General features: G+C 71.5%; 55 protein-coding genes and 3 pseudogenes. 44 read left to right on the top strand and 14 right to left on the bottom strand.

The features are described from left to right. Positions 1-35: 35 nt before the first annotated feature. Positions 36-341, top strand: a complete 306-nt coding sequence (locus tag ACZ4TR_RS46905) for a hypothetical protein (protein ID WP_465295373.1) — start codon at positions 36-38, stop codon at positions 339-341. A gap of 72 nt (positions 342-413) precedes the next feature. On the opposite strand, the gene ACZ4TR_RS46900 is transcribed toward ACZ4TR_RS46905, so the two are convergent. Continuing rightward, the gene (locus tag ACZ4TR_RS46900) at positions 414-881 is read right to left on the bottom strand and encodes a VOC family protein (protein WP_465295371.1); all 468 of its coding nucleotides are present in this window, start codon (positions 879-881) and stop codon (positions 414-416) included. Between the two features lie 114 nt (positions 882-995). Between ACZ4TR_RS46900 and ACZ4TR_RS46895 the strand changes: the two genes are divergently transcribed. From ACZ4TR_RS46895 to ACZ4TR_RS46860, 8 genes and pseudogenes are all read left to right on the top strand, one after another. Further along, a complete protein-coding gene (locus tag ACZ4TR_RS46895; protein WP_465295369.1) occupies positions 996-1,976 on the top strand; it encodes a helix-turn-helix transcriptional regulator in 981 nt (326 codons plus the stop codon). Positions 1,977-2,116: 140 nt separating this feature from the next. Beyond that, a complete protein-coding gene (locus ACZ4TR_RS46890) occupies positions 2,117-2,953 on the top strand; it encodes an alpha/beta fold hydrolase (RefSeq protein WP_364516062.1) in 837 nt (278 codons plus the stop codon). 43 nt (positions 2,954-2,996) lie between these two features. Then, positions 2,997-3,584, top strand: a complete 588-nt coding sequence (locus ACZ4TR_RS46885; RefSeq protein WP_465295367.1) for a TetR/AcrR family transcriptional regulator — start codon at positions 2,997-2,999, stop codon at positions 3,582-3,584. A gap of 87 nt (positions 3,585-3,671) precedes the next feature. Continuing rightward, positions 3,672-4,370: a type 1 glutamine amidotransferase domain-containing protein gene (locus ACZ4TR_RS46880; RefSeq protein WP_465295365.1), complete on the top strand. Its 699-nt coding sequence runs from the start codon at positions 3,672-3,674 to the stop codon at positions 4,368-4,370. Positions 4,371-4,569: 199 nt separating this feature from the next. Then, positions 4,570-4,977: pseudogene (locus ACZ4TR_RS46875) on the top strand (MFS transporter); the annotation flags it as partial. A 253-nt stretch (positions 4,978-5,230) separates the two neighbouring features. Next, entirely contained in the window at positions 5,231-5,707 is a 477-nt protein-coding gene (locus tag ACZ4TR_RS46870) for a hypothetical protein (RefSeq protein WP_465295654.1), read from the top strand. Further along, a pseudogene (locus ACZ4TR_RS46865) lies at positions 5,607-5,825 on the top strand (hypothetical protein); the annotation flags it as partial. The gene ACZ4TR_RS46870 and the pseudogene ACZ4TR_RS46865, both read left to right, overlap by 101 nt. A gap of 41 nt (positions 5,826-5,866) precedes the next feature. Continuing rightward, positions 5,867-6,151, top strand: coding sequence for a TetR-like C-terminal domain-containing protein (locus ACZ4TR_RS46860; protein WP_465295363.1), 285 nt, complete (start codon positions 5,867-5,869; stop codon positions 6,149-6,151). Between the two features lie 16 nt (positions 6,152-6,167). Here ACZ4TR_RS46860 and ACZ4TR_RS46855 read toward each other — a convergent pair whose 3' ends face one another. Continuing rightward, a complete protein-coding gene (locus tag ACZ4TR_RS46855) occupies positions 6,168-6,908 on the bottom strand; it encodes an SDR family oxidoreductase (protein WP_465295361.1) in 741 nt (246 codons plus the stop codon). A gap of 113 nt (positions 6,909-7,021) precedes the next feature. After that, on the bottom strand, positions 7,022-8,131 hold the full coding sequence (locus ACZ4TR_RS46850; protein WP_465295359.1) for an oxidoreductase: 1,110 nt from the start codon (positions 8,129-8,131) through the stop codon (positions 7,022-7,024). Between the two features lie 93 nt (positions 8,132-8,224). On the opposite strand from ACZ4TR_RS46850, the gene ACZ4TR_RS46845 reads away from it, so the two are divergent. Beyond that, positions 8,225-8,593, top strand: coding sequence for a MerR family transcriptional regulator (locus tag ACZ4TR_RS46845; RefSeq protein WP_465295357.1), 369 nt, complete (start codon positions 8,225-8,227; stop codon positions 8,591-8,593). 30 nt (positions 8,594-8,623) lie between these two features. On the opposite strand, the gene ACZ4TR_RS46840 is transcribed toward ACZ4TR_RS46845, so the two are convergent. Next, the gene (locus ACZ4TR_RS46840; protein ID WP_465295355.1) at positions 8,624-9,841 is read right to left on the bottom strand and encodes an MFS transporter; all 1,218 of its coding nucleotides are present in this window, start codon (positions 9,839-9,841) and stop codon (positions 8,624-8,626) included. Positions 9,842-9,958: 117 nt separating this feature from the next. Between ACZ4TR_RS46840 and ACZ4TR_RS46835 the strand changes: the two genes are divergently transcribed. The 14 genes from ACZ4TR_RS46835 (at position 9,959) to ACZ4TR_RS46770 (ending at position 25,699) form a co-directional block, all read left to right on the top strand. Further along, positions 9,959-10,630, top strand: a complete 672-nt coding sequence (locus ACZ4TR_RS46835) for a FadR/GntR family transcriptional regulator (protein ID WP_465295354.1) — start codon at positions 9,959-9,961, stop codon at positions 10,628-10,630. Then, a complete protein-coding gene (locus ACZ4TR_RS46830) occupies positions 10,627-11,442 on the top strand; it encodes an ABC transporter ATP-binding protein (RefSeq protein WP_465295352.1) in 816 nt (271 codons plus the stop codon). Before ACZ4TR_RS46835 ends, ACZ4TR_RS46830 begins: the two co-directional genes overlap by 4 nt. A 57-nt stretch (positions 11,443-11,499) precedes the next feature. Then, positions 11,500-12,684: an oxygenase MpaB family protein gene (locus ACZ4TR_RS46825; protein ID WP_465295350.1), complete on the top strand. Its 1,185-nt coding sequence runs from the start codon at positions 11,500-11,502 to the stop codon at positions 12,682-12,684. Positions 12,685-12,855: 171 nt separating this feature from the next. Further along, entirely contained in the window at positions 12,856-15,183 is a 2,328-nt protein-coding gene (locus ACZ4TR_RS46820) for a beta-L-arabinofuranosidase domain-containing protein (RefSeq protein WP_465295348.1), read from the top strand. Between the two features lie 300 nt (positions 15,184-15,483). Further along, entirely contained in the window at positions 15,484-15,957 is a 474-nt protein-coding gene (locus ACZ4TR_RS46815) for a MarR family winged helix-turn-helix transcriptional regulator (protein ID WP_465295346.1), read from the top strand. 71 nt (positions 15,958-16,028) lie between these two features. Then, positions 16,029-17,417, top strand: a complete 1,389-nt coding sequence (locus ACZ4TR_RS46810) for an MFS transporter (protein ID WP_465295344.1) — start codon at positions 16,029-16,031, stop codon at positions 17,415-17,417. Positions 17,418-17,439: 22 nt separating this feature from the next. Continuing rightward, entirely contained in the window at positions 17,440-18,612 is a 1,173-nt protein-coding gene (locus ACZ4TR_RS46805; protein ID WP_465295342.1) for a M24 family metallopeptidase, read from the top strand. Further along, positions 18,609-19,652 carry an aminopeptidase P family N-terminal domain-containing protein gene (locus tag ACZ4TR_RS46800; RefSeq protein WP_465295340.1) on the top strand — a complete coding sequence of 348 codons (1,044 nt, stop codon included), beginning with the start codon at positions 18,609-18,611 and terminating at the stop codon, positions 19,650-19,652. Before ACZ4TR_RS46805 ends, ACZ4TR_RS46800 begins: the two co-directional genes overlap by 4 nt. Beyond that, entirely contained in the window at positions 19,649-20,728 is a 1,080-nt protein-coding gene (locus ACZ4TR_RS46795; protein ID WP_465295339.1) for an ornithine cyclodeaminase family protein, read from the top strand. Before ACZ4TR_RS46800 ends, ACZ4TR_RS46795 begins: the two co-directional genes overlap by 4 nt. Before the next feature lie 42 nt (positions 20,729-20,770). Further along, entirely contained in the window at positions 20,771-21,283 is a 513-nt protein-coding gene (locus ACZ4TR_RS46790; RefSeq protein WP_465295337.1) for a LeuD/DmdB family oxidoreductase small subunit, read from the top strand. Next, positions 21,280-22,560, top strand: a complete 1,281-nt coding sequence (locus ACZ4TR_RS46785; RefSeq protein WP_465295335.1) for an aconitase/3-isopropylmalate dehydratase large subunit family protein — start codon at positions 21,280-21,282, stop codon at positions 22,558-22,560. Before ACZ4TR_RS46790 ends, ACZ4TR_RS46785 begins: the two co-directional genes overlap by 4 nt. Next, a complete protein-coding gene (locus ACZ4TR_RS46780; RefSeq protein WP_465295333.1) occupies positions 22,557-23,804 on the top strand; it encodes a 3-isopropylmalate dehydratase large subunit in 1,248 nt (415 codons plus the stop codon). Before ACZ4TR_RS46785 ends, ACZ4TR_RS46780 begins: the two co-directional genes overlap by 4 nt. Then, positions 23,801-24,298, top strand: a complete 498-nt coding sequence (locus ACZ4TR_RS46775; RefSeq protein WP_465295331.1) for a LeuD/DmdB family oxidoreductase small subunit — start codon at positions 23,801-23,803, stop codon at positions 24,296-24,298. Before ACZ4TR_RS46780 ends, ACZ4TR_RS46775 begins: the two co-directional genes overlap by 4 nt. Positions 24,299-24,397: 99 nt before the next feature. Further along, positions 24,398-25,699: a glycosyl hydrolase family 8 gene (locus tag ACZ4TR_RS46770; RefSeq protein ID WP_465295329.1), complete on the top strand. Its 1,302-nt coding sequence runs from the start codon at positions 24,398-24,400 to the stop codon at positions 25,697-25,699. A gap of 83 nt (positions 25,700-25,782) precedes the next feature. On the opposite strand, the gene ACZ4TR_RS46765 is transcribed toward ACZ4TR_RS46770, so the two are convergent. Beyond that, entirely contained in the window at positions 25,783-26,691 is a 909-nt protein-coding gene (locus tag ACZ4TR_RS46765) for an RNA polymerase sigma factor (RefSeq protein WP_465295327.1), read from the bottom strand. Between the two features lie 127 nt (positions 26,692-26,818). On the opposite strand from ACZ4TR_RS46765, the gene ACZ4TR_RS46760 reads away from it, so the two are divergent. After that, positions 26,819-27,685: an alpha/beta fold hydrolase gene (locus tag ACZ4TR_RS46760; RefSeq protein WP_465295325.1), complete on the top strand. Its 867-nt coding sequence runs from the start codon at positions 26,819-26,821 to the stop codon at positions 27,683-27,685. A 26-nt stretch (positions 27,686-27,711) separates the two neighbouring features. Here the strand turns inward: ACZ4TR_RS46760 and ACZ4TR_RS46755 are convergent, their stop codons facing one another. After that, entirely contained in the window at positions 27,712-28,893 is a 1,182-nt protein-coding gene (locus ACZ4TR_RS46755; protein ID WP_465295323.1) for an SGNH/GDSL hydrolase family protein, read from the bottom strand. Positions 28,894-29,023: 130 nt separating this feature from the next. On the opposite strand from ACZ4TR_RS46755, the gene ACZ4TR_RS46750 reads away from it, so the two are divergent. Further along, positions 29,024-32,272, top strand: a complete 3,249-nt coding sequence (locus ACZ4TR_RS46750) for an AfsR/SARP family transcriptional regulator (RefSeq protein ID WP_465295321.1) — start codon at positions 29,024-29,026, stop codon at positions 32,270-32,272. 87 nt (positions 32,273-32,359) lie between these two features. After that, positions 32,360-33,853 carry an FAD-dependent monooxygenase gene (locus ACZ4TR_RS46745; protein ID WP_465295319.1) on the top strand — a complete coding sequence of 498 codons (1,494 nt, stop codon included), beginning with the start codon at positions 32,360-32,362 and terminating at the stop codon, positions 33,851-33,853. A 32-nt stretch (positions 33,854-33,885) separates the two neighbouring features. On the opposite strand, the gene yczR is transcribed toward ACZ4TR_RS46745, so the two are convergent. After that, the gene (yczR, locus tag ACZ4TR_RS46740) at positions 33,886-35,271 is read right to left on the bottom strand and encodes a MocR-like transcription factor YczR (RefSeq protein ID WP_465295317.1); all 1,386 of its coding nucleotides are present in this window, start codon (positions 35,269-35,271) and stop codon (positions 33,886-33,888) included. A gap of 100 nt (positions 35,272-35,371) precedes the next feature. Here yczR and ACZ4TR_RS46735 point away from each other — a divergent pair, with 100 nt between their 5' ends. The 6 genes from ACZ4TR_RS46735 to ACZ4TR_RS46710 all read left to right on the top strand — a co-directional run bounded on the left by ACZ4TR_RS46735 (position 35,372) and on the right by ACZ4TR_RS46710 (position 40,725). Beyond that, positions 35,372-36,547, top strand: coding sequence for a M20 family metallopeptidase (locus tag ACZ4TR_RS46735; RefSeq protein WP_465295315.1), 1,176 nt, complete (start codon positions 35,372-35,374; stop codon positions 36,545-36,547). Continuing rightward, entirely contained in the window at positions 36,544-37,437 is an 894-nt protein-coding gene (locus ACZ4TR_RS46730; RefSeq protein ID WP_465295313.1) for an alpha/beta fold hydrolase, read from the top strand. Before ACZ4TR_RS46735 ends, ACZ4TR_RS46730 begins: the two co-directional genes overlap by 4 nt. Beyond that, on the top strand, positions 37,416-37,553 hold the full coding sequence (locus tag ACZ4TR_RS46725) for a hypothetical protein (RefSeq protein WP_465295311.1): 138 nt from the start codon (positions 37,416-37,418) through the stop codon (positions 37,551-37,553). Before ACZ4TR_RS46730 ends, ACZ4TR_RS46725 begins: the two co-directional genes overlap by 22 nt. Further along, positions 37,553-38,575 carry a DUF3592 domain-containing protein gene (locus ACZ4TR_RS46720; RefSeq protein WP_465295309.1) on the top strand — a complete coding sequence of 341 codons (1,023 nt, stop codon included), beginning with the start codon at positions 37,553-37,555 and terminating at the stop codon, positions 38,573-38,575. Before ACZ4TR_RS46725 ends, ACZ4TR_RS46720 begins: the two co-directional genes overlap by 1 nt. Positions 38,576-38,702: 127 nt before the next feature. Further along, complete coding sequence (locus ACZ4TR_RS46715; RefSeq protein WP_465295308.1) at positions 38,703-39,695, top strand: zinc-binding dehydrogenase; 993 nt, start codon at positions 38,703-38,705, stop codon at positions 39,693-39,695. Positions 39,696-39,729: 34 nt separating this feature from the next. Further along, positions 39,730-40,725: an RNA polymerase subunit sigma-70 gene (locus ACZ4TR_RS46710; RefSeq protein ID WP_465295306.1), complete on the top strand. Its 996-nt coding sequence runs from the start codon at positions 39,730-39,732 to the stop codon at positions 40,723-40,725. 6 nt (positions 40,726-40,731) lie between these two features. On the opposite strand, the gene ACZ4TR_RS46705 is transcribed toward ACZ4TR_RS46710, so the two are convergent. Further along, on the bottom strand, positions 40,732-41,328 hold the full coding sequence (locus ACZ4TR_RS46705) for a TetR/AcrR family transcriptional regulator (RefSeq protein WP_465295304.1): 597 nt from the start codon (positions 41,326-41,328) through the stop codon (positions 40,732-40,734). 36 nt (positions 41,329-41,364) lie between these two features. Here ACZ4TR_RS46705 and ACZ4TR_RS46700 point away from each other — a divergent pair, with 36 nt between their 5' ends. After that, positions 41,365-41,709: a cupin domain-containing protein gene (locus ACZ4TR_RS46700; RefSeq protein WP_465295302.1), complete on the top strand. Its 345-nt coding sequence runs from the start codon at positions 41,365-41,367 to the stop codon at positions 41,707-41,709. A gap of 62 nt (positions 41,710-41,771) precedes the next feature. On the opposite strand, the gene ACZ4TR_RS46695 is transcribed toward ACZ4TR_RS46700, so the two are convergent. Further along, entirely contained in the window at positions 41,772-42,512 is a 741-nt protein-coding gene (locus tag ACZ4TR_RS46695; RefSeq protein WP_465295300.1) for an SDR family oxidoreductase, read from the bottom strand. A 145-nt stretch (positions 42,513-42,657) separates the two neighbouring features. Here ACZ4TR_RS46695 and ACZ4TR_RS46690 point away from each other — a divergent pair, with 145 nt between their 5' ends. Both ACZ4TR_RS46690 and ACZ4TR_RS46685 read left to right on the top strand, forming a co-directional pair. After that, positions 42,658-43,521 carry a helix-turn-helix domain-containing protein gene (locus ACZ4TR_RS46690; protein ID WP_465295298.1) on the top strand — a complete coding sequence of 288 codons (864 nt, stop codon included), beginning with the start codon at positions 42,658-42,660 and terminating at the stop codon, positions 43,519-43,521. A gap of 22 nt (positions 43,522-43,543) precedes the next feature. Then, a pseudogene (locus ACZ4TR_RS46685) lies at positions 43,544-43,829 on the top strand (helix-turn-helix domain-containing protein); the annotation flags it as partial. Between the two features lies 1 nt (position 43,830). Here ACZ4TR_RS46685 and ACZ4TR_RS46680 read toward each other — a convergent pair. Then, positions 43,831-44,865, bottom strand: a complete 1,035-nt coding sequence (locus ACZ4TR_RS46680) for an NAD(P)-dependent alcohol dehydrogenase (protein ID WP_465295296.1) — start codon at positions 44,863-44,865, stop codon at positions 43,831-43,833. A 95-nt stretch (positions 44,866-44,960) separates the two neighbouring features. Here ACZ4TR_RS46680 and ACZ4TR_RS46675 point away from each other — a divergent pair, with 95 nt between their 5' ends. Then, a complete protein-coding gene (locus ACZ4TR_RS46675; RefSeq protein WP_465295294.1) occupies positions 44,961-45,548 on the top strand; it encodes a TetR/AcrR family transcriptional regulator in 588 nt (195 codons plus the stop codon). A 17-nt stretch (positions 45,549-45,565) separates the two neighbouring features. Here the strand turns inward: ACZ4TR_RS46675 and ACZ4TR_RS46670 are convergent, their stop codons facing one another. Next, positions 45,566-46,408 carry a helix-turn-helix transcriptional regulator gene (locus ACZ4TR_RS46670; protein ID WP_465295293.1) on the bottom strand — a complete coding sequence of 281 codons (843 nt, stop codon included), beginning with the start codon at positions 46,406-46,408 and terminating at the stop codon, positions 45,566-45,568. An 85-nt stretch (positions 46,409-46,493) separates the two neighbouring features. On the opposite strand from ACZ4TR_RS46670, the gene ACZ4TR_RS46665 reads away from it, so the two are divergent. Further along, positions 46,494-47,276 (top strand): SDR family NAD(P)-dependent oxidoreductase, encoded by a 783-nt coding sequence (locus ACZ4TR_RS46665; RefSeq protein ID WP_465295291.1) that lies wholly within the window; start codon positions 46,494-46,496, stop codon positions 47,274-47,276. Positions 47,277-47,330: 54 nt separating this feature from the next. Here the strand turns inward: ACZ4TR_RS46665 and ACZ4TR_RS46660 are convergent, their stop codons facing one another. Beyond that, positions 47,331-48,134: an IclR family transcriptional regulator gene (locus ACZ4TR_RS46660; protein WP_465295289.1), complete on the bottom strand. Its 804-nt coding sequence runs from the start codon at positions 48,132-48,134 to the stop codon at positions 47,331-47,333. A 104-nt stretch (positions 48,135-48,238) separates the two neighbouring features. Here ACZ4TR_RS46660 and ACZ4TR_RS46655 point away from each other — a divergent pair, with 104 nt between their 5' ends. The 6 genes from ACZ4TR_RS46655 (at position 48,239) to ACZ4TR_RS46630 (ending at position 54,875) form a co-directional block, all read left to right on the top strand. After that, positions 48,239-49,201 (top strand): 5-dehydro-4-deoxyglucarate dehydratase, encoded by a 963-nt coding sequence (locus ACZ4TR_RS46655; protein ID WP_465295287.1) that lies wholly within the window; start codon positions 48,239-48,241, stop codon positions 49,199-49,201. Positions 49,202-49,246: 45 nt separating this feature from the next. Then, entirely contained in the window at positions 49,247-50,584 is a 1,338-nt protein-coding gene (locus ACZ4TR_RS46650) for a gluconate:H+ symporter (protein WP_465295285.1), read from the top strand. A 23-nt stretch (positions 50,585-50,607) separates the two neighbouring features. Continuing rightward, positions 50,608-51,942 carry an enolase C-terminal domain-like protein gene (locus tag ACZ4TR_RS46645; RefSeq protein ID WP_465295283.1) on the top strand — a complete coding sequence of 445 codons (1,335 nt, stop codon included), beginning with the start codon at positions 50,608-50,610 and terminating at the stop codon, positions 51,940-51,942. A 108-nt stretch (positions 51,943-52,050) separates the two neighbouring features. Further along, positions 52,051-52,512, top strand: coding sequence for a VOC family protein (locus ACZ4TR_RS46640; RefSeq protein ID WP_465295281.1), 462 nt, complete (start codon positions 52,051-52,053; stop codon positions 52,510-52,512). Positions 52,513-52,843: 331 nt separating this feature from the next. Next, complete coding sequence (locus tag ACZ4TR_RS46635) at positions 52,844-53,986, top strand: AI-2E family transporter (RefSeq protein ID WP_465295279.1); 1,143 nt, start codon at positions 52,844-52,846, stop codon at positions 53,984-53,986. A 313-nt stretch (positions 53,987-54,299) separates the two neighbouring features. Beyond that, a complete protein-coding gene (locus ACZ4TR_RS46630; RefSeq protein WP_465295277.1) occupies positions 54,300-54,875 on the top strand; it encodes a hypothetical protein in 576 nt (191 codons plus the stop codon). Between the two features lie 444 nt (positions 54,876-55,319). Here ACZ4TR_RS46630 and ACZ4TR_RS46625 read toward each other — a convergent pair whose 3' ends face one another. Together ACZ4TR_RS46625 and ACZ4TR_RS46620 are read right to left on the bottom strand one after the other, a co-directional pair. Continuing rightward, positions 55,320-55,514 (bottom strand): phosphoketolase family protein, encoded by a 195-nt coding sequence (locus tag ACZ4TR_RS46625; RefSeq protein ID WP_465295275.1) that lies wholly within the window; start codon positions 55,512-55,514, stop codon positions 55,320-55,322. 32 nt (positions 55,515-55,546) lie between these two features. Further along, positions 55,547-55,879, bottom strand: coding sequence for a helix-turn-helix domain-containing protein (locus ACZ4TR_RS46620; RefSeq protein ID WP_364515945.1), 333 nt, complete (start codon positions 55,877-55,879; stop codon positions 55,547-55,549). Positions 55,880-56,122 lie beyond the last annotated feature (243 nt).

Below are 56,122 nucleotides of genomic sequence, written 5' to 3'. Positions count from 1 at the left end.
GTCGGCGGGCGCACGAGCAGGCCGAGTCCCGGCGGGTGGAGCAGCTGGAGTTGCTGCGTGAGTTCATCCGGGTCGCCCAACGGGCCGAGCGCGCGGCCGAGGACCGTGACGGCACGCCCGCGTGGAAGACCTCCGCGTTGGACACAGTCGACGAGCTGTCGGTGTGCGAGCGGATGATCCACATCCTGTTCGCCTCGAACCTGCACGACCTGGCCCGCGGCTATGTGCGTGCCCTCGATCATGTCCTCTGGCAGCAACCCGACGATGTCTCGCTGTGGGACTACCTCCAGAGCCCGAAGGCGGCGTTCCTCGCGGCGGCCCGCGAGCAGTTGAGTACTTGACGATCAGCTGCGTCCGGCCGCCGGCGGAGAAGGAGTGCGGCCGCGACCGGCCGCACTCCTCGCGGGGGACGGTCAGGCCTGGACGTACCCGGCCGCGACGTCGACGATCCAGGTGACGCCGAAGCGGTCGGCGAGAATCCCGAACGCGGGCGCCCACGGGGCGGGGCCGAACGCCTCGATCACGTTCGCGCCCTTGGCCAGGCCCTCCCACACGGGAGTGACCTCGTCGATGCTCTCGCCGCGGACGGAAAGGAAGAACGGCTCCTCGGTGATCGTCGTGCCGTTCTCGCGACGCGTGGAGGGCGCGCCCGGGACGGCCGGCGCGTGCTCACCCGGCACGTCGTAGGCCATGACCCGGAAGCCGTTGTCGGCCACGACCTGGCCGAACACGACGTGGGCGGCGCCGGGCAGCTCGGTGGGCATGCCGAAGTCGGCGTAGGTGGCGACGGTGAGCTGCCCGCCGAACACCGACTGGTAGAACTCCAGGGCTTCGCGGGCCTGGCCGTGGAAGTTCAGGTGGGCGACAGCGTTGAGCGACATGGTGTTCCGGTCCTTCGCGAGTGGTTCCTGACGCCGGAGGACTCCGGCGACGGAACCGACGATGTCAGCGGTACCGGTCAGAGAACGTCCGCTACTTGTGGCAAGGTCGAAGCCATGCCGGTTGCCTCCTCGACGACGACCTCCAGCCGGTTGTTGTCGCTGTTGTCCATGCTGCAGGCCCGGCGGGACTGGCCGGGCGGCCTGCTCGCCGAGCGGCTCGGCGTCAGCGAGCGGACCGTGCGCCGCGACGTCGACCGGCTGCGCGAGCTGGGTTATCCCGTCCAGGCGGTCAAAGGGCCCGACGGCGGCTACCGGCTCGAAGCGGGCAGCCGAATGCCGCCGCTGCTGTTCGACGAGGAGCAGGCGGTCGCGCTGGCCGTGGCGCTGCGGATCGCGGCCGGGACGGGCGCGGGCATCGAGGAGGCGGCCTTCCGGGCGCTGGCCACGGTGCGGCAGGTGCTGCCGTCGCGGTTGCGGCAGCGGGTCGACGCCCTCGAGATCGGGGTGGCCGGGCGCGGCAGCGACCCGCAGATCGACACCGGGATCCTGCTCACGCTCAGTGCCGCGGTGCGCGCGAACGAGGAGGTGCGGTTCGACTACCGTTCGCCGGGCGCACCCGAGGACCCCGAGCCGCGCCGAGTACAGCCCCAGCACCTGGTGGTGCGGGCCGGCCGCTGGTACGTCGTCGGCTGGGACCCCGACCGCGGCGGCTGGCGGACCTTCCGCGCCGACCGGATGACACCTCGGATCCCCAACGGCCCCCGGTTCGCACCCCGGGACGTGCCGGGCGGCGACGTGGCCACGTTCCTGTCGGCCCGGTTCAAGGGCTCCGAAAGCACCGACGCCTGGCCCTGCCGCGGCGAAGTGGTCCTCGGCCTGCCCTTGGCGGAGGTGGCCCCGTTCGCCGGCGACGGCGTCGCCGAGCACCTCGGCGCCGCCCGGACCAGGCTGACGACGGGGTCCTGGTCCTGGGCCGCCCTCGCCGCGACGGTGGCCCGCTTCGACACCGAGATCGAGGTGATCGGCCCGCCGGAGCTGCGCACGGCGTTCGCGGAGCTGTCCCGTCGAGCCGGACGCGCCGCGGAAGCCGGCTAGGCGATCGTCCGGCACGACCTCCCCTGCCACCGGCGCACGGGGGCGGCAGTTGACGCTGGAGTAGACCGGTCGTATAGTCCTTCTCATCGGGACGCGGCACACGCCGGAGTCCTCCACCGCTCCTCGAAGGGTCAAGCGTCATGGGAAGCATCAAGGTCGGCACGGAGAACAGCACCGACATCGAACTGCACTACGAGGACAAGGGCGAGGGCCGGCCGGTCGTGCTGATCCACGGCTATCCGCTGGACGGTAACTCCTGGGAGGGCCAGGTGCCGGCCCTGCTGGCGGCCGGCAACCGGGTCATCACCTACGACCGGCGCGGCTTCGGCAAGTCGAGCCAGCCGGCGACCGGGTACGACTACGACACCTTCGCTTCCGACCTGAACACCCTCATGGAGACCCTCGACCTGCACGACGCGGTCCTGGTCGGCTTCTCCATGGGCACCGGCGAAGTCGCCCGCTACCTCTCCACCTACGGTTCGGCCCGCGTGGCCAAGGCCGTCTTCCTGGCCTCGCTGGAACCCTTCCTGCTCGTCACCGACGACAACCCTGACGGCGCCGCTCCCGCCGCCTTCTTCCAGGGCGTCTCCGACACCGTCAAGAAGGATCGCTACGCCTTCTTCACCGGGTTCTACAACGACTTCTACAACCTCGACGAGAACCTCGGCACCCGGGTGAGCGAGGAAGCGGTGCGCAACGCCTGGAACGTGGCGACCGGCGCCGGTGCGATCGCCTCGGCGGCCGCTCCCCTGACCTGGCCCACCGACTTCCGCGCCGACATCCCCCGCATCGACGTCCCGGCGCTGATCGTCCACGGGACCGCCGACCGCACCCTGCCCATCGACGCCACCGGACGCCGCTTCGCCAAGGCGCTGCCCACCGCGCAGTACGTCGAGATCGACGGCGCGCCGCACGGGCTCATCACCACCCACACCGCCGAGGTCAACGAGATCCTGCTGGACTTCCTCGGCCGCTGACCCCTTCCAGACGACCGGTCTAGTCGAAGCTAGGATCGAACCCATGCCAGTCACCCAGGGCGACACTCGCCGCAGCATCCTCGACGCGGCCCAGCGCATCATGTCCCACAAGGGATTCGCCGCGGTGGGGATCAACGAGGTCCTGTCCGAGGCCGGAGTGCCCAAGGGGTCCTTCTACCACTACTTCACCTCCAAGGACGCCTTCGGCGAGGCGATGATGCGGTCGTACTTCGCCGACTACCTCGCGGACATGGACCGCATCCTCGGCGAGCAGGGCCCGACCGCGGCGCAGCGGCTGATGAACTACTGGCAGAGCTGGCGCGAGACGCAGAGCGTCGACGAGTGCCAGGGCAAGTGCCTGGCCGTCAAGCTCGGCGCGGAGGTCGCCGACCTGTCGGAGTCGATGCGGCTCGCCCTGAAGGAGGGCACCACCGCCATCGTCGACCGCCTGGAGCGAGTGATCGCCGCCGGCGTGGCGGAGGGCTCGCTCACGGTCGACGAGGACGCCCGCACCACCGCGCAGGTCCTGTACGACATGTGGCTCGGCGCCAGCGTCATGGCCAAGATCCACCGGGACATCGGCCCCCTGGACACCACCACGACGGTCACCCGCCGGCTCCTGCACCTGTAGCAATCCCCGTTCAGCCGCCGTATGTTCTGTTCACCATTAAGAGACGACCGGTCTACTTTACCGGCGCTATCCGAAGGAGCAGTAATCATGAAGGTTCTCCTCGTCCTCACCTCGCACGACGAGCTCGGCGACACCGGCCGGAAGACCGGCTTCTGGCTCGAGGAGCTGGCCGCCCCTTACTACCGCTTCCGGGACGCCGGCTTCGACATCGTGCTCGCCTCGCCGAAGGGCGGCCGGCCGCCGCTGGACCCCAAGAGCAACGAGCCGGCCAGCCGGACCGACGAGACCCGCCGCTTCGAAGCCGACGCCGAGGCCATGGACGCGCTCGCCCACACCGTCCGCCTCGACTCCGTCTCCACCGACGACTTCGACACCGTCTTCTACCCCGGCGGTCACGGCCCCCTGTGGGACCTGGCCGAGGACACCACCTCCGTCCGGCTGATCGAGACCACCCTGCGCGCCGGCAAGCCACTCGCGCTGGTCTGCCACGCTCCCGGCGTCCTGCGGCACGCGGAGAACGAGGACGGCACGCCGCTGGTGCGGGGCAAGAAGGTCACCGGGTTCACCAACAGCGAGGAAGAGGGCGTCCAGCTCACCGACGTGGTCCCTTTCCTGGTCGAGGACGAACTCGTGCGGCTGGGTGGCGACTACTCCCAGGGCGACGACTGGGCGCCGTACGTCCTGCGGGACGGCCTGCTGATCACGGGGCAGAATCCCGCCTCCTCCGGTCCGGCCGCCGACGCACTCATCGAACTCGTCGCGAAGGTCGCCAAGACCGGCGCGTGAGCGCCCACACTGCGCGAGCAACTCGACGCCCCCTGCCGGGCCGGCGGCCTACACGGCCCCGGCCCGGTGAGCCCGCCCGGACGAACCGACCGACGACCCCGGCACCGGCCGGGTCCGCACAGGGACTGAGCACCGATGCTCTTATCAGCCAGCACAAACACCGCCGCCCCGGTGCCGGCGCGGACAGCGGGGGGACCGCGTGGATCCGGCCCGCCGCCGCGGTCTTCGTCGTCGGGTGGGGAGCGAACATGTTCGCCTCCCTGCTGCACGCCTACGCCCACCTGAGCGGGACCCGGGCCGACGGCCTTTCGGGGCCTACGCCCTGGGTCTCATCCCGGCCCTGGTGATCGCGGCGCGGGTCTCGGGCCGGATCGGCCGACGGCGGGCACTCCTCGCCGCACTGCTGCTTTCGGCGCTCGGCTCGACGGTGCCGGCCTTCTCGGGCGGCGCGTTCGGCACGATCCTGCTCGGGCGGATCCTCATCGGGATCAGTGCCGGCGCGGCCTTCGGGCCGGGAACGGCATGGATCAAGGAACTCTCCGGCACCACACCGACGCGATCCGGCGGAGCACGACGCGCGGCGGTGGCGCTGACCGCCGGTTTCGCGGCCGGGCCCCCTCCTGTCCGGAGCCGTCGTCCAGTGGCTTCCATTGCCACAGACCACGTCTTACCTCGTCCACATCGCGCTCGTGGCACTGGTGCTGCCCCTCGTGTTCCGGGCCCCCGAGACGGGACGGCGGCACACCGGACCGGCCACCAGCCACACCGCAGCGGGCGACCGGCCGGGGAGCTAGCTGACCGGCCGGGCGTTCCTGGCCGCCGTTCTGCCCACCGCACCATGGATCTTCGGAGCCGCCACGGTGTCCTTCACGGTGCTGCCCGCACTGGTGTCCCTCGGCCACCTCGGCGCCGTCGGAAGCGGCATCGTCGCCGCGATCACGCTGGGCACCGGCATCGCGGTGCAGCCGTGGGCGGGCCGGCTCGCGCGACGCTCCCCCGCAGCACCCTTCGGGACGGGCATGACGGCCGCGATCGCCGGTATGCTGCTCGCGGCGCTCACCGCGGGCACCGGTTCCCTGGTCCTGCTGGTGGCCGCGGCCGTCGTCCTCGGCTCGGCTTGCGGCATCCTCCTGGTCAGCGGACTGCGGCTGGTGGAATCGCCGGCCCCTCCACAGCACGCCGTCACCGCGAACGCCGTCTTCTACAGCCTCGCCTACGCCGGGTTCGCCTTTCCCGGTGCTCGTGCAGGCCCTGAGCAGCCTGGCGAGTCCGGTCCCCGTGCTCGTCGCGGGATCCGTGCTCGCGACGCTGCCCGTGGTGGCTGCGGTGGAAGTTGACGGCCCGCAGCCCCGGCGTGACCAACGAGGCCGGCGCGGTGGCCGCGACCCGGTCGGGCAGAGCGTCGGCCTGGTCGTCGAGAACGGCCTCTCGGCGGCGAAACTGGGTGAGATCGCGCGGCGCGCCGGAACCGGCAAGGCGGCGATCTACCACCGCTGGTGCTGGCGAACGTCCTCGCCGAGCTGCCGCGGGACGGCGAACTGCGCGACGCCGCGGGCGCGTCGATCGGCCGCCCGGCCGCGGATGCGCTGCGGAGCGTCATCGAGCGCTGGGTCGATCGCGGCGTCGTCGACGCGTCGGTGCCGGTTGATCTCCTGGCCTCGCTCGTTCCCGCGGTGGCGTTCCACCGGGTTGCGTCGCTGCGAGAGGGGCTCGACGAAACCGCTGCCGTCGCGATGGTCGACAACGTGCTTCTGCCCGCCCTGGGCGTCCACTGTCCATAACGGCCGTAGGGACCACTCAGCCTTGGCGAGCCGGCCGAATGGTCAGGTCGCCGATTTCGACGTCCTCGGGTTGGTCGATCGCGAAGGCGATCGCCCGGGCCACCGCCGTGGGGTCGATACCGAGCTCGGCCATGTTCTGCCTGGCCTGCTCACGCACGGCCGGATCGTCGACCGCGTGGTCGATCAGCTCCGTGCGGACATAGCCCGGCGAGATCGACGTCGTCCGCAGGACCCCGTCGGTGCTCTCCTGCCGCAGGCCCTCCAGCAGGGTGCGCACCGCGTTCTTCGTCCCGGCGTACACCGCCTGAGTGGGGACGATCTTCAGCCCGGAGGTCGAGACGACGGTGACGAGGTGACCGCGGGCCTGCCGGCGGAACACCGGCAGGGCCGCGGCGATCCCGTGCAGGATTCCCTTGACGTTCACGTCGACCATCGCCGACCACCCCTCGACGTCCAGGTCCGCGATCGAGCTGATCCTGCTGACCCCGGCGTTGCCCACCAAGACGTCCAGGCGGCCGAAGCGCTCGACGGCGAGGGTGACGAGCGACTGGAGATCACCGGGAACGGTGACGTCCACGCGCGTGGCGGCCGCTTGGCCGCCGGCGGCTTCGATTTCGGCGACCAGCCGGTCCAGCCGCTCGGTGCGGCGGGCGCCGAGGACGACGGCCGCACCGAGCGAGGCGAGGTGGCGAGCTGTCGCTTCCCCGATTCCGCTGCTGGCGCCGGTGATGGCGACGACCTTGCCGTGGATGGTCATGACGATCCCCTCGCCGAAATGGACATATGTCCGGTACGCCGCCCACCTTACCGGACACATGTCCGATTGCGCGAACTCCCTGCCTGGACGCAACGGACGGGAGGGCTCGCTCCTTACTGCAGCACGGCCAGCGCCGCCGGGGTGAACGGCGTGATCTCGTCCTCGCGCCCCTCGACGATCTTGGCGGCCCACGCCGGGTCGGCGAGCAGGGGGCGGCCGACGGCGATCATGTCGAACTCGTCGGCCTCCAGGCGCTCCAGGACGCCGTCGATCCCGGTGGCGGCGGCCGATCCGCGGGCGGTGAACTCGGTGTCCAGCCCGATCGAGCCGACGGTGATGGCGGGCTTGCCGGACAGTTTCTTGGCCCAGCCCGCGAGATTCAGGTCCGAGCCGTCGAAGGCGGGCTCCCAGAAGCGGCGGGTGGAGGCGTGGAAGGCGTCGGCACCCGCGTCGGCGAGGGCGCCCAGGATGACGCCGAACTCTTCCGGCGTGCCGGCGAGCCGGGCCGCGTAGTCGTTCATCTTCCACTGGGACAGCCGCACGACGACCGGGAAGCCGGGGCTCACCGCCCGGCGGATCTCGGCGACGACTTCGGCGGCGAACCGGCTGCGGGCGCGCAAGTCGCCGCCGTAGGCGTCGGTCCGGCGGTTGGTGGCCGCCCAGAGGAACTGGTCGACGAGGTAGCCGTGGGCGCCGTGCACCTCGACGCCGTCGAAGCCGAGGCGTTCGGCGGTGGCCGCGGCGTCGGCGAACGCCCGGACGACGGCGTCGATGTCGGCCTGCGACATCGTCCGGCCCGGCTCGCCGGCGCTGCCGTCCGCGGACACCGGCACACCCGAAGGGCCGATGGCGGGCGCGCCCGGGTGGGGCGCCGTCCCGGCCTTGCGGGTCATGCCGACGTGCTGGAGCTGCGGGAAGATCACGCCGCCGGCGGCGTGGACGGCCTCGACGACCCGGGACCAGCCGGCCGGCGGCGCGTCGCCGTACAGGCGCGACACCTGGTCGTGCTCGCCGGACGACGGGTGCCCGACGTAGGTGCCTTCGGTGATGATCAGGCCGGTACCGCCGGCCGCCCGGCGGGCGTAGTAGGCGGCAACCTGCTCGGTGGGCACGCCGTCGGGCGACTGCCCGCGGGTCATCGGCGCCATGGCGATCCGGTTGGGAACGGTGAGTCCGCCGAGGGTGAGCGGGCGGGACAGGACGTGGGAAGCGCGGGTCGTCACGGGATCTCCTTCGGATGAGTTCCCTGCTACGCTAAAACCTCACGTGGACGTGAGTTTCAACGTCGAGTGCGGTAGATCACGTCGGGAGAGGCCATGCGGATCGGGGAACTGGCGGAGAAGACCGGCGTGAGCGTGCGGGCGCTGCGGTACTACGAAGAGCAGGGAATGCTCGTCCCGGAGCGCAGCGCCGGCGGCCACCGTCACTACTCGGAGCGTGGGGTGGAGGTGGTCTGGCTGATCCAGCAGTTCTACGCCGCGGGCCTGTCCAGCAAGACGATCCTCACGATCCTGCCCTGCGTGGAATCGCGTGAGGCGACTCCGGAAGCGCTCGCCGTCCTCGTGGCCGAGCGCGACCGCATCGACCGCCGGCTGGCCGAGCTGGCGGGCACCCGGAAGCAGCTCGACGACGTCATCGCGGCCGCGTCGTCGGGCGCGTGCTCCCACGATTCCCACCCGGACTGAGCACCGCCAGGCCGCCCGCGCCACCGTTGATCAGCTGCGTTCCCGGACGAACAGCGAGCACCCCAGCCCCAGCCCGAGCGCCGCGGCGATGATCACGAACACGGCCGAGACGCTGGTGTGGTCGGCCACCGCCCCCAGCACCGGGGTGAAGAGCCCGCCGAGGGTCGTGGACAGCCCCAGCGTGATTCCGCTGGCCGTCCCGATGTGACGCGGCAGGTAGGCGTGCGACAGCGTCACGTGCAGGGCGAACGGCAGGAACAACGCCCAGCCCAGGACGCCCGCGGCGATGATGACCACGACCACGTTCGGTGCGCCGACGATCGCGGCGGCGCCGAGGGCGGCCAGGAGGTAGCCGATCCGCATGATCGTCCGCCGGCCGTACTTGTCGGCCAGCACCCCGCCGGTCAGCGTGCCCACGGCGCCGGCGGCGGGGAACACGGTCAAGGCGACCGATGCCGTCGCGGTGGAGACGCCGAACTCCTGGATGGAGTAGAGCGCCACGAACGAGCTGGTGCCGACATAGGCGATGGACCAGAACGAGACGATGACCATCAGCCACGCGAAAGGACCCCAGGCGTCGCGCGCTGCCGGTGCCGCGGCGGTCCGCTCGGCGTGCGTCGATGCCGGGACACCGTCGGCCGGGGATCTGCGGGCGGCGTGCGCCAGCAGGTAGATCGCGGCGACGGCGATCGTGGGGATCAGCAGCAGCGGCGTCGCGTTCAGGCCGGCGAGCCCGACGGTGAGGCCGACGGCCGGCGGCGCCAGCGCGACGCCGACGTTGCCGCCGACGGAGAAGATGCTCATCGACCGGTTCGTCCCGCCGCCGGCCTCCCTGGCCGCCATCGTGGCCGGCGGGTGGTACGCGGCGACGCCGATGCCGGACAAGGCCACCACCAGCCAGGTCAGCCAGTAGCTCCCTGAAGTCAGCCCCGCGGCCGCCACCCCGGCCGCGGCGAGGAAGAGCCCGATCAGCACCAAGGGGCGCAGGGAGAACCGGTCGCACACGTAGCCGAACAGCGGCTGGCTGACGCTCGACAGCGAGGTGGCGGCCAGCGTGATGCCGGCCGCGGCCGCGTAGTCGTAGTGCCGCTCGGACACGAGATACGGCAGCAGGGCCGCGACGGCGCCCGTCTGGAAGTCGTTCATGGTGTGCGTGCTCACCAGCGACCAGAACTTCCCGCGAGACCGCCGGATCGTCCTCGCCGGCGCGCTCACCGCGGCCGTGTCTCGCAGCATGATCTTTCTCATACGCCGCACCGTACTCCTCAGACAAGTAGAGGTGTCAAGCGCAAAACCGCGGTTGCTCGGCCGGATCTGCCATCAGGTAGGGTTCGCGTAGACCTCAGACAACTGGAGGAGTCGTCGATGGCGCCAACCGTCCAGCGGCATCCCCTCGCCGCCCAGGCCGCCGAAGTCCTGCTCTCGCGGATCAAGGACGGTGAGTGGCCACTGGGCCACAAGCTCCCCGGCGAGACCACCCTCGCGGTGCAGCTCGGAGTGGGACGATCGACCGTGCGCGAGGCGATCCGCGAGCTCGCCGGCAAGGGAGTCCTCGATCCCCGGCAAGGCGCCGGGGTCTTCGTCACCGCCGTCGACGTCGTCGAAGACTGGGAGTCGAAACTGCGGCGAGCGTCGATCGTGTCGGTCATCGAAGCCCGCGTGGCGATCGAAGCCGAGGCCGCCGCGCTCGCCGCGCAGCGCCGCACCGCCGCCGACGTCCGCGCCCTGCGCCGGGCGCTGGCTCAGCGTGTCGTGGCCGGGCAGACCCCCGAAGAGCACATCGACGCCGACATGGTCCTGCACCGGGCGGTCGTGGCCGCCGCCCGCAACGACGTGCTGCTCGAGCTCTTCGACGGATTCGTGCCCCGGGTGCGCACGGCGATGATCGACATGCTCAAGCTCAAGCCGATCGCCGCACCGGAGGCCGACCACGCGGCGCACGCGGCGCTCGTGCAGGCCATCGCCGACCGGCAGCCCCGCGAGGCGGCCGAGACGAGCCGCACCCACCTCTCCGCCCTGAAAGCAGCCCTGGCATGACCCCGAGCACCACCAGCCCCGTCCTCGACCTGGTCGACGTCGCGTTCCGCCGGAGCGGGCGGACGATCCTCGAATCCATCAGCTTCTCCGTCGGCGCCGGGGAGCACTGGGCCCTGCTCGGCCCCAACGGAGCCGGCAAGAGCACTCTCCTCGCGCTGTGCGGCGCCGTCGCGCACCCCACCTCCGGAGCCGTCCACATCCTCGGCAGCCGGCTCGGCCGCGTCGAACTGCAGCACCTGCGCCGCTCCATCGGGCACGTCGATCCGCGCCACCCGCTCACCTCGCCGCTGACCGTCCGCGACGTGGTGCTGACCGGACTGACCGGGTCGATCGACACCCCACCCCGCTGGAAGCCGACCACCTCGCAGCGCCGCCGGACCGACGAGCTCATCGGCCGGCTCGGCCTCGCCGGCCGGAGCGAGGACGAATGGCCCACGCTCTCCCAAGGTGAGCGCGGGCGGGCGCTCATCGCCCGCGCACTCATCTGCGAACCGCGGCTGCTCCTGCTCGACGAACCCGCCACCGGGCTCGACGTCGCCGCGCGCGAACAACTGCTGCAGACCGTCGACACGCTGCAACACGCACTCCCCCGGCTGGCGTCCATCATGGTCACCCACCACCTCGAGGAGCTGCCCTCGAGCACCACGCACGCGGCGTTGCTGAACGACGGGAGGCTCGTCGAAGCCGGCCCGGCGGATCGGGTGCTGACCTCCGAGAACGTCACAACGGCTTTCGCGCACCCCATCGAGGTCCGGCAGCACGACGGACGATGGAGCGCACGCGCCGTGATCGGCGCTGTCACCGGTTCGTGAACCGGTTATGCCTGAATGGCGCTGACCCCGCGTTTGTTCTCGACCGAAACTAAGTCGGTGACAGAGATCCACCACGGGACGCCGAGACCGATCCCGCTCGAAGAGCTGAAGTTCCTGGGCGACCCACTCGCCGATGCCGTGGTCGCCGACCTGGTCTCCAGCGGGACGACGGCCGCGGTCAACGAAGTCCTGGCGCACTTCCGGGAAAACGACCAGCCCATTCCCGACACCTTGCCGGATTCGGTGCGCCGCTACCTGGTCGCGACCGACGACCCGCCGGGCTGGGCCGATCTCGACCGGGTCGCGAGCGCGTACGAATTCTTCGTCGACGACGGCGTGCACGTCGCGTCGGTGCTCTCGTTCGGGGCGATGGTGAACTGCTACGCCCAGCCGCGGCCGTCGCGCGTGCTGTCGCTGACCCACCGGCTCAACCAGCCGCACCGCCGGCTGTCGGAAACCTCGCAGTTCGTGCTGAACATGATGGGGCCCGCCCCGTTCGGCTCCGGCGGCGGGTTCGTGCCCACGATCCAGAAGACCCGGCTCATCCACGCGGCCGTGCGGTACTTCATCACCCACTCCGGCGAATGGGACGTCGCCGCCGACGGGGTTCCGCTGTGCCAGCAGGACATGCTCGGTGCGCTGCTCATCTTCTCGGTGCAGGTCATCGACGGCATGCGCCGGATCGGGATTTCCGTGACCGAGCGCGAAGCCGAGGACTACTACTACGTCTGGCGCGTGACCGGCGCGATGCTCGGCATTCCGGCCGGCGCGATGCCCGAGACGCTCGCCGAGGCGCAGACGCTGAACGCCGAACTCGTCGAAGCGACCTACGGGCCGTCGGACGAAGGGATCGAGCTCACCCGCAACCTCCTCGACCTGTACGAGGACATGATTCCCGGCAAGGCGTTCGACGGCGTGGCCGCCGCGGTCGTCCGCCAGGTCGTCACCCCGCAGGTCGCCGACTGGCTCGAGGTGCCGCGCGCACGGGGCTGGAGCCGGGCGGTCGGCGCGGGCGCGCGCTTGATGCGGGTGCTGGAACGAGCGGAGGACCGCAGCCGGCTGGCCACGGCGGTCCTCGACAAGGCGGGCCGTCTGCTGCTGGGCGGGAGCGTCCGCACGCTCACCAACGGGCAGCCGACCGCGCTGACCATCCCCGCCGGCCTGCGCGAGAAGTGGCTCGCCGCCGGCGTCTGCCCCGCGGCACCGGGTCAACCCGCACCGTCCCCCGCCGCGCCAGAGTAAGTTTCATCCGCCGCCGCCGACCTGTCCTGCCGTGGTCACCGTGCCTGAACAGCGAACGAGCCGGTAGTCGTTGGCCCTCACGGGCACAAGCCGGCCACGAAGTACGTGACAGACTCGAATGTTAGCGCTAACGTTCTCCTCCGTTCCCACGCTGGACGAACGGAGAACCCGGTGACCTCATCCTTCACCCGGCGGCGGCTGCTGCAAGCCGCCGGCGCCGGTGCCCTCGTTTCCGCGACGGGATCCGCCTTCGGGTGGGCGCCGGCCGCCGGCGCCGCCACCGGACCGGTCCGATCGGAGGTCGGCGTGTCCGCGTTCCCGTTCGAGCTCGGCCAGGTGCGGCTGACGGCGAGCCGGTGGCTGGACAACCAGAACCGGACGCAGAACTACCTGCGGTTCGTCGACGTCGGCCGGCTGCTCTACAACTTCCGGGCCAACCACCGGCTGTCCACCGGCGGCGCCGCCACCAACGGCGGCTGGGACGCGCCGAACTTCCCGTTCCGCAGCCACGTGCAGGGGCATTTCCTCACGGCGTGGGCACAGCTGTGGGCGGTCACCGGCGACACGACGTGCCGGGACAAAGCCACCTCCATGGTCGCCGAACTGGCCAAGTGCCAGGCCAACAACGGCGCCGCCGGGTTCACCGCCGGGTACCTGTCCGGTTTCCCCGAGTCGGACTTCGACAACCTCGAGGCCGGGCGCCTGACCAACGGCAACGTGCCGTACTACTGCATCCACAAGACGATGGCGGGCCTGCTCGACGTCTGGCGGTACGTCGACAGCACCCAGGCCCGGGACGTGCTGCTGAACCTGGCGGCATGGGTCGACCGGCGTACCGGCCGGCTCAGCTACGCGCAGCAGCAATCCGTGCTGGGCACGGAGTTCGGCGGCATGAACGCGGTGCTGACCGACCTCTACCAGTACACCGGCGACGCACGGTGGCTGACCGTCGCGCAGCGGTTCGACCACGCCGCCGTGTTCGACCCGCTGGCGGCGAACCGGGACCAGCTCAACGGGTTGCACGCCAACACCCAGATCCCCAAGTGGATCGGCGCCGCGCGGGAGTACAAGGCGACCGGCACCACGCGCTACCGCGACATCGCGACGAACGCGTGGAACATCACCGTCGGCGCGCACACCTACGCCATCGGCGGCAACAGCCAGGCCGAGCACTTCCGCGCGCCCAACGCCATCGCCGGGTACCTCAACCAGGACACGTGCGAGAGCTGCAACACCTACAACATGCTCAAGCTGACCCGGGAGCTGTTCACGCTCTACCCGGACCGCGCCGACCTGGCCGACTACTACGAGCGGGCGCTGCTGAACCAGATGATCGGCCAGCAGAACCCGGCTGACAGCCACGGCCACGTCACCTACTTCAGCTCCCTCAACCCGGGCGGCCGGCGCGGTCTCGGCCCGGCGTGGGGCGGCGGCACGTGGAGCACCGACTACAACTCGTTCTGGTGCTGCCAGGGCAGCGGGCTGGAGACCCAGACGAAGCTGGCGGACTCGATCTACTTCTACAGCGACACGACGCTGATCGTGAACCTGTTCCTGCCCTCGGTGCTCACCTGGACCCAGCGCGGCATCACCGTCACGCAGACGACGTCGTACCCCGCCAGTGACACCACCACGCTGACGGTCACCGGGAGCGTCAGCGGGACTTGGGCCATGCGCCTGCGCATCCCGGGCTGGACGACCGGGGCGACGATCAGCGTCAACGGCGTCGCGCAGAACGTGACCGCCACGCCCGGCAGTTACGCCACGTTGTCACGGTCGTGGGCCGCGGGTGACACGGTCACCGTCCGGCTGCCCATGAAGGTCGCGCTGAAGGCGGCCAACGACAACGCGAACGTCGCCGCGGTCACCTACGGTCCCGTGGTCCTGGCCGGCAACTACGGCAGCAGCACGCTCGGCGCGTTGCCGTCCCTCGACCCGAACTCGGTCACGCGGACGAGCCCCACCGCGCTCGCTTTCAGCGCGAAGGCCAACGGCTCGTCGGTCAACCTGGTGCCCTTCCACGACGCGCAGGGCTTCAACTACACGGTCTACTGGAACACCGGCGGCAGCTCCGGCGGGACGACGAGCCGGCTGGTCAACGTGGGCAGCGGGCTGGTGCTGGGCATCGAGAACATGTCCACCGCCGACGGCGGCCGCGCGCTGCAGTGGTCGGACAGCGGCACGGCGGACCACAACTGGGAGATCATCACGGACGGGACGGCCGTCCGGTTCCGCAACGCCAACAGCGGCAAGGTGCTCGGCGTCCTGGACATGTCGACGGCGGACAACGCCCGCGTCCTGCAATGGTCGGACAACGGCACGGCCGACCACCGGTGGACCGTCCTCGACCAGGGTGACGGGACGGCGAAGATCCGCAACGTCAACAGCGGCAAGCTGCTGACGATCGAGAACACCTCGACGGCCACCGGCGCGTTCGCCGTCCAAGGCCCCGACAACGGCGCGGCCGCCACCCGCTGGCGGATCGTGCGCAACGGCTGAGCCGTCTCAGCTGGAGGACCGCCGACAAGCCGCGCTGGATCGGCTTGTCGGCGAAGCAGCCGCCGAACGGCATCTCCGCCGACCCCGGCGAATGGATGTAGAGCCGGACGACATCGTCCGGTTCCGTCCGAACCCGGTATCGCACAGCATGTCGCGGTGATCCGGTTCGTCCACTGAGCCACCCGCCTTTCACTGGCCGGAAGGCTTTCTTCGTCGCGAAATCCCCTTCCCAGCGAGCGCCGGGCGGACGTATAGTCGGCCTCGACGTTATTTCGGGTACCGGAACGTACGGGGACCAAAGTGACAACTCGCGACACGGAAACCTTCGACGAGCTGGGGCCGGACGCCTCCCTGGGCGAGGTTCTGCTCGCCCTCGGTGGACGGCTTACCCGGCTTCAGACGGAACTGCTGGCCGGCCTCGAGCAGCCGCTCACCATCCGGCAGTACCGGATCCTCTCGCGGGTCGGGGCCGGGCACACGTCGCTCACCGCGCTCTGCAAGCTCGCGCACCGCAACCCGTCGACCATGTCCGAAAGCGTCGACAAGCTGGTCAACCAGGGATTCCTGTCCCGGCAGCCGTCGGCCAAGAGCCGGCGCACCATGCAGCTCGAGCTGACCGCCAAAGGGGTGGAGGCGCGGGACGCCGCGCGGCGCGCGCTCGACAAGTTCACCGCCGAGCTGACCGCGGGCCTCACGCCCGGGGTCCGCGAACAACTCCTGTCCGCGCTCTCCGGGCTCTACCACCGCGTCCAGGGCAACCTCGACGACCGGTAGCGGGGAAGACCCGAGGGGGGTCCGCAGAAGCGCACAACCGCTGGTCCATGCCACAGAGAGGTGGCCCCGCCATGCCCCCGTCCCCCACCGCCTCATCCCGCGCGCTGCTCGCCCGGCTCGACGAGTCGGCGTTCACCGCGCGGCACTCGAGAATCTACGCCACCGTCCTCTTGGGACACTTCCTGTGCGGGTTCGTCATCAACCTCACCGGGGTGGTCCTGCCGGGCGTCGTCAAGACGTTCCACCTCACCAGCGCATCGGCCGGGGTGTTCTCCTCGGTCCTGTTCGCCGGCATGCTCGTCGGCGCGGCCGTCGCCGGCACCTTGTCCGACCGGTTCGGCCGGAAAGTACCACTGGCCATCACCATCATGGTCTACGCGCTGTTCTCGCTGGCCGCCGTGTTCGCGCCCAGCTTCGGTGCACTCGTCACTTTCCGGGCGCTGCAAGGCATCGGGCTCGGCGCGGAGATCGCCGTGGCCCTGCCCTACATCGCGGAGTTCGTGCCGTCCCGCCACCGCGGGCCGCTCGTCACCGCGGCCACCGCCGCCTGGCTGATCGGCCTGCCGACAGCGGCCGCGGTCGGGACCGCGGTCGTGCCGGTGTGGGGCTGGCGGGCGATGTTCGCGATCGCCACCGTGCCGGTGCTCGTCGGCGCCGTCATGCTGGCCACGCTGCCGGAGTCGGTGCGCTACCTGCTGCGCCGTGGCCGGCTCGCCGCCGGGACGGCGATCGTCGACAAGCTCTGCCGCGGCACCGGCACGAGCGCACCCGCCGAGCACCACGAGGCGCCCGAAACCCGGGGCACCGTGCGCACGCTCGTCGCCCGGCGCTATCTCCGCTACACCATCTCCCTCTGGTTCATGGAGGTCTGCGCCGGGGCGTTCCTGTACGGGCTGTCGAGCTGGCTGCCCTCGATCCTCGAAAAACAGGGTGTCGGCCTGCTCAAGAGCTTCGGCTACACGGCGATCATCACCACGGCCGGCGTCGTCGGCGCGCTGCTGGCCGGGCAGCTGATCAACCGGATCGGCCGCCGCGTGGTGCTCGGCGCCGGGTTCGTCCTCAGTGGACTGCTGTGCCTGCTCTGGGGCACCACGTCCGCCGCCGGCGCGGTGATCCTGCTCGGCTCGCTGGCGACGTTCTTCGGCAGCGGCCTGGCCGGCAGCACGCTCTTCGCCTACGCCAGTGAGCTTTACCCGACCGCGAGCCGCGCGACCGGGCTCGGCTGGGCCGCGGCGTGGCAGAAGGTCGGCGGCCTCGTCATGCCGGCGCTGGCCGGGTTCGTCCTGGCCATGCACACCTCGCAGTTCCTGTTCTTCCTGCTCTTCGGGGTCATCTCGGTTCTCGCCGGGCTCGCCGCGCTGGTGGCGACCTTCGAGACCCGCGGCCGCACCGTCGAGCAGATCACCCAGGAGATCACCGGCGCACCGGTGGCGGCCACGCGTGCGATGGCCCGCTCCTGACCCTGCCCACCGTGGAGGAACCATGACGATCGACCACGCCCCGGCACCCGCCGGAGCGGACCTGTCCCCCGAGGATCGCGCGGAGCTGCGGCTGCGGCACCGCAAGATCCGCGACGCGATGGCCGAGCAGGGCCTCGACGTCGTGCTCGCCTACGGCCCGGCCTGGCGGCGCGAGAACATCCGCTACTTCACCGACGTGACCCCGGCCGGCAGCGCCGCGCTCGTCGTCTTCCCGGCCGAGGGTGACCCGGTCGCCTTCTCGACCCGGCCGTCCGACCTCGCGGCGTTCACCGCCCAGGGCTGGGTCGGCGAGGCCCGCCGGCTCGACCCGGCGAACCCGGCGGAGCTGGGCGTGGTCCTCGAGGAGCTGGCGCCGCGGCGCATCGGGATCGCGCTCCACGAGCTCGTGCCGCTCGTGCTCATGGAGACGATCCGCGCCGCGGCGCCGGGCGCCGAAGTCGGCTCGGCGACGAAGCTGCTCGACACCGCACGGCTCGTGAAGAGCGAGTGGGAACTGACGCGGATGCGCCGCAGTGCCGTGGTGTGCGCGGCAGGCTGGGAAGCGTTCGTCGACGTCCTCGAACCGGGGCTGCCGGAGTACCGGATCGTCGCCGAGGTCGAGGCCCGGGTGAAGAACCTGGGCGCCGAAGACAACTTCATGCTCATCGCGTCGGGCCGCGACGAGGTCCGCGGTATGACCCCGCCCGGCGACCGGCTGCTCGAACCCGGCGACATGGTGCGCACCGAGCTCACGCCCAAGATGGACGGCTACTGGCTGCAGATCTGCCGTTCCGCCGTGGTCGGCAAGGCCGACGACGGGCAGCGCAAGTCGTTCGACCTGTTCAACGAAGCCGTCGAAGCCGGCATGGCCGTGGTGCGACCGGGCATCACCGCCCACGAGGTCGCCGTGGCGGAGAACGACGTGTTCCGCAAATACGGCTACGGCGAGTACTGCACGAGCCAGTACACCCGCGTGCGCGGCCACGGCCACGGCCTGCACCTCGACGAGACGCCGATCATCGAGGGCAACCACACGGTGCTGCCCGAGAACTCCGTGTTCATCATCCACCCCAACACCTACACGCCGCTGGCCGGCTACCACGTGCTCGGCGACCCGGTGCGCGTGACCGCCGACGGCTGCGAAGTGCTCATCACGACCGAACGCAAGCTGTTCGAGACAGGAGACGTCGCGTGAAACGAGGGTTGCACGTACTCGATCCCGCCGAGGTCCCCGACCGGGAGTGGCACGACAGGGTGGCCGCGGTGCAGCGGGCCATGGCCGCCGAGGGCGTCGACGTCGCCCTCGTCTACGCCGACGTGTCCCGCTCGGACGACCTCGCCTACCTGACCAACCTGTGCCTCTACTGGAACGAGGGAGTGCTGGCGATCCCCGCCGAGGGCCCCGTCACGTTCATGACGAAGCTTTCGCTGCGCGTGCAGAACTGGATGCGGCGCTCGTCGACGGTCACGGAGTTCAGCAGCGGCAAGAACTTCGCCGATCTCGTCGCGAAGTACCTGCTCGACCGGCCGACCGGCACCGTCGGCCTGGTCGACGCCGCGCTGTGGCCCGCCGACGTGGCGGACGAGATCGTCACCGCGGTGCCCGGCCGGGAGGTCCGCCGCCTCGGCGGGCTGGTGCGCGAGCAACGGCTGGTGCCGTCGGCCGCCGAGACCGAGCTGCTGCGCGCGGCCGGCCGGATCCTGGACGACGCCGCGGCGAAGGCGACGGTCGCGGACAGCACCGCGGGCAGCCGCGTCGAGACCGTGGAACGCGCGTTGCGCGGTGGCGGGTTCCTCGACCTGTACCCGATTTCCTTGTCCACTTCGGACGGTGTGACGTCCTTCGCCGTCACCGGCCAGTACCGCATGAACTGGGTGCACTCGAGCCGCGTGCTTGATGACGGCGGCTGGCCTGACGCCCTGAAGGAGGCCCTCGCGAAGGCGATCGGCGCGGCCAAGGCCGGCGTCACCGTCGGCGCTCTCGCCGAGGCCGCCGCGCCCGCGTTGGCGAAGCTGCCCGAAGGCGCGACAACCGAGGTCCGCTGGGTCAACCAGGCGGACCTGTCCACCGCGGGGGAATTCCGCGCGCAGAACCCCGAAAACGTGCTGGCCGACGGCGAAGCGGGCGCGGTGTCCGTGGAGGTCGCCTTCGCCGACGGCGGCACCGCGGCCGTGGCCGAAACCGTTCGCGTCACCGACGGCGAACCCGAACACCTGACAGGAGCACAACGGTGAGGATCCTTTCCAACGGCGACATCGAGCAGGTGCTCACCGCCGGCGAAACGCTCGACGCGCTGGAGACCGCGTACAAGGAGCTTTCGTCCGGCCAAGGCGCCAACCGGCCGCGCAACCACACCTACTTCCCGGTCGAGGACAGCCGCCACCCCGGCTTCCGCTTCCGGTTCAAGTCCCAGGAAGGCGGCAACGTCTCCAGCGGCGTGTGGGCGCTGCGGATCACGTCCGACATCGCCGGCGTCGAGACGCTGCCGAGCGGCGTGCAGCGGCGGCGGCTCATCCCGGCCGCGCCCGGCGGCCGCTACGTCGGACTCGTCACGCTCTACAGCCTGACCACCCTCGAACCGCTCGCCATCATGCACGACAGCTTCATCCAGAAGATGCGCGTCGGCGCCACCTCCGCGCTCGGTATCCGTGAACTGTCCAATCCGGACGCGACAGTCGCCGGGATGTTCGGCTCCGGCTGGCAGGCCGAGGCGCACCTGGAGTGCCTGCTGATGGTGCGGCCGGACATCGAAGAGGTTCGCGTGTACAGCCCCACGCCCGAGCACCGCGAACACTTCGCGAAGGTGTGGAGCGAGAAGACCGGCCGCAAGATCGTAGCGGTCGACGAGCGGCGTGACGCGGTCGCGGGCTGCCACATCGTCACGTGCGCCACCGCGGCCATGGAGCCGTGCTTCGACGGCGCGTGGCTGGACCCCGGCACGCACGTCACGGCGATCACTTCGCCGGACGGCACGGCCACCCGGCGCGAGCTGGACGACACGACGTTCGACCGCGCGGCCCGCATCACCGTGCTCTCCCGCGAGCAGGTGCACCACGACAAGCAGTACGACATCCTCGGGCCCGTCGAGCGCGGCCTGCTGGCGTGGGACGACATCCGCGAGCTGGGCGACCTGCTGCTCGGCGAGGCGCCCGGCCGCACGAGCCACGACGACATCACCGTGTTCGCCAACAACACCGGCATGGGCGTGCAGTTCGCGGCCGTGTGCGCGCGGGCTCTCGCGCTGGCCGAAGAACGCGACCTCGGGCACGCCGTACCGACCGAGTGGTTCCTGGAGGAGACCAGCCCCTGACCGGGCACGGCACACCACCGGAACTTCGAGCGGAGACCCACCATGAGCAGTGCACATCGCGTCGGAGGCAAGATCATCACCTTCGGCGAAAACGTGAACACCGACGTCATCATCCCCGGCCGCTACCTCGTCAGCATCGACCCGGCGGAGCTCGCCGAGCACGCTTTCGAGCCGCTGGGGCCGGAAACGCAACAACGGCTGCGGGCGAGCGACGTGATCGTCGCCGGCCGCAACTTCGGCTGCGGCAGCGCGCGGGAGCAGGCGGCCACCTGCCTGCTCGGCGCCGGGATCAAGGCGGTCGTCGCGGCCTCCTTCTCCCGCGTGTTCTTCCGCAACGCCATCAACACCGGGCTCGTCGCGGTCGAGTCGCCCGCCGCGGCGGAAGCGGCCACCGACGGCGGCGAGCTGTGGGTCGACTACGACGCGGGCACGGTCGAGATGGCCGGGCGGACCTTCCCGTTCAGCCCGTACCCGCCGGTGCTGCGGGAGATCATGGCCGACGGCGGCCTGATCCCGCACCTGATGGCGAGCTTCGCAACAGGAGGAACCCAGTGACCGGCAAGACCTTCGCGCAAAAGGCGATCGAGCGGGCGTCCGGCGTCGCGGACCTCGCGCCCGGGCAGATCGTCGACGCGTACCCGGACCTGTACATGAGCCACACCGCGAGCTGGCGGTGCATCCGGACGCTGGAGAAGATGGGCGTCGAGAAGCTCTTCGACGTCGACCGCGTGGCGATGGTGATGGATCACCTCTCCCCCGCCATGAACGCGAAGACGGCCGCCGACCACGCGCTGTGCCGCGAGTTCGCGAAGAAGATGGGCGTCAAGAACTTCTTCGACGTCAACAGCGGCATCGCGCACATCGTCCTGATGGAGCACGGGCTCGTGCGGCCCGGCCAGTTCATCATCGGCACCGACTCGCACTCGACGATCTACGGCGCGCTGGGCGCCTTCGGTACCGGCGTCGGGTTCAGCGAGATCACCGCCGCCTGGGTCACCGGCAAGCTGTGGGTGAAGGTGCCCGAGTCGGTCCGCGTGGTCATCGACGGCGACCTCGCCCCGGGCGTCTACGCCAAGGACGTGATGCTCAAGCTCATCGGTGACCTCGGCGCCGACGGGCTCACCTACGACTCCGCCGAGTTCTCCGGCTCCTACGTCGCGGGCATGTCCGTGTCGGAACGCATGACGTTCTGCAATCTGGCGATGGAGATGGGCGCCAAGAACGCCTACGTGGCCCCGGACGCCACCACGCTCGCCTACCTCGACGAGGCCGGAGTGCCCCGCGACGAGCTGGACATCCTGCTGCCCGACGAAGACGCGACCTACCGCGCGACCGTGCACCTCGACGGGCCGACCCTGGCGCCGCAGATCGCCGTGCCGCACACGGTCGACAACGTCGTCGGCGTCGGCGACGTCGCCGGGACCAAGCTCGACCAGGTGTTCATCGGCTCGTGCGCCAACGCCAAGTACGACGACCTCGTGATCGCGGCCGACGTGCTCGCCGGCCACCGCGTCGCGCCGGGCCTGCGGCTCATCGTGACCCCGGCGTCGGCGAAGATCATGGCGAAGGCGGCGGAAAACGGGGTGCTGACGAAGCTCATCGACGCCGGCGCGATGATCACCAACCCGGGTTGCGGCGCGTGCGCGGGCAACGGCGGCGCGATGGCCGACGGCGAGACCACGCTGTCCACCGCCAACCGCAACTTCCAGGGCCGCATGGGCAGCTACGACGCGAAGATCTACCTGTCCAGCCCGGCGACGGCCGCGGCCTCGGCGATCCGCGGCGTCATCACCGACCCGCGCGAGATCGTGGCGACGGCGGTGGTCGCGTGAACCTCGTCGAGAAGATCCTCGCCCGCGCGAGCGGCCGGGATTCCGTGGACCCCGGGGAGATCGTGGTCGCGAAGGTCGACCGGCTGATCATGCACGACCTGTCCGGGTACCTCACCTCGCAGGTGTACGAGAAGCGCGTGAACACGCCCATTCCCGAGCCCGAGCGGGCCGTGCTGGTGTTCGACCACCACTTCGCCCCGCCCACCGAGCAGCAGGCGAACGTGCTGCGGCACAACCGGGAATGGGCCCGCAAGCACGGCCTGACGCTGTACGACTGCGGCAACGGCAACCTGCACCACGCGGTCGTCCGCAATGGACACATCAGGCCCGGCATGATCGTGGTCGGCTCCGACAGCCACACGCCCGTGCACGGGACGATGGGTGCGCTCGCCGTGGCGCTGGGCAACGACTCGCACGCCGGAACCGTGCTGCCGTACGGGAAGGCGTGGTTCAAGGTGCCGGAAACCACGCGCGTTCACCTCGAGGGCACGCCGAGACCCGGCGTCACCCCCCGTGACGTCGCGCTGTGGCTCGTCGGCCGCATCGGCGAAGGCGAGCTGAACTACCGGGCCGTCGAGTTCGGCGGACCGTACGTGCGCGCACTGTCCTTTTGGGACCGTTGGCTGTTCCCGCTGCTGTGCGTGGACCTCGGGGCGAAGTGCAGCTTCGTCGAGCCGGACGAGGTGACCGAAGCCTTCGTGCGGACACTGCCGGGCGACGCGCCGGACCTGCTGGTGCGCGGCGACGGCGAAGAGGCGGCGCAGGTGCTGCGCTTCGACGTCGGCGAGGTCGACCCGCAGGTCGCCTGCCCGCCGACCGTCGGCAACGTCAAGCCGGTGACGGAGGTCGCGGGCACGCCTGTCCAGTACGCCGAGCTGGGCGGCCACGGCGGCGGCCGGCTCGAGGACTTCCGCGCGGCGGCGGAGGTCCTGGCCGGGCGCCACGTGCACCCGGACGTCCGGTTCCACCTCGTGCCCTCCAGCCGTGAGGTGTTCGCCGAGGCGGCGCGGGAAGGGCTCGTGCTCGCGTTGCACGAGGCCGGGGCGACGTGGTTCCCGCCCAGCACGGGCTCGAACCAGGCGTACAACATGGGCGCGCTGGCCTCGGACGAGGCGATGATCTCCACCCACGCCCGCAACTTCCCCGGCCGCAACGGCAGCCCCGACGCGTCGATGTACCTGGCGTCGTCGGAGACCGTCGCCGCGTCGGCCGTGGCGGGCGTCATCGCAGGGAGGACCGCGTGAGGTACGAAGGCCGCTGCTGGCGGTTCGGGGACAACATCCCGACCGACCGGCTCGTGAAGACGCAGTACGTGTTCGAACCCATGGACGTGCTCGTGCAGCACGTCCTGGAGGATCTCAACCCGGACTTCCCGAAGAAGGTGCGGCCCGGCGACATCGTCTTCGCCGGCAAGCACTTCGGGCAGTCGTCGGGCCGCGCGATCGCTACGAAGGCGTTGCAGGCGACGGGAATCGGCTGCGTGGTCGCGGAGACGTTCGCGCGGACGTTCTACCGCAACTGCTTCGAAATCGGCCTGCCCGCACTGGAGATCGGGCTCAACCCGGACCTGGCGGACGACGGCGACCGGGTGCGGGTGGACCTCACCACCGGTGAGTTCACCAACCTGACGACGGGCACGATGGTGCGCGGCGCGGCGGCCGACCCGTTCCTCGTCGCCATGCTCGACGCCGGCGGGCTGATCAACCTCGCGAAGGACCGGCCGGAGGTGTTCCGCTAGATCCTGTCCCGCATTCGTCTCCAGCCGACCGCGCGCCGATCGCGCGGTTGACAACGGCCTCGCGGCCACCGTTCCCGCTCTGACACGAGGAGGTGTCGTATGCGCAAGACAGCGAAACTCGGCGTCGTGATTCTCTCGGCAGCTGCGTTGTTGTCCTCCGTATCCGCGACCGCATCCGCCGCACCACACGATCCGCCGGGGAACCTGCACGCCGGCCCCTACCCCGACGCGTTCGCCCGGGCCGGCTACACGAAGAGACAGGTCGACGCCAAGATCGAAGCCACCTGGCAGCAGCTCTTCCACGGCAGCCCGGGCACCGCCGCCGACCGGTACGACGGCCAGACGCTGTACTACCAGCTCGCGCCGGACCTGGCCTACGTCGAGGACATCGGCAACCAGGACGTGCGCACCGAAGGCATGGGTTACGCCATGATGATCGCGGTGCAGCTGGGCCACCAGCAGGAGTTCGACGCGCTGTGGAACTTCGCCAAGACCAAGATGCAGCTCCAGAGCGGTCCGGAGCAGTACTACTTCGCCTGGCACACCGACACGACCGGGAAGATCATCGACACCGGCGTGGCGCCGGACGGCGACCAGTGGATCGCCGCGGCCCTGGACTTCGCGTCGGGCCGCTGGGGCGACCGGACCGGGACCTACGACTACGGGCAGCAGGCGAAGCAGATCCTGCACGCGATGTGGCACGAGTCGGACCACGGCGGCGTCGACATGTTCGACCGCAAGTCCTTCCTGCCGACGTTCTCGCCGCCGGGCGCGGCCGGCTTCACCGACCCTTCGTACAGCTTGACCGGTTTCTACAAGGTCTTCGCGGAGGCCGACCCGGCGGACCGCGACCTGTGGGACCAGGCGTACACCGCCGGTGAGAACCTGCTGCGGAGCGCGGCGAACCCGGCGACGGGGCTGGCACCGGACTACGCCAACTTCGACGGCACGCCGTACCTGCGGCCGAACGAGACGGTCACCGACAACGCCTATGACCACAACTTCCAGGAAGACGCGTGGCGCGCCATCGCCAACGTGAACGTCGACGCGTCCTGGTACGGCGTCAAACCGTGGGAGACGCGGTATTCCGACACGCTGGAGCGGTTCTTCCGGGGACAGGGTGTCAGCACCTACGTCAGCCGGTACCACCTCGACGGCACACCGTTGACCGCCGGCCAGAACACCTACGAGCCCGCGCACGCCGAGGGGCTCGTGGCGATGAACTCGACATCGGCGATTTCGGCCACCGATCCGGACAAGAACGCCTTCGTCCGCGATTTCTGGACCACGCCGATCCCGGCCGGGCGAGCCCGTTACTACGACGGCATGCTCTACCAGCTCGGGCTGCTCTACGACAGCGGCCGGTTCCGGATCTGGGCACCGCACGGCAACCGCCACTGACGCGGGAACCGGGCACGACAGGGATCTGGGCGTCCTGCTTGCGGGACACTGCCGTGCGGAGCCGCACCGCACGGCAGTGCTCCTCAGCTCGCCGGGAAGAACAGGCGCAGACGGTGGACCCGGCCTTCGTCGTGCGACATGAGCCAGACCACGGCCGGCGGGCAGTGCTGCGGATCGTGCGGCGGGCTGACCATCGCCATTTCCCAGACGGTGAAGTCGCGGCTGGTGACGGCGTTGACGAGGTGCTGGGTCACGCCGTAGGCCAGGTCCGCTTCCATGCCCGCCACGGCCATGCCCGGGCCGCCCTGGAAACCCTGGCCGCTGGTCATCCGCATGTCAGACGCCCAGCGGTCGGCGACGACGCCGGCGAATTCGCCGCGCCGGGCGGCGGCCAGCGTGTCGGTCGCCTCTCGGGCGCTGGCGGCGTTGCGCGCGGCGGCGTCGTCGTACGCGCGGTCGGCGGTGGCCAGCAGTGCTTCGGACAGCTTGGTCCGCGCCTGGTTCAGCCGGCTGCGCACCGTGCCCACCGGAAGCCGGCAGGCGGCGGCGATCTGCTCGTACGACGTGACGTCGCTGAAGTGGCGCACCAGGACCACCTCCCGCAACGCCGGGGACAGGCTGTCGATCGCGTGCCACAACCAGTCACGGGACACGTGGTCGTCGAGAACGCGTTCCGGGGTCACGAGATCGGCCGGCGGCCTCGGGTCCGCGACCGGCACGACCCGGCGCGCGGCGCGCAGACGCACGAGGCAGGCGTTGCGGACGATCTCCCGCAGCCACGGGCCCGCCGCGGCCGGGTCGCGCAGGGTGCCGATCCGCCGCAACGCCTGCAGCGCGGCGTCCTGCAGCGCGTCCTCGGCGTCCGGGCCGTGGCCCAGGATGCTCAGCGCCACCGCGCGCAGACCGGCCTGGTGCCGGGCGAGCAACGTCCCGAGGGCGCTCACGCTGCCGGCCCGGGCGCTGCGCGCCAGCTCGATGTCGATGGGGATCACCAGATCATTCTTCCCGGTCTCGACCCCGGGCACCGCGGTGTGACGCACGCCATGCCGGCCGGATCGAACTTTCCTTCCCCGAAGCCATCGTGCCGGTGTCCCAGCACCTTGCGATCGGAGAAGTCCCATGGACATCGGCACCCACACCGTCGAGCTCGACGGCATCCTTCAGCGCTACCACGTGCACGGCCGCGGGCCGGTGTGCGTCGCCCTTCCCGGCGGCCCCGGCGTGGACTGGGCGTACCTCCGGATGCCCGCGCTCGAAGAGCACCTGACCATGGTCTACGTCGAGCCGATCGGCACCGGCGGCTCGGGGCGGCTGGCGTCCCACCCGCACGGGTACACCCGCGACCGGTACGCCCGCGCCCTGCTCGCCCTGCTGGACCACCTCGGCCTGGCCACGACCCACCTCCTCGGCCATTCCCACGGCGGGTTCGTCGCGCAGTACTTCGCGCTGCACCACCCCGGCCGGGTCGCCGGGGTGGTGCTGTACGAAAGCGCCCCGGTCACCGGGCCGGAGCACGGCGCCGAGGCCCAGCGCGCGGTCGCCGAGTTCGCCCGCCGCAACGCCGAGCGGCCCGAACTGCCTGCCGTGCTGGCCGCCCTGCAGGCGACCGCGTCCATCTCGGACGACGACGAGATGACCGCCGCGCTGCGCGGCCTGATGCCGGCCTACTTCGCCGACTACTGGGACCGGGAGGCGGAGTTCGCGCCCCTGAGGACGGTCGTGCGCGGCACGCACATCTCCGGACTGGACGCGCGGCTCGTACCGGACACGATCGACGACCGGGCGGCGCTGGGTGCGCTGACCGTGCCCGCGCTGGTGGTCGTCGGCCGGTTCGACGTGATCTGCGGAGTCCGCTGGGCGCACGAGCTGGCCGAGCTGATCCCCGCCGCCGGCCTCGTCGTGCTGGAGCACAGCGGTCACTTCGGCCACCTCGAAGAACCCGACCTGTTCGGCAGGGCGGTGGTGGACTTCGTCACCGGCCGCTGAGCTCCCCTCCCGGCGGACCGGCCGGCTCAGCCGAACAGCGACACGTCGACGGAATCGGCCAAAGCCCGGTAACCCGCGTCGTTACCGTGCAGATGATCGCCGGCGTGGAGGTCGTCCCTGATCCGGCCGGGGTGGTCCGCGTCGCGCCAGACGGCATCGAAATCCAGCACGGCGTCGAAGGCGCCGCCGGTGCGGATCCATTCGTTGACCGTCCGGCGCGCGTTCTCGCCTTCCGGTGTGTACAGCTCCGAGCCCTCGAAGGGCGCGATGGTCGTGCCGTAGACCCGCACGCCGCGTTCGCGCGCCCGGGCGATCAGCTGCCGGTAGCCGGCGATGACGTCGTCCGTCGTCACCGGCGCGCCGGGGAACATCTTCAGGAAGTCGGCGAGGGAACTGTCGTCGCGCGGGGCAGAGGAGATGATGATGTCGTTCCCGCCGATGGACAGCACCACGCAGCCGAGGCCGGGCGTCGCCAGCACGTCGCGGTCGAAGCGGGCCAGGCCGGCGGTGCCGATGCCGTCGCTGAGCATCCGGTTGCCGCTGATGCCCTGGTTGACCACGTACCCGGTGCCGAGCCGCTCGGCCAGCAGTTCCGGCCAGCTGTGGTGGGTGCCCGGGGTCGAGCCGGCGCCGTCGGTGCGGGAGTCGCCGAGCACCACGATCGCCTGCGCCGGGGCGTCGGGGAGTACTTCGACGGCGGAGATCAGAGCCCGCACCGGCAGCTCCCCGGCGTTCTCCGGCAGCGTGGGAGCGGCGACGGCGTCGCCCGGGATCGTCCAGCCGGTGTCCAGGACGGGGTCGTGGCAGGTGCAGGTCTCCACGCGCTCAGGCAGGTAGAGGCTGAGGGACAGCTCGGCGAGCGCGGGCAGGGGCAGGTCGACCGGATCGCTGAGGACGGGCGCGCCGGCCGGGACGGTGACGGCCGGGGCGCCGGAGAAGGTCAGCACGCGCTCGCTGCCGGCCCGCACCGCACCGCCCGGGGCCGCGAGGCCCAGCTGTGCCGCGCCGATGGTGAGGGGCGCGGTCCCGAACTCGTTGGTGAAGCGGATGCGCACCCGGCGCCCGCCGCCGCCGATGCGGACGACTTGGCGGAGGGTCACGTCGGCGAGGGGCGGGTGGTCGTCGAGCGAGCCGAACCCGTCGTGGGCGCTCTGCGGCGAAGCGCCCCAGGTCCGGACCCAGCTGCCTGCGTCGTCCGTCTCGGTCATCGGTTCCTCCGTGGTTCGTGGCGGTCGTGGTGGCGCAAGACTGCGGCGGGCCGCTCACACGGGACGCACACGGCGCTGACACGGCCGCCCTGGTTCGAGGTGGCGCGGGCGAGCGCGCGAAGATCGGGGGATGGACGGTGGTGCCCGGCTTCGCATCACGCTGCTGCGAGCGTTCGAGGTGGCTCGCGGTGACGTGGTCCTCCCCGTGCCGGGCGCGCGGTTGCAGGGCCTGCTGGTCCGGCTCGCGCTCGCCGGGGGCCGTGCGGTCGAGCCGGGTGTGCTGGTCGACGCGATCTGGGGCGAGGAACCGCCGTCCGGGCCCGCCTCCGCCCTGCAGACCCTCGTCTCCCGGCTGCGCCGCACGCTCACCCCGGCCGGGATCGTGCAGGTCGCGGGCGGCTATCGGCTGGCGGTGGCCGCCGCCGACGTGGACGCGCTGCGCTTCGAACAGCTCACCGCGGCTGGGCGGGACGGGCTGCGGGCGGGTGACGCGGAGGCCGCGAGGGCCGCGCTCGCCGAGGCCGTGGCCTTGTGGGGCGAACCCGCCGGTACCGAGCCCGCGGTGATCGCCGCGGTCGCGCCCACGGTGGCGACCCGGTTGGCGCGGGTGTCGATCGAGGCGGTCGCCGATCTCGCCGGCGCCGAGTTGTCGCTGGGGCACGCCGAGGTGGCCGCTACCCGCTTGACCGGGTTGCTGGCCGAGCACCCGGCGCACGAGCGGGCGGCCGGACTGCTGATGGACGCACTCGCCGTCGAGGGGCGGCAGGCCGAAGCGCTGGCCGTCTACGAGCGGGTCCGCCGGACTCTCGCCGAGGACCTCGGCGCCGACCCGGGCACTGCCCTGCGGGACCGCCACCTGCGCCTGCTGGCGCCGGACGCCACGGCCGGCACGGCGAAAACCCGGCAACGGGCCGCCCCCGAACCCGACCCGGTCCCGCCGTCCACCCTGCCCGCGTCGCTGACCAGCTTCATCGGCCGCGACGACGACCTCGCCCGGATCGGCGCCCTGCTCACCACCGGACGCCTGGTCACCGTCCTCGGCCCCGGTGGCGCCGGGAAGACCCGGCTGGCGCTGGAAGCCGCCCGCCGGCACCAGCACGACTACCGCGACGGCGCCCGTTTCGTCGACCTCGCGCCCGTCACCGAACCGGCGAAGATCGGCCCGGCCGTGCTCGCCGGGATCGGGCTGCGGGGCGGTGCCCTGTTCGACGTCCACCGGCGGGTCGAGGGTGCCGAGCTGGACGTTCTCGTCCGCGAGCTCGGCGGCCGGGAAACCCTGCTGCTGCTCGACAATTGCGAGCACCTGATCGAGGCGGTGGCCCATCTGGTCGCGGCACTGCTCCCCCGCTGCCCCGGGGTGCGGGTGCTCGCCACCAGCCGCGAACCCCTGGCGGTGGACGGCGAGGCACTCGTGCCGCTGGGCCCGCTCGCGCTGCCCGAGCCGGACGTCGACGTCGACCGAGCTGCCACGGTGGCCTCGGTGCGCCTGTTCACCGAGCGGGCCGCCGCCGTGCGCCCCGGTTTCGCCGTCGACGACACCACGCTGCCCGGCATCGTGCGCGTGGTGCGCGGCCTGGACGGCCTGCCGCTGGCCCTCGAGCTCGCCGCCGCCCGGTTGCGCACGCTGGCCCTGCCCGACCTCGCCGACGGGCTCGCCGACCGGTTCCGGCTCCTCATCACCGGCCACCGCACCGCGCCGGCCCGGCACCGCACCCTGCGCGCGGTCATCGCCTGGAGCTGGGAGCTGCTCGACGAGCACGAACGCACCGTCGCGGAGCGGATCTCGATCCTGCCCGGGGGCGTCACCCCGGCCTCGGCCGCCGCCGTCTGCGCCGGCACGGCCGTGCCGGCCGACGAGATCCCCGAACTGCTCGCCGCCCTCGTCGACCGGTCGCTGCTGCAGCCACCGACCGGCGCCGGCCGCTACCGCATGCTCGAAACCCTCCGCGAGTACGGCACCGGCCGGCTGACCGGCACCGGCGACCTCGGCCCGGCCCGCGACCTGGCCGCCGCCCACTTCACCGAGCTGATGGCCCGCCACGAACCCGGGCTGCGCGGCCACGGCCAAGTGCAGGCCATGCGGGTTTTCAGCGCCGAGTACGACAACACGATCGCCGCCCTGCGCCACCTGTGCGCCACCGGTGACGCCGCCGCCGCGATCACCCTCGTGCTCGCCATGACCTGGTACTGGCAGATGTTCGGCCGCACGGCCGACGCCGACCACTGGCTGGGTGCGGCGCTGGCGGTGCCCGGCGGCGAGCCGACGGCCGAACGCGACTGTGCCCGAGCCGTCTACCTGCTCAACCGGGCGGACATCCTGTCGGGGATCACCGCCGGGGAGGCCGCGGCCGACCGGGCGGAGATGCGGGAGCTGGCCGGCCGGCTGCTCGCGCACCCGGGGCTGCCGGCCCACTACCGTGTGTTCGGCCCGGTGCTGCTCTTCCTGCTGGAAGAGGAGACCGCGATCCCGGCCTTCCAGCGCTTGGCCGACGGCGACGACGCGTGGCTGTCCGGGCTGGCCCACATGTTCCAGGCCGAGTTCGCCGAGAACACCGGTGCGCTCGATCGGGTGCGCGTCCACGTGGAAGCGGCCCTGGACGGCTTCCGGCGGGCCGGCGACCGCTGGGGCCAGGCGGCGACGCTGCCGATGCGCGCCCAGCTGCGGTGCTACGACGACCTCGACGGTGCGCTGGCCGACCTGCGCGAAGCCCGGACGCTGGCGGGCGAGTTCGGCTCGCTCAGCCTCGGCGACCGGTTCTACAGCGACCTGCGCTGGATCGACCTGCACGTGCGGCGGGGCGAAACCGACCGGGCGATGGCGGTGATCGGCGCCGCCCGGGAGCGGGCGCTGCGCGCGTCGTCGGCGGAGATGCTGGTGCTGATCGACGCCCGGGAGGCCGACTTGCGGGTGCGGCTCGGTGACCTGGACCGGGCCGGTGCTCTGCTCGACGACGCCGAACGCGGTCTGCCCGGTGACACCGCGTTCCCCTCGGACCACGCCCGGACCCTGGTCGCCGGCGCCCGTGCCGCGCTCTGCCTGGCCCACGGTGACCTGGCCGGCGCGGACAAGGCGCTGCGGGCCGCGTACGCCTCCGCGCTGGTCGCCCGCGACCTGCCGATCCTCTCGCTGGTGACGGTGTACACCGCCGTGCTCGCCGAAGCACTCGGGCGGCGGCACGAGCCGGCCGTGCTGCTGGGGGTCGCCGCCCGGCTGCGGGGCGCGCACGACCGCACCGATCCGCAGATCCGCGAGCTCACCCGCCGGGTCCGGGCCGCGTCGGGCGCGGACGAGTTCGCCGCGGCGTACGCACGAGGCTGGGAGCTGGACGCGGAAACCGCCGTGGCGCAAGCCGACCCGGCGTCGCTGACCCGTCCGTAGCAGGGCAAACCCTGGTGTGCGCGCCGTGTGCGTCTCGTGTGCGCGGCGGTGGCCAGTCTCGGGGCACACCTCGAGAAGGGAACTGCCATGCATGACGTAGTGATCGTGGGGGCCGGTCCGGTCGGCCTGTTCGTCGCCGGCGAGCTCGGGCTCGCGGGCTGCTCGGTGCTGGTCCTCGAACGGGAGCCGGAGGCGCACACCCCGTGGCGCAGCTTCCCGCTCGGCATGCGGGGACTATCGGGCGGGTCGGTCGAAGCGTTCTACCGCCGCGGGATGCTGCCGGCCCTGCTGACGGCGTCGGGCGTGCCGGAGACGCCGGTCGCGGACGAGCCGGCACCCCCGCGGACGGTCGGCCACTTCGCCGGGATGATGCTCGACCCGGCCGACGTCGACCTCGACCGGCTGCCCTACCGGCTGCCCAGCCCGGCCTCGGACGGCATCATGACCAGCCTCGAGGCGGTGGAGACGGTGCTGGCCGAGCGGGCCGAAAAGCTCGGCGTCGAGATCCGGCGCGGGGTCGCCGTCACCGCCGTCACCCAGGACGGCGAAACCGTGGCCGCCCGGGCCGGCGAGCAGGAGTACCCGGCCCGCTGGCTCGTCGGCTGCGACGGCGGCCGCAGTGCGGTACGCCGCCTCGCGGGCTTCGACTTCGCCGGGACCGAACCGCAGTTCACCGGCTACCTCGCGCTGGCCACGCTCGCCGATCCGGAGAAACTGCGCCGCGGCTTCGCCCTGACCCCGGCGGGCATGTACCTCACGATGTCCGAGCCCGGCCACTTCGGCATCATGGACTTCGACGGCGGCGCGTACGACCGTTCCCGGCCGCTGACCCGCGAGCACCTCCAGTCGGTGCTGCGCCGTGTCTCCGGCACCGACGTGACGCTCGGCGAGGTGCACCTCGCCTCGACCTTCACCGACCGGGCGATGCAGACGGCCACCTACCGGCGCGGCCGCGTCCTGCTCGCCGGCGACGCCGCGCACATCCACTCCCCGCTCGGTGGGCAGGGGCTCAACCTCGGCCTCGGCGACGCGGTCAACCTGGGCTGGAAGCTCGCGGCGACGGTGCGCGGGCACGCGCCGGAAGGCCTGCTCGACACCTACACCGCCGAACGCCACCCGATCGGCGCGCGGGTGCTCGACTGGTCGCGCGCCCAGGTGGCGACCATGCGGCCGGACCCGCACTCCCGGGCGGTCCAGGCCGTGGTGCGCGACCTGCTGGAGACCCGCGACGGCACCACGTACGTCTTCGAGCGCACCTCGGGCACGTCGCTCCGCTACGAGCTCGGCGGCGAACACCCGCTGGCCGGCCGCAACGCGCCGGACTTCCGCCTGGCCGACGGCACCCGCCTCGGCGAGCTGCTGCGGGACGGCCGCGGCGTCGTTCTCGACTTCACCGCCGACGGGCAGCTGCGCGAGGCGGCGTCGCACCACGGCGACCGGATCCGGTACGCGACCGGCCCGGCACACGACGACCTCGGCCTCGGCGCGGTACTCGTCCGGCCGGACGGCATCGTCGCCTGGGCCGGCGACCGCACTCCGGACGGTGGTGCGTTCGACCGAGCCGTCACCCGGTGGTTCTGAACCGTCGTCGGCGTGCTCGATGGCCAGGCAGCTCACGCCGTCCAGCGGGAGACGTGCAGGTCCCGGTCCGGTGGCGCCGCGGACCGGAGCGAGGCTTCCGCGAGCAAGCCGGCGACGAAGTCCGCCTGGTGGGCGGGCACGGTGAACGGCAGCCGGACCCACCGGTCGGCCGTGCCGTCCACGGTGAAGCGAGGGCCGGGAGTGATCCGGAGACCGAGCTCGAGGGCCGCCGAGGCGATGCGGGTCGCGCTCGGCCGCGGGAGCTCGGCCCACAGCGCCATCCCGGCTTTCGGGGAGGACCACCGCCAGTCCGGCAGCCGGGCGCGCAGGGCCCGCTCGAGGGCGGCGCGGGTCCGGCGCAGGTGGTCACGCCGCTCGGCGAGGATGACCTCGGCGTCCTGCAGGAGCCGGACGGCGACCAGCTGGTCCAGGACCGGGCTGCCGAGGTCGACGGAGGCGCGCTCTTGCGCGAGCCGGGCGAGGAGACCCGGCTCGGCTCGGACCCAGCCGATGCGCAAGCCGGCCCAGAACGCCTTGTTCATCGACCCCAGGGTCACGACGTCCCGGCGCAGGACCGCGGCCGGCGGGGGCGTGGGACCGTCCAGCACCAGGTCGGCGAACGTTTCGTCGACCGCGACGACCGCGCCCCGCAGGCCGGCGAGCACTCGCCGGCGGGAGGCTTCGCCCGCGACCAGGCCCGTGGGGTTCTGACCGTCCGGGGTCAGGTGGGCCAGCGTCGTGCCCGCGGCGGGCCGATCCCAGCCGGCCGCGGTGACCGGCAACGGGACCGGGCGCAGGTGGTGGGCGCGGACGGCGTCGAGGACGGCGGGATAGGTGGGCTGTTCGACCAGCACCGGGGCGCCGGGGCGGCCCAGCGCGCGCAGCAGCAGGTTCCAGCCTTGCAGGACACCGCTGGTCACGAGGACCTGCTCCGCTCGGGTCTCCAGGCCGCGCCCGGTGAGGTGCCGGGCCACCGCGGCTCTCAGCGCGGGCAGGCCGAAGGGGTGGAGACCGTGGCCGGCGAGCTGGGCGGACAGGTCCGCCGCGGCCGCCCGCGCCGCATCGGGCAGCTGACCCGGAGCGGGCAGCGCGGCCACCGTGAGATCCAGGACCTCGACCGGCTCGCCGGCTTGGGCGTCCGGCCGCTGCGCGGTCGTCGCCGGCAGGCTGATCCGGCTGCCCGCGCCGTGGGCGCTGTACAGGTAGCTCTGCTGCCGCAGCACGTTGTACGCGGCGCTCACCGTCGTCCGGTTCACGCCCAGGACCCCGGCCAGAGCGCGCTCCGAGGGCAGCCGCGTGCCGACCGGCAGCCGGCCGTCGAGCGCCAGGCTGCGGACGCCGGCGGAAACCGCGACGTAGACGGGTACGTCGCCGGCGAGCCACGGCTCGATCAGGGACGCCAGCCGCTCGGGGCCCATCCGGCCAACACCTTTCACTTGGCTGTGTTCGAAACCAGCCAAGCTTGCCACAGTGGGGCGCGAAGTCCTTCCGCACATCCGGACCCCAGGAGGTAGCGCCGTGGCGAGTTCCCCGGACGTGGTGCCGTCCCCCGACCGTCGCGAAGTCCTCGAACTCACTCGTGAGCTCCTCCGGATCGACACGGTGAACCCGCCCGGCAACGAACGGGCGGCCGCGGAAGTGGCTCTCGCCTACGGGAAGCGGTTCGGCCTGGACGGCGACCTGGTGCCCCTCGGCGACGGCCGGGCCAACCTGCGCCTGGTGCTCCCGGGGGCCGGCGCACGAGCTCCGCTGATGTACTGCGGGCACTTCGACACCGTGCCGCTGGGCACCGCGGCGTGGACCCGGCCGCCCCACGCGGCGGAGGTGGACGAAGACGGCGTGCTGTGGGGACGCGGGGCCGTCGACATGAAAGGCGGGGTCGCGGCCATGCTCGTCGGCATGGCCACCCTCGCCCGCGCCGAGGTGCTGCTGCCCGGCGACGTCCATTTCCTGGGCACCGTGGGCGAAGAGGTCGACTGCGCCGGCGCCCGCGCCGCTCTGGACGCCGGTGCGCTCGACGGCGTGGCGAACCTCGTCATCGCCGAGCCGACGGACCTCGAACTGGTGGTCGCCCACAAGGGCGCGCTGTTCCTGGAGTTCACCACCTACGGCCGGGCCGCCCACGGCGCCATGCCCGAGCAGGGCGTCAACGCCATCACCCACATGACTCGCCTGCTGGACCGGCTGGGTACCCTCGCCACCGAGCTCCCGGCGCATCCCCTGCTCGGCGGCGCCACGCTCAACGTCGGCACCATCGAAGGGGGTTCGGTCGTGAACATCGTGCCGGACCGGTGCACCGCCCGCGTGGACGTGCGCACGGTGCCCGGCATCGACCACCCGGCCCTGGTGGCTCGCCTCGAGGGGCTGCTCGACGAACTCGCCGGCACCCACACCGGCTTCCGGGCGCGCTTGACGGTCACCGGTGACTACCCCGCCGTCGGCACGGCTCTCGACCAGCCCCTCGTGCGGGCCGCCACGCGCGTGCTCGGCACGGTGCTGGGGCGGTCCCCCGAACCCCGTGGCGTCAGCTACTTCTCCGACGGATCCATCCTGCAGCCCGCCACCGGCCTTCCTACGCTCCTGTGCGGCCCGGGCGACCCGAACCTCGCACACCAGACCGATGAACGCGTCGACGTGTCCGCGCTGGAGCGGGCCGCCGAAATCTTCACCAGGCTGCCGGTGGTCCTGACGTGAAGACGGTGGACACGGGAGTTCTCGCGGTGGGCTACCTGGAGGACGGTCCGGACGACGGATGGCCCGTCATCCTGGCGCACGGGTTCCCGTTCGACGTGCACGCCTACGACGAGGTCGTCCCGGTGCTGACCGCCCGGGGTGCCCGGGTCGTCCGCCCTTGGCTGCGCGGGTTCGGTCCGACCCGCTTCCTGACCGCGGCCACCCCGCGCAGCGGGCAGCAGGCCGCGCTCGGCTCGGACCTCGTCGCGCTGCTGGATGCCCTGCACCTGGACACCGCCATCCTCGCCGGATACGACTGGGGCGGCCTGGCTTCCTGTGTCGCCACCGCCTTGTGGCCCGAGCGCGTGGCCGGGCTGGTTTCGTTGGCCGGCTACGACATCATCGACATCGAGAGCCAGCAGCGCGCGCACGATCCCGCCCTGGAGCACGCCGTCTGGTACCAGCACCTGTTCCAGACCGAGCGGGGACGCCACTGCCTCGCCGACCACCGCCGGGAGCTGTGCCGCACGCTGTGGCGGCAATGGTCCCCGCACTGGCGGTTCGACGACGCGACCTTCGAACGAACCGCCGCGTCGTTCGACAACCCGGACTTCGTCGACGTCGTGATTCACGCCTACCGCCACAGTTTCGGCCTCGAGGCCGGCGACCCCGCTTATGCGGAGCTGGAAGAGCGGCTTGCGCACCGTCCGGAAATCACGGTGCCGGCGGTGACCCTCGACGGAGCGAGCGACACGCTGAAACCCGGTGGCACGGCCGACCACGCCGGCATGTTCACCGCCCGCCACGAGCACCGGGTGATCGACGCGGGCCACAACCTTCCCCAGGAGGCCCCCACCGCTTTCGCCGATGCCGTGCTGACGGTCGGGCGATGGGTGACGACCTCACCATGACGATCCCGAAGACCTGCCTGCTCACTTGCACGCCGGGCGCGGCCGTCCGGTTGCCCGGCACACCTGTGCTTTTTCTTGCAGCACCGGCACTCTTCGGCGGCTCTACGCTCGGCTGATGGAGTCTGAAAGACACCGGATCGCCTGGCGGGTCGTGGTGGCGGTCGCGGTGCTGGTGTTCCTGTTCTTCGGCACGGGCACGACCTCCTTGCTGCTCAACCGGACCTACGTCTTCGAGGGCGGTGATTTCCTCGTCGCGGCCGCCATCTTGACCGGATCCCTCGGCCTCGCCGTTTTCGCCGCGTATCGCCTGGGAGCCCCGGACCGCCGGCTGCGCGCCGAGGTGCCGGACTACGGCGCCTGGCTGCCCGCCCGCGACGCCACCAACGGCGAGGGCCGCATCGACCTCGACGCGCAAACCGCCGGCCTGCGCCGGATCGCCCGCCACGCGGCGGCGCTGGTGCTGGCCTGGACCATGCTGATCACGCTCGGGCTCGCCGGTGTCGTCGCGGCCTACCAGGGCGCCGCCGGCCTCCTCGCCACCGGAATCCGCGTCGAGGGTGTGGTGCTCGCGGTTCACCAGCCGAGCAGGGGCACGTCGTCGTTCTGGGTGCGCTACCACTCGCCGGGAAAGTCCTGGACCGAGGAGATCGTCCGCGACTCCGCTCGCGTGTACTACGTCGGCGACGCGGTGACGGTCGTCTACGACCGGCAACACCCGGAGCACGTCCGCACCACCGAGGAGCCGAACGAGAACCAGATCCTCGTCGGCTTCAGCGTGATCCCGCTGCTGTTCGGCTTCGCCGGGCTGCCGTTCGCGGCCAAGGCGGCGGTGGGCTGGCGCCGCCGCGCCCGCGCGGTCGCCCACACCGGCTGGCGCATCGCGACGGTGACCGTCGTACCCGGATTCCGGGCCCGCAGCCACAACCCGGAGATCCTGGTCCGCTACCGCGACGGCAGCGAGATCGTGCTGCGGACCGCGATGTCGGCGCACGGCGCCGGCTACCTGGTCGGCGAGAAGGATCGACGAGCATGGATCGGCGGCTGGGGACGGCGGATGGCGGTCCTGTTCCCGTACGGCCCGGGCAAGCCCCGCCCGCACGCCGTGCCCGCGTACGCGGAGGAGCCGCGCGTCGGCTGATCCGCCGGTGAGGCGGCGCCGACGCCCGATTCCTTTGCGCGGTGGCCGGGATCTACCTGATCGGAGACGCGGCCCGCGCGATGGGCCGGTCCCGATCACCGACCCCGGAAAGCAAGGCTGATCGTCCATGACCATTCCCTCGACCATGCGCGCGCTGCAGCAGACTTCCCTCGACGGCCCGCAGGACATGCGCCTGATCACCGGCGCACCGGTGCGGAGCCCCGGCCCGGACGAGGTCCTGATCCGGGTCACCGCCGCCGGCGTCAACTTCGCCGACGTCTCGAAGGCCCACGGCACGTTCCTGGACGGTCCGCGGCCGCCTTATCTGGCCGGTTTCGAGGCTGCCGGTCAGGTCGTCGCGACGGGCGACGCGGCAACGGGCCCGACGCTGGGGGCTCGTGTCGTCGGCATCGGGAACGCCGCGTTCGCCGAGTACATGGTGCTGCCGGCGACCGCGGCGATGCCCGTGCCTCCTGGCTGGACGGAGCAGCAGGCGCTGGGCTTGGTCGTGAACTGGCCGACCGCGCTGGCCGCGCTGAAGCCGTTGGGTGACGTCACCGCGGGGCAGGCCGTGCTGGTCCACGCCGCGGCGGGCGCGACCGGCCAGGCCGCGGTCACGGTGGCCAAGCACTACGGTGCGACGGTCATCGCGACCGCCTCGCCGGGCAAGCACCAGACGGTGCTGGCATCGGGCGCCGACCACGTCCTGGACGCCCGCGGTGGCGATCTCGTCGCCGAGGTGCTGCGGCTGACCGGTGGCGCCGGCGCCGACGTCGTGCTGGAGTCGGCGGGCGGCGCCACTTTCGAGGCGAGCCTGGCCGCGGCCAAGCGGGTCACCGGCCGGGTGGTCGTCTTCGGCCTGGCGGGCGGCGAAGCCGCGATCACCAACTGGGACCTGGTCTACCAGCACCAGGTCCACGTCATCGGATTCAACCTCGGCGTGTTGATCAGCGCCGCGCCACGGATTTTCGGCGACGTCATGGGCGAGCTGTCCTCGCTCGTCGCCACCGGTGTGGTGACCCCCGGCCGGCCCACCGCCTACGACTTGGCCGACGGCCCGAAAGCGCTCGCAGAGCTGGAATCCAGGGCCACCGTCGGCAAACTGGCGTTGCTGCCTTGAAACACTTCCGGTACCGGGTCATTAGGCTCCCGGAGTGACATCGCACGCGCGGACGGCACCGGATGAGGACCGGTTCACCGCCGAGACCGAACGGTTCCGCCGCGAGCTGCTGGCGCACTGCTACCGCATGGTCGGCTCGGCGCACGACGCCGAGGATCTGGTGCAGGAGACCTATCTGCGGGCGTGGCGGTCCTACTCCGGGTTCGAGGGCCGGGCGTCGATCCGGTCCTGGCTCTACAAGATCGCCACCAACGTCTGCCTGCGGGCGGTGGAACCACGGCGGATCAGGATGCTGCCCTCGGGCCTGACCGGCCCGTACGACGGACCCGACCGGCCACCGAGTCCCGTCGCGCCCGGCGACGTCGCGTGGCTGGAACCGATGCCGGACGCCTGGATCGCCCCGCCCGCCGACGATCCGGCCGCCGTCGTGGTCGCGCACGAGTCGCTGCGGCTCGCGCTCATCGCCGGCCTGCAGCACCTGCCCGCCCGCCAGCGCGCGATCCTCATCCTGCGCGAAGTGCTGGCGTTCTCCGCGGCCGAGACCGCGGAGGTCCTCGGGACGACCGTCGCGGCGGTGAAGAGCGGTCTGCAGCGCGCCCGGGTCCGGCTGGACGAGGTGGAGCCGGAGCCCGCGGAGGTGCTCGAACCGACCGACCGGCGGGCGCGTGCCCTGCTCGAGGGCTACATCGCGGCCTTCGAGCACTCCGATGCCGGTCTGCTGGAACAGGTGCTGCGCGCCGACGCCACGCTGGAGGCGACGCCGTTCCGCGACTGGCAGTCGGGCCGGGCGATGTGCCTCCACGTGCTCGACGCGTTCGTGCTCGGCACACCGGGCGACTGGCGGATGATCCCCACCACGGCCAACGGCCACCCCGCCGCCGTCGTGTACCACCGAGACTCGGACGGCGCACTGCGAGCCGACGGCGTCGTGGTGCTGGCCGCCACGGCGACCGGCGTCCGGCACGTGATCAAGTTCCACGATCCCGCACTGGTCGCGATGTTCGGCTTCCCGGACGTGCTCGCGCACTGAGGCCATTCAGTCCGCGGGCTCGAGGGCCGCTCGAAGGATCGCTCGCGCGGAACCGGCCAGTACTTCGACGGCGCGTTCGCGGTCGAGCCCGCCGATGTCGGTGAGCCACACCAGCGACTCGATGCCCGTCGCGGATCGGATCGCGACGGCGGTTTCGCGGATGCCGACGTGCGGGTGCGACTCGGCCAGCGGCGCCAGCGCCTCCTCGATCCAGCGGATCGCCCGGCCGCCACGCAGGATCGGCTGAGCCGCTCCCGGCTCGAGGGACAACCGCAGCTGTGCCCGCAGTTGCGGCTCCCAGCGCACCACGAAATCGAGGAACGACCGCATGACCAGATCGAGGCGCGCCTCCACGTCGGCCGGCGCATCGGCCGGCAGCAACCCGACGCCGTCCTCGATTTCCGGATAGGCGGCGAGCAGCAGGGCGCGCTGGTTCGGGAAGTAGCGGTACGCCGTGGTCCGCGAGATGCCCGCGATGGCGGCGGCGTCCTCGACGGCCGGAGACTCCCCCGCCGCGAGCAACTCGTGCGCGGCCGCCACCAGCGCGGCCCGGGTCCGGCCCTTCTGCCGCCGGCGGCCGGTGGACTCATATGGCACCTCCATGCCATCATGGTACTTCAGTGCCACAAGGAGGCAGCCATGGCCGATCCCACGGACACGAACCCCGAGCTGTATCGAGTCGCCTTCGAGAACGAACGGGTCCGGGTGCTCGAGTACCTCGACGGGCCAGGCGATCGGACCGCACCGCACCACCACCCGGACAGCGTCATGGTCACCCTCGGCGCTTTCCGGCGCCGCATCCACGCCGGCGACCAGGAAGTGAGCGTCGACCTGCCGGCAGGCGCCGTCCGGTGGCTCGGCGAACAGGAACATTCAGGCGAGAACGTGGGTGACACCCCGACGCATTCGGTGTTCATCGAGCTGAAGGAGCCTCGTCCCGACGGCTTCGCCCCGGCCACCGCATTGGGGCCCGCTGAACCCTGAGATGCACCTTCGCGGCCGGCGCAGCTCCGGTGCCCGCCGAAGGGAACCCCGACGGCCGCCGCTCAGCGTCCGGGAAGGTTGCCGAGCGCCTGGGACCGGGCGGCCAGGAGTTCGGCGTAGGTGTCGTCGCGCTCGGCCCAGCGCAGCGCCTTGGCCCGTTCGACGACGATCTCGTCCGGGGTCGGGGTCTGGGTGAGGAGCCCGACGACCTCGTCGAGGAAGCCCTCCAGCGGCAGGGCGCGGGGGTTGAGCTTCTCCTGGCCCGCGTTGGCGACGGCCGGCGGGACGAGCTCGGTGACACCGATCCCGGTGCCTGCGAGGTGGGCGCGGAGCGACTCGGTGTAGGAGTGCACGGCGGCCTTCGAGGCGCCGTAGGTGGCCATGAGCGGGAACGGCAGGAATCCGATGCCGGAGGAGACGGTGATGATGTCGCCGGCGCCGCGGCCGATCAGGTGCGGGGTGAACGAGCCGATCACCCGGATGGTGCCCAGGAGGTTGACCGCGATGGTGGTCTCCGCCCGGGCGAGGTGGCCGGGGTCACGGAGGTCCTCGGTGAGCATGACGCCCGACATCGTCACGACGAGGTCGAGGTCGGGGTGCTTCGCGAGGACCTCGTCGCGGGCGGCGAGGACGGAGGCCGGGTCGGTGACGTCGACCCGGACCGTCTCGAGGCCCTCGACCTGGTCGGTGTGCCGTCCGCCGACGACGACGGTGCTGCCGGCGTCGACGAACCGCCGGGCGAGGCCGCGGCCGATTCCGGTGGTGCCACCGACGATCAGTGCGGTGCGTCCGCTGATGTCCATTCCTGCTTCTCTTTCTCTTCGGAATCCGGCCCGGTGACCGGCACACCACCAGGTTCGACCGGCGCGTTCGCCGCAGGAAGGCCCCCTCGATCCGGGTAGTGACAGGGCACCTTTCGGCGGCGGATCCGTCGCTAATGTGGAAGTCGTGGATGCGGACGACGAGAACCGGCTTGGCGAGTACCTGAGCGCACGACGCGCGTTGGTCACGCCTCACCAAGCCGGCATCCCGGCCGGTTCCGGTCGCCGCGTGCCAGGTCTGCGCAGGGAAGAGGTCGCACTGCTGGCGGGCATCAGCGCCGACTACTATTTCCGGCTCGAGCGCGGACGGGACAAGAACCCGTCCGCCCAGGTCCTGGAATCCCTGGCTCGCGTCCTCCGATTGGATGACGTCGAGACGGAATACCTGCTCAGCCTGGGAGGCCCTCGTCCCCGGGGCCGGCGGACCCGGCGCTCCGGCCGAGTGCCGGCGAGGCTGCACCATCTCCTCGCAGCGCTCGACATCCCCGCGTTCATCGAGAACCGGTACTTCGACGTCGTCGCCTCGAATCCCCTCGCCGTCGCGTTCAGCCCGAGGCTCGCGCCCGGCCACAACCGGCTGCGGTCGCTGATGCTCGATCCCGAGGAGCGCGAGTTCCACGACGATTGGGACAGCGCCGTCGACGAGTTCATCGCTTCCTTCCGCCGCTCCCTCGGCGACGACACCGCCGACCCGCGCGCGATCGAGCTCGTGGGTGAGCTCTCGCTTGCCAGCGCGCGATTTCGGTCGCTCTGGGCGCGACACGACATCCGGCAGCCGGCAGGAGGAACGACATCGGTCACCCATCCGGTCGTCGGTCCGATGCGCCTGCACCGCGAAAAGCTCCCGGTCGACGAGCTGATCCTCGTCATCTACTACCCCGACGAACACAGTGACAGCGCGGAGAAGGTCGCGTTGCTCGCCTCGTTGGCATCCGCGGCGCCGAACGGGCCGGCGGACCGCTCGTTCGGGGGTACTGGCGTTACCTCGTAGGCGGCCGGAACGGCACCTACCCCGAGGGCTGCGGCGTAGAGAGGTCGCGCGCTGGCCGGGGTCTCGATCGACTACTACGTGCGCATGGAGCGCGGCAACCTCGCCGGCACACCCGAGAGCGTGTTCGACGCGCCGGCCCGGGCCCTGCAGCTCGACGGGGCCGAGCGCGAGCACCTGTTCACCCTCGCCCGCAACGCCGAAGCGCCCACCGGCGGCGCCGGACCCCGCCGGCCACTGTGCGGCCCGGCGTCCAGCAGGTGCTCGACGCCATCTCCGACGCGCCGGCCTGGGTGCACACCGGGTCGTGGCTCAGGCCAGGTCCGCCATGTCCAGCACGAAGCGGTAGCGGACATCGTTGTGCCGCAGACGATCGAAGGCTTCGTTCACCCGCGCCGACGGAAGCACTTCGACATCGGCGGTGACGCCGTGCTCGGCGCAGAACGCCAGCATGGCGGCCGTGGCGGGCGCGCCACCGCTGCCGCCCGAGGTGAGCTTCTTGCGCCCCACCAGCAAGTCCATGGTCTGCACGGTGACCGGCCCGAGGTGGCCGACCTGGCTGAGCGTGCCGTCCATGGCCACCAGCCCCAGGTACGGACCGAGGTCGTGGGGCGCTGAGATGGTGTCGACGACGACGTCGAAGCGGTCCCGGGCGGCGGCCAGCTGCGCCGGATCGGTGGACACCACGACGTCATCGGCGCCGAGCTTGCGGGCGTCTTCGGCTTTGCCCGCCGAGCGGCTGATGACGGTCGTTTCCGCGCCGAGCGCCACAGCGAGCTTGACCGCGATGTGCCCGAGCCCGCCCAGCCCGGCGACCCCGACCCGCGTGCCCGGCCCGACGCCGAGGCTGCGCAGCGGCTCCCACACGGTGATCCCGGCACAGAGCAGCGGCGCCGCGGCGGCCGGGTCGATCCCGGCGGGCAGGGGGTAGGCGAAGCGATCGCGGACGACGTACTCCCGGGTGTACGCCCCCAAGGTCGTCGAGCCGTCGCGGCGGTCGGTGCCGCCATAGGTCAAGGTGGGGAACTCGCGGCAGAAGTTCTCCTGCCCGGCTGCGCACATGACGCACACGCCGCACGAATCGACGATGTTGCCCACGGCGACCTGGTCGCCCGCGGCGAACCGCGTGACCGCGGACCCGGCTTCGGTCACGACTCCCGTGAACTCGTGACCAGGCACGAGGAGGCCGCCGGAATGCGCGTCGACGGAGTGGACGTCGGTGTGGCAGACACCGCAGTAATCGACCCGGACCGCGATGTCGTCCGGACGCAGGTCCCGCCGCTCGAGAGGCACTCGCCGCAACTCCCCGGCTCCGCCGTCCACTCCCCAGCCCACCGTCTCCCGCATGACCACTCCCATCCAAACAGACTGTTCGGTCTATTTCACCGTAGGCACAGTCCTGCCGAAAAGCAAACCGACTGTTCTGTTGCTAGGCTCGCCCGATGACCGACCTGCCCCTGACCGCCCGCGGCACGGCGACCCGAGACCGCATCCTCGAGGCGGCGACGCGGGAGTTCGCGGAGCACGGGATCGCGGGTGCCCGCATCGAGCGGATCGTGAGCGCCGCCCGCACCAACAAGGCACAGCTCTACGCCTACTTCGGCAGCAAGGACGGCCTGTTCGACGCGATCTTCTTCGCCTCGCTGGAACGGATCGTGAACGTCGTCCCGATCGACGCCACCGACCTCGCGGACTGGGCCGTGCGCCTCTACGACGAGTACCTGCGCCGCCCCGACCTGATCCGCCTGGCCACCTGGGCCCGCCTGGAACGGCGCCCAGCCGGCCACCTCGTCGCCGACGCCGACCGGCTCGACGACCGCAAGCTCCGGGCGATCGCCGAGGCACAGGCCGCCGGGCTCGTGCGGCCGGGCGACCCGTTCGACGTGATGGCGGTGGTCATCGCGATGTCGATGGCGTGGTCACCGGTCAGCAACGTCTACGCGGCCACCGCGGACGAGCCGCCGGACCGGCACGACGGACGCCGCGCCCTGCTGCGGGAGACCGTCCGCCGCGCGGTGATGACGGGCTGAGGTTCCGCCACGGGCCCTCAGGACTTGTTGGCCTCGGCTCCCAGCACGTCGAGAAAGGCGAGAGCCTCGGCGTCGGGCGATCCCGGCGGCGCGCTGTAGAGCACGAGGTGCTGGTCGCGGTCGGTGAGCGCGAGTGAGTCGCAGTCGACGGTGATCTCCCCGGCGACCGGGTGGCGGAAGGTCTTGGTGAGCACCGGCGCAGCCTGCACGTCGTGCTGTTCCCAGAGCCGGGCGAACTCGCTGCTGGCGTCCCGCAGCTCCGCGACGAGGCCCGTCACCGCGGGATCGGCCGGGTAGCGGGCGAGGGTGGCGCGAAGCTCCATGACGACGTGGTGCCGGAACTCCGCGGCGTCGGAGATTCCGTACAGCGGATCGGCTTGCTCCGCGCCGAGGAAGGCTCGGCGGGCGAGGTTGCGGTCCTGCGGGGCGAGCGCGGCGAAGTCCTCCATGAGCGCAGCGGCGAGGGTGTTCCAGGCGAGCACCTCGAACGCGGCGGAGGTCACGAAAGCGGCCGTCTGCGGCAGCCGCTCGAGGAGCGCGAGGATGCTCGGGCGGACGTCGCGCCGATGCAGTCCGGTACGACTCGGCGCAGTGCCCGCGAGGACGTGCAGATGATCGGACTCGGCGTCGGTGAGCCGCAGCGCGCCGGCGATCCCGGCGAGGACCTCGCCCGACGGCCGGGGCGCCCGGCCCTGCTCGAGCCGGACGTAGTACTCCGTGGAGATGTGCGCGAGGACCGCCACCTCCTCGCGGCGAAGGCCTGGTGTCCGGCGTCGCGGCCCGGCGGGGAGGCCGACGTCCTGCGGCCGCAGCCGCTCGCGACGGCTGCGAAGGAACGCCCCGAGCTCCTGCTTGTCCATACCCCCAGTCTGCACACCGCGCGGCGGCGGACCCTGGTACCGCTTGTGCCTGTATCCGGTCCGGAGACCGGCACAGGCTGTGGTCATGACGAACCACAGCGACAGCACCCCCATCGGCCTGCTCACCGGCAAGATCGTGTTCATCACCGGCGCCAGCCGCGGCATCGGGGCGGCCGCGGCCCGGCTCTTCGCCTCCGAGGGCGCCGCCGTCGTGCTCGCCGCGCGCAGCACCGACGCCCTCCAGCGGATCGTCGCCGGGATCCGCGCCGACGGCGGCGTCGCCGACGCCGTGACGGTGGACCTCGCCGACCGGGCGAGCATCCGCGCGGCGGTCGACCGCGTCGAGCAGCTGCACGGACGGCTCGACGGCGCGTTCAACAACGGCGCGGCGATCCAGCGACCCGGCCCGCTCGACACCACCAGCGACGACGACGTCGAAGAGCAGTTCGCGGTGAACTTCCGGGCACACTGGACCGCCATGACGGCCGAGGCCGCGCTCATGCGCCGGGGCGGCGGCGGGGCGATCGTCAACACGTCGAGCATCGGCAGCCGCCGCGCGAACCCCGCCCTCCCCGCGTACGGCGCGATGAAGCGCGCGCTCAACAGCATCACCGAGACCGCTGCCGTGACCTGGGGCCGCGAGGGCATCCGCGTGAACGGCATCACCCCCGGTGGCACCGGCACGGAGATGATCGACGCGTGGGAGGCGGCGACCCCGGGCGTCATCGAGCGCATCAACGCGTCGACCCCGCTCGGCCGGATGGCTGAGCCCCGCGAGGTCGCCGAGGTGGCGGCGTGGCTGCTCAGCGACCGTGCCTCGATGGTGACCGGCGCGATCGTGCCGGTGGACGGGGGCGCCGGCGCCTGAAACACGGCCCGACGGTGACCCGCTGCCGATCAAGCTCGGCTTCGGCGCCGACCGTCAACGCCAGTCGGGGGCCCCGGAAGCGGGCGCCAGAAGGGTCTCGATCTTCGCCTGGACCTCCCGCATGATCGCCACGATGCGGGCTTCGTGGTCCACGGTAAGCCTGGCCAGCGGGACCGAGCAGCTGATCGCGTCGATCGCGGGGCTGTCGTAGCGCAACGCGAACCCGAAGCCCGCTATCCCCGGCACCGTTTCCTCGTGTTCGGTCGAGTATCCGCGCTCGCGCACCTGCTCCAGGTCGGCCAGCAGCGACGCGCGGTCGGTGTGGGTGTGCTCGGTCAGCGCGGCGAACGGTTCGGCCGGGAGCGGGAGTCCGTCGTCGGGACGTTCGGCGAGCAGTGCTTTGCCGAGGGCGCCGGCGTGGGCCGGGACCCGGCGGCCGACGCGGTTTATCGTGCGCACGTATTCGTGGGATTCGCGGGTCGCGAGGTAGACGACGTTCGGGCTGTCGAACCGGGCCAGGTGGATCGTCTCGCCGAGTGCGTCCGAAGCCTCGTCCAGGTACGGGCGGATCACGCGCACGCGCCGGTCGGTGTCGAGGTAGCTCGTGCCCGTGAGCAGCGCCCGGATCCCGATCCCGTAGAGGGAGCCGGTGACGTCCGTGCGCACCCAGCGGCAGTCGACGAGGGTCTGCAACAGCTGGTACATGCTGCTGCGCGGCACGTCCAGCTCGGCGGCGAGCTCGTCCAGGCGGGCCGGGCGATCGCCTCGCGCCGCCAGCAGCTCCAGCAGCGCGACGGTCCGGGCCGCCGACTTCACGCCACGCACTCCCCTGGCCTGGCCTTCCGCACCCTCCGACATGCCCTCATCGTAGATCGCGCTCGGAACGGCCATTGACCCTAAGCGTTCACCCGCCTATCCTCCATCTGCATACGTAGATGTCGTTTGCATATGAGGATGTGTTCATGTACTTGAACGCCGAACACGCACCCGAGGCCGTGGCCAAGCGGCTGCGCGACGGTATGGCCGGCGGGGTTCTTTCCTTTCCTCTCACCAGTTTCCGGGACAACGGCGACCTCGACCCGGACGCGTACCGGACGTACCTGGCCACGCAGTCCGCCGCCGGGCCCGGCGCCGTGTTCCCGGCCTGCGGGACGGGCGAGTTCGGCGCGCTGGACGAGGACGAGTACCGCACCGTCGTCACGAGCGCGGTCGAAGTGGCCGACGGCCGGATGCCGGTGGTCGCGGGCGTCGGCTACGGCTGGGCCCAAGCGCGGCGGTTCGCCCGGATCGCCGAGGAGGCCGGGGCGGACGCCCTGCTGGTGCTTCCCCACTACCTGGTCACCGCGCCGGAGGACGGGCTGGTGGAGCAGCTGCGCCGGGTCGCCGACGGCACCCGCCTTCCGCTGATCGCCTACCAGCGCGACCAGGTCTCCTTCACCGCCGCCGGCCTGCGCCGGATCGCGGAGATCCCCGCCGTGATCGGCCTCAAGGACGGGCGCAGCGACCTCGACCGGCTCCAGCGCCTCACCCTCGCCGCACCGGAGGGCTTCCTGTTCTTCAACGGCGCGGCCACCGCCGAAATCCAGGCCCGCGCCTACGCCACCGTCGGCGTCGCGGCTTATTCCTCGGCCGTGCACGCCTTCGCGCCGGAAATCGCGCACGCCTTCTTCACCGCACTGACCGCACGCGACGACGACGCCGTCGACCAGCTGCTGCGGGAGTTCTACGTGCCCCTGGTGGAACTGCGCGATCGAGTGCCCGGCTACGCCGTCTCGCTGGTCAAGGCGGCCGCCCGGCTGCGCGGCCTGCCCGTCGGCCCGGTCCGCGCCCCGCTCACCGACCCGGGCCCGGGCGACCTCGCCGACCTGGCGAAAGTGCTCGACACCGGCTTGGACCTCGTCGGCGCCGCACGCCGGCTCGCCTGACCAAACCCGCCCTCAGCTCGACCCACAGTTCAAAGGGGAACTGCCATGCCGCTCATCGTGGTCGGGATCAGCGTGCTGATCCTGCTCCTGCTGATGACCAAGCTGAAGCTGAACGGTTTCGCCGCGCTGCTGCTCGTCGCCGTGGCGGTCGCCATCGTCCAGGGGATCCCGCTGGTCAAGATCCCCGATGTCCTCTCCGAAGGCATCGGGGACCAGATCGGCGACACGATGCTCACCATCGGCCTCGGCGCCATGGTCGGCCGGGTCATGGGCGATTCCGGTGCCGCACAACGGATCGCCGGAAGACTCCTCGACGCCTTCGGCCCGCGATGGGTCCAGGTCGCCATGGTCGTCACGTCCATGCTCATCGGCGTGACCATGTTCTACGAGGTCGCCTTCGTCATCATCGTGCCCATCGCGTTCACCCTCGTCCGCGTCACCGGCAAGAAACTGCTGTGGGTGGGGCTGCCGATGTCCATCGCCCTGTCCACCATGCACAGCTTCCTGCCGCCCCACCCCGGGCCGACCGCCGTCGCCGCGACCTTCCACGCTTCGGTGGGGTTGACGCTGTTCTACGGTCTGTTCATCGCCGTCCCGGCCGGCGCGCTCATCGCCCTGGTGTGGCCGCGGCTGCCGTTCGTCAAGCGGATGGACCCCGCCGTCCCGACGGGCCTGGTCGGCGAGCGTGAGTTCACCGACGAGGAAATGCCCGGCCTGGGCTGGTCCCTGGGCGTGGCACTGTTCCCCGTGGTGCTGATCGCCGGCGCCGCGGTGACCGAGCTGGCCGTGCCCGGCGACAGCCACTTCCTGCACCTGATCGCCTTCATCGGCTCCGCCCCGATCGCGCTCCTGCTCACCCTGCTCCTGGCGATCTGGGTGTTCGGCCCGCGCATCGGCCGGAGCCTGGAAGAGGTCGGCGGCTCGTGCGCGTCGGCGGCCAAGGCGATGGCGATGATCCTGCTGGTCATCGGCGCCGGCGGCGCGTTCAAGAACGTACTCGTCGAAGGCGGGATTTCCGACTACATCAAGGATGTCACGCACAGCTGGCCCGTCTCGCCGCTCATCCTCGCGTGGCTCATCGCGGTCATCCTGCGTGTGGCGCTCGGCTCCGCCACGGTCGCCGTCGTCACCGCGTCCGGCGTGGTGCTGCCGCTGGTGGCGGGCAGCGGGATCCACCCCGAGATGATGGTGCTGGCCGTCTCCTGCGGCTCGATCGCCTTCTCCCACGTCAACGACCCTGGCTTCTGGCTGTTCAAGGAATACTTCAACCTCTCGGTCGTCGAAGCGATCAAGGTCCGGACCGGCTACACCACCGTCCTCGCTGTCCTCGGCCTCGGCGGCGTCCTCGCCGTCGAGGGCATTCTCAACGCCCTCAACATCTGAACACCCGGCACAGAAGGACATCCATGAGCGTCAAGCAGCCGATCGTCACCGCGTTCTCCGTCTACCCGGTCGCCGGCCGGGACTGCATGGAGCTGAACCTCTCCGGCGCCCACGGCCCCTACTTCACCCGCAACATCGTCGTCCTCGAAGACTCCGAAGGGCGCACGGGCCTGGGCGAGGTACCGGGCGGCGAGCAGATCACCCGGACGCTGCGTGACGCCGAGTCCCTCGTCGTCGGCGCGAAGGTGGGCGACTACAAACGCGTATTGCGGGAGATCGGCGACCGGTTCGCCGACCGCGACACCGGCGGCCGGGGCGCCCAGACCTTCGACCTGCGCACCACCGTGCACGCGGTGACCGCCGTCGAAGCGGCGCTGCTGGACCTGCTGGGCCAGCACCTCGACGTGCCGGTCGCGGCCCTGCTCGGTGACGGGCAGCAACGCGGCTCCGTCCGCGTCCTCGGCTATCTCTTCTACGTCGGCGACTCCGCCCGCACGGACCTCGACTACGTCGGCGAACCCGGCGCGGCTGTGGACTGGTACCGCATCCGGCACGAGGAAGCCCTGACGCCCGACGCGATCGTCCGTCAGGCCGAAGCGGCCTACGACCGGTACGGCTTCCGCGACTTCAAGCTCAAAGGCGGTGTCCTCGAAGGCACCGAAGAGGTCAAGGCCGTGCTGGCGCTCAAGGAGCGCTTCCCCGACGCCCGGATCACGCTGGACCCGAACGGCGCCTGGTCCCTGCGGGAGGCGATCGAGCTGTGCCGGCCCCTGGTGGGCACCCTCGCCTACGCCGAAGACCCGTGCGGCGCCGAGGGCGGCTACTCCGGACGCGAGATCCTCGCCGAGTTCCGGCGCGCGACCGGCCTGCCCACCGCGACGAACATGATCGCCACCGACTGGCGGCAGCTGACCCACGCGCTCGCCCTGCAGTCGGTCTCCATTCCCCTGGCCGACCCGCACTTCTGGACCATGCAGGGCTCGGTGCGCGTGGCACAGCTGTGCCACGCGATGGGCCTGACCTGGGGCTGCCACTCCAACAACCACTTCGACATCTCGCTGGCGATGGTCACCCACTGCGGCGCCGCGGCGCCGGGTGAGTACAACGCCCTGGACACGCACTGGATCTGGCAGGAAGGCCGCGAGCGGCTCACCACCGCCCCTCCCCGCATCATCGGCGGCGAGATCGCCGTTCCCGACTCCCCCGGCCTGGGCATCCAGCTCGACCGGGACCGGCTGCTCGCGGCCCACGAGCTCTACCAAGAGAAGGCATTGGGCGCTCGCGACGACACCATCGCCATGCGCTACCTCGTTCCCGGCTGGGAATTCGACGGCAAACGTCCCTGCCTGGTGCGCTAGGCCGGGGTGTCCACCGGCCCGGCCGCGACGAAATCGAGGACCGCGTCAGTCCGCTTCGGATGTCAGGATGGGCGACGTCAGCCCGACGACGACCAACGGAGAACCCCGATGAGCCGACACGTCCAGATCACGTTCGACGCCCACGACCCCCGAGCGCTTTCGGCGTTCTGGCGCGAGGTGCTGGACTACGTCCACCCGGCACCGCCCGGCGTCGAGCTGCCCGAGGGCGCCGACCCCTTCGCCGCCTGGGACGAGTTCCTCGAGCGGGTCGGCGTGCCGGAAGACCAGCGCAACAGCAGCTCCGCCGTCGAAGACCCCGACGGTCAGGGCCCGCGCCTGTTCTTCCAGCAGGTGCCGGAGGACAAAACCGCGAAGAACCGAGTCCACCTCGACGTCAGGAGCGCACCGGGCCTGCAGGGCGAGGAGCGGATGGCGGCGCTCGAAGCGGAGTGCCGGCGGCTGGTCGCCCTCGGGGCGACCCGGGTACGCCGCTTCGAGCCCGAACCTCCGCTCAGCGCCGGGTTCATCGTGATGACCGACCCCGAAGGCAACGAGTTCTGCCTGGATTGACGGCAAAGCACAGGTAGCCCGGCCACGGTCGGCGCGCCGCGGCGCGTCGGCTTGCCGCAGTCACCACCTCGTCCACAAAGGACGAATCACAGCAAGCCCTGGCCGCCGGCGTTGGCGATGAGCGGGCACCGGATCTCGAAGAGCCGCATCGCGTCGCCAGCCTCCTCAGCCACTGGGCGGTGCAACAACGGACCATCGTGATCCTGCGCGCAGCGCGAACGTCGCGGACGGGGGTCCGGCGTGGTTGGATGACAACCGGTTGAGCCGACAGCCTCCGGCGAACGCGCCGGTCCACCCCGCCCGGCGCCGCCGGTTCCCTGGAGGTTTGCCCGTGTCCTCGCCCGACGTGCCGGTTCCACCGGAAGACCCACCACCTCCGAGCGGCTTCACCGACGACGAAGCAACCGCGGCCGAACTCAGCACCGCCGAACAACCCCTGGGCGCGAGCGGAAAACCCCTCAACCGGCGCTCGCCATTCCTGATCGGCATGACAGCCGCCGCCGGTGTCGCGGTCACCTACGGGCTCGTCCGGGTCATCGTCGGTCTCCAGGACGTCCTCGTCCTCATCGGCCTCGCCCTGTTCCTCGCCATCGGGCTCGAACCCGCGGTGGCGTGGCTGACCCGGCACCGCTTTCCCCGCTGGCTCGCCGTGACGACCGTGTTCGTCGCCGGGCTGCTTGCCGTCGGCGGTTTCCTCACCGCCGCCATCCCCGTCGTGGTCGAGCAGGCGAGCCAGTTCATCGCCAAGGCACCCGCCTACCTGCGCGAAGCCCAGGACCACAGCACGCTCCTGGGCCGGCTCAACGAGCGGTTCCACCTCCAGCAACAGGTCGAAGGCCTGGTCGGCGGATCCGCCTTGGGCAGCGGCCTGCTCGGTGCGGGCCAAGCCGTGTTCAGCGCGCTGACCAACGTGCTCATCCTGGTGGTGCTGACCGTGTACTTCGTCGGGGACCTGCCCCGGATCCGCGCCGGCGCCTACCGCCTGCTCCCGCGCTCACGCCGGCCCCGGGCCATCCTCCTCGGAGATCAGATCTTCACCAAGGTCGGCGGCTACGTCCTGGGCAACCTGGCGATCTCGGTCATCGCGGGCGTGCTCACCCTGCTCTGGCTGCTGATCTTCGACGTCCCCTACCCCGCCCTGCTCGCCATCACCGTCGCCATCCTCGACCTCGTCCCGGTCGTCGGCTCGGTCGTCGGCGGCGTACTGGTCAGTCTCGTCGCCCTGACGGTGTCGCTGCCCGTCTGCCTGGGCACGATCGGTTTCTTCGTCGTCTACCGGCTCCTCGAGGACTACCTCCTGGTCCCCCGGATCATCGGAGGCGCGGTGAAGATCCCGGCACTGGTGACGGTCGTCGCGGTGATCGTCGGCGGCGCGCTGCTCGGCGTCATCGGCGCGCTCGTCGCCATCCCGGTCGCCGCCGCCCTCCTGCTGCTCCTGCGCGAGGTGCTCCATCCTCGCCTCGACCGCACCTGACCCCGAAGTAAAAGCAATTCCCGCGACTTCCGATTCGCCATCGGTGATCGGCAAGAATGGATCCGGCCGGATTGTCGCTCACCGGGAACACCCCCACCCCGGGGGCCTGGGGTATCCCTCACCCGGACCAAAGAGCAGGTTGACGGTTGCAACCCTGGACCCCGGTGCCGCAACAAATCCGCGATCGCCCAAGCGGACGGCGAACCCGGGGTCCTTTCGCGTGGATCAGATCACGCACCGTCTACGAATTTTCTCACCGCCGGCGCACCGCGCCGGCGGATCATTCCCAGCATTTCCAGGAAAAGAAATCGTCATGCGACGTATCCGCACCATCGTCCGGGTCCTGTTCGGGGCCACCATCGCGACCGGAAGCCTGGTCGCTCTGGCCCCGGCCGCGCCGGCCATCACCATTCCGGTGGCCTGCAGCGAAAACGCTCTGGTCGCGGCGGTGAACCTGGCCAACTCCACCCCCACCTCCGACACCCTCGTCCTGGCGGGTGGCTGCACCTACGGCATCACCGCCCACGGCGGCGCGGCGAACGCGCTGCCGGTGATCACGACACCGATCGAGATGGTCGGCCCCGCGACCGTCACCAACGCCTCGCTGCTCGGCCTGGGGATGTCCCGCATCGCCGAGGTCGGCCCGACCGGCAGTGTCCGGCAACAGCACGCTGCTCGGCGACGGCGGCGCCATCTGCAACGGCCTCCGAGGCTCGCTGACGGTCACCGGCGTTTCCGGCAGCCCCCCTGTTCATCACCGGCAACAATGCGGGCCGGGGCGGCGGAATCTCCGCCGTCGGCTCCACCGCGACGACCCTCACCACCAACAACCACGCACTGCTGCTCCTGGGCTCCGCCGGCGGCGTCTACCGCCAAGGCGGCACCATGACCACGACCAACTCACCCATCACCCCCAACACCCCGAACAACTGCGTCGGCAGCGTCCCCGCAGTCCCCGACTGCACCGGCTGATCCTGGCCGCGGGGCGCGGCATCCGGCTGCCGAAGCATTTCGCACGCCGGCGGCCGACCAGCTTCGGCCGCCCTGCACCGGTGAACGTGCTTGTTCGGGCCAACTTCCTTTCCCTGCGACCGCAGTCCGGTCGTCGCGTAGCCCGCTGCTCGCCATCCTCGGGCCGGAACCCGCCGACGGTCTCGCGGAGCCGGACGGCGGGCCCTCCCCGTCCGGCTCTCTCCTGACCTGAAGCCGGCGCCGGTCGGCCAGCCCCGCCCCGCCTTCGGGCACCTGGGCGGACCTGCGCAATGCTTCGAGGACGAGGTGGTAGCGGCTCATCCGGTTGAACACGACCAGGGTCCGCGCGGCCGTGCAGCAGCTAGTGCACGGCCCGGGGATAGCCGTGGAAGGCGAACACGACGTCGGCGGTCGCGGTGAACAGCCGCTCGAACTTCCGCTCGCCGCCGGATTCCCGGGTACTGGCGCGGTAGACGTCGCGCAGCAGCTCACCGAACGGGCCGGTGTTGCCGCGCCATGGCCGCGCAGGGGCGTGGCTTTGGCCGCATATCGGCACGCGGCGCCGGGGCCGCGTGCCGATTCGGAGGTTCAGTCGCCGGCGGGGAGTTCGGTGGTGCGGCGCTGAGCTTCGTGGAGCTGGTCTTCGAGGGTGATGATGCGGCAGGCGGCGTCGATGGCGGTGCCGTGGTCGACCAGTTCCCGCACCCGGGCAGCCAGGCGCAGCTGGTGCCGGGAGTAGCGGCGGTGCCCGCCGGCGGAACGTTGCGGGGTGATCAGGCCGGCCTCGTCGAGGCTGCGCAGGAAGCCTTGGGTGGTGCCGAGCATGTCGGCGGCCCGGCCCATCGTGTAGGCGGGGTATTGCTCGTCGTCGAACTTGTCGGCCGCACGGGGCGTGGCCGGGCCTTGTTGGTCAGGGATCATTCCACCTCCACGTCGCAGAGGACCCCGGGCGCCACTCCGGCGCCCGGGGTCCTCGAGGGTAGGGATTTTCACCATTGTCAACCGGCGCGACCGCCGGCGTCCTGCACCCGCGTCCGGCCGAAAACCGGATTCCGCGGGGATCGCTTACTCGTGACCGAGCACCACCTCCGAACTCGATGGGACTGCGGCACCCGCGCGGCAAAGACCAACCGCTGCGGGCGATCCAATGATGCTCCCGTTCCC

This window comes from Amycolatopsis sp. NPDC028719 (genome assembly GCF_055565395.1).
Note: the sequence above shows the minus strand (reverse complement) of the source record. Positions and strands in the feature narration are given on the sequence as shown.

Coding starts and splice junctions, on each gene's coding strand:
- ACZ4TR_RS46750 (WP_465295321.1), top strand. CDS start 29,024: ATGGACGGTGGTGCCCGGCTTCGCATCACGCTGCTGCGAGCGTTCGAG.
- ACZ4TR_RS46885 (WP_465295367.1), top strand. CDS start 2,997: ATGCCAGTCACCCAGGGCGACACTCGCCGCAGCATCCTCGACGCGGCC.
- ACZ4TR_RS46715 (WP_465295308.1), top strand. CDS start 38,703: ATGACCATTCCCTCGACCATGCGCGCGCTGCAGCAGACTTCCCTCGAC.
- ACZ4TR_RS46650 (WP_465295285.1), top strand. CDS start 49,247: ATGCCGCTCATCGTGGTCGGGATCAGCGTGCTGATCCTGCTCCTGCTG.
- ACZ4TR_RS46655 (WP_465295287.1), top strand. CDS start 48,239: ATGTACTTGAACGCCGAACACGCACCCGAGGCCGTGGCCAAGCGGCTG.
- ACZ4TR_RS46830 (WP_465295352.1), top strand. CDS start 10,627: ATGACCCCGAGCACCACCAGCCCCGTCCTCGACCTGGTCGACGTCGCG.
- ACZ4TR_RS46725 (WP_465295311.1), top strand. CDS start 37,416: ATGGGTGACGACCTCACCATGACGATCCCGAAGACCTGCCTGCTCACT.
- ACZ4TR_RS46760 (WP_465295325.1), top strand. CDS start 26,819: ATGGACATCGGCACCCACACCGTCGAGCTCGACGGCATCCTTCAGCGC.
- ACZ4TR_RS46675 (WP_465295294.1), top strand. CDS start 44,961: ATGACCGACCTGCCCCTGACCGCCCGCGGCACGGCGACCCGAGACCGC.
- ACZ4TR_RS46770 (WP_465295329.1), top strand. CDS start 24,398: ATGCGCAAGACAGCGAAACTCGGCGTCGTGATTCTCTCGGCAGCTGCG.
- ACZ4TR_RS46880 (WP_465295365.1), top strand. CDS start 3,672: ATGAAGGTTCTCCTCGTCCTCACCTCGCACGACGAGCTCGGCGACACC.
- ACZ4TR_RS46630 (WP_465295277.1), top strand. CDS start 54,300: ATGCGACGTATCCGCACCATCGTCCGGGTCCTGTTCGGGGCCACCATC.
- ACZ4TR_RS46660 (WP_465295289.1), bottom strand. CDS start 48,134: ATGTCGGAGGGTGCGGAAGGCCAGGCCAGGGGAGTGCGTGGCGTGAAG.
- ACZ4TR_RS46845 (WP_465295357.1), top strand. CDS start 8,225: ATGCGGATCGGGGAACTGGCGGAGAAGACCGGCGTGAGCGTGCGGGCG.
- ACZ4TR_RS46790 (WP_465295337.1), top strand. CDS start 20,771: ATGAGCAGTGCACATCGCGTCGGAGGCAAGATCATCACCTTCGGCGAA.
- ACZ4TR_RS46895 (WP_465295369.1), top strand. CDS start 996: ATGCCGGTTGCCTCCTCGACGACGACCTCCAGCCGGTTGTTGTCGCTG.
- ACZ4TR_RS46855 (WP_465295361.1), bottom strand. CDS start 6,908: ATGACCATCCACGGCAAGGTCGTCGCCATCACCGGCGCCAGCAGCGGA.
- ACZ4TR_RS46745 (WP_465295319.1), top strand. CDS start 32,360: ATGCATGACGTAGTGATCGTGGGGGCCGGTCCGGTCGGCCTGTTCGTC.
- ACZ4TR_RS46805 (WP_465295342.1), top strand. CDS start 17,440: ATGACGATCGACCACGCCCCGGCACCCGCCGGAGCGGACCTGTCCCCC.
- ACZ4TR_RS46705 (WP_465295304.1), bottom strand. CDS start 41,328: ATGGAGGTGCCATATGAGTCCACCGGCCGCCGGCGGCAGAAGGGCCGG.
- ACZ4TR_RS46890 (WP_364516062.1), top strand. CDS start 2,117: ATGGGAAGCATCAAGGTCGGCACGGAGAACAGCACCGACATCGAACTG.
- ACZ4TR_RS46665 (WP_465295291.1), top strand. CDS start 46,494: ATGACGAACCACAGCGACAGCACCCCCATCGGCCTGCTCACCGGCAAG.
- ACZ4TR_RS46840 (WP_465295355.1), bottom strand. CDS start 9,841: ATGAGAAAGATCATGCTGCGAGACACGGCCGCGGTGAGCGCGCCGGCG.
- ACZ4TR_RS46835 (WP_465295354.1), top strand. CDS start 9,959: ATGGCGCCAACCGTCCAGCGGCATCCCCTCGCCGCCCAGGCCGCCGAA.
- ACZ4TR_RS46900 (WP_465295371.1), bottom strand. CDS start 881: ATGTCGCTCAACGCTGTCGCCCACCTGAACTTCCACGGCCAGGCCCGC.
- ACZ4TR_RS46810 (WP_465295344.1), top strand. CDS start 16,029: ATGCCCCCGTCCCCCACCGCCTCATCCCGCGCGCTGCTCGCCCGGCTC.
- ACZ4TR_RS46620 (WP_364515945.1), bottom strand. CDS start 55,879: ATGATCCCTGACCAACAAGGCCCGGCCACGCCCCGTGCGGCCGACAAG.
- ACZ4TR_RS46700 (WP_465295302.1), top strand. CDS start 41,365: ATGGCCGATCCCACGGACACGAACCCCGAGCTGTATCGAGTCGCCTTC.
- ACZ4TR_RS46680 (WP_465295296.1), bottom strand. CDS start 44,865: ATGCGGGAGACGGTGGGCTGGGGAGTGGACGGCGGAGCCGGGGAGTTG.
- ACZ4TR_RS46755 (WP_465295323.1), bottom strand. CDS start 28,893: ATGACCGAGACGGACGACGCAGGCAGCTGGGTCCGGACCTGGGGCGCT.
- ACZ4TR_RS46645 (WP_465295283.1), top strand. CDS start 50,608: ATGAGCGTCAAGCAGCCGATCGTCACCGCGTTCTCCGTCTACCCGGTC.
- ACZ4TR_RS46720 (WP_465295309.1), top strand. CDS start 37,553: ATGGAGTCTGAAAGACACCGGATCGCCTGGCGGGTCGTGGTGGCGGTC.
- ACZ4TR_RS46640 (WP_465295281.1), top strand. CDS start 52,051: ATGAGCCGACACGTCCAGATCACGTTCGACGCCCACGACCCCCGAGCG.
- ACZ4TR_RS46695 (WP_465295300.1), bottom strand. CDS start 42,512: ATGGACATCAGCGGACGCACCGCACTGATCGTCGGTGGCACCACCGGA.
- ACZ4TR_RS46670 (WP_465295293.1), bottom strand. CDS start 46,408: ATGGACAAGCAGGAGCTCGGGGCGTTCCTTCGCAGCCGTCGCGAGCGG.
- yczR (WP_465295317.1), bottom strand. CDS start 35,271: ATGGGCCCCGAGCGGCTGGCGTCCCTGATCGAGCCGTGGCTCGCCGGC.